The sequence below is a fragment of the Rhabdothermincola sediminis genome, from assembly GCF_014805525.1.
Lineage (GTDB): Bacteria > Actinomycetota > Acidimicrobiia > Acidimicrobiales > Acidimicrobilacustridaceae > Rhabdothermincola > Rhabdothermincola sediminis.
On the sequence record NZ_JACFSZ010000004.1, the window covers coordinates 167,218 to 223,952 of the forward strand.

Below are 56,735 nucleotides of genomic sequence, written 5' to 3' on the forward strand. Positions count from 1 at the left end.
ACGGCCCTGCCCGGGGGCGTGGAGGTGAACGAGGCCAACGCCGCTGCGCTGGCCGAGCAGTGGGGGTTCGAGGTCCCGAGCCGGCCGGGCCTGACCGCACCCGAGATGGTGGAGGCGGCCGAGCGGGGCGAGATCGACGTGCTGTGGATGTCCGGAGGCAACTTCCTCGACGTGCTCCCCGATCCCCGCAGGGTCCAAGCCGCGCTGTCCGCGGTCCCCCTGCGCGTCCACCAGGACATCGTGGTCAGCTCGCAGATGTTCGTGCCGGGCGACGACGTGATCCTGTTGCCGGTCGCCACCCGCTACGAACAGGAAGGGGGAGGCACGGAGACCACCACGGAGCGCCGCATCGTCTTCTCCCCCGAGATCCCCCGCCGGGTGGGGGAGGCCCGCAGCGAGTGGCGGCTCTTCGCGGACGTGGCGATCCGGGTGCGACCGGAGCTCGCGGCGGGGTTCCGGTGGCCGACGAACCGCGACCTGCGAACGGAGATCGCCCGGGTGGTGCCGTTGTACGCGGGCATCGAGACGCTGGCTCGTACCGGTGACGCCGTGCAGTGGGGCGGACGGCATCTCGGTGAGGGCGGGGCGTTCCCCACACCGTCCGGACGCGCCCGCTTCACCCCGCTCGATCCGCCGGCGGTCGAACTGCCGGAAGGTGCCTTCATGGTGTCGACCCGGCGGGGCAGGCAGTTCAATTCGATGGTCTGGGGGGATGTCGATCCGCTCACCGGGGCGCGGCGTGACGCGGTCTACATGGATGAGCGCGACGCCCGTGCCCTGGGTCTGGCGGAGGGTGATCGGGTGGTGCTCACCAGCGAGGTGGGGGAGATGGTGGGAACGCTTGAACTCACACGCCTCCCGGCCCGGACCGTGCAGGTGCACTGGCCGGAGGGCAACGTGCTGATCGGCTCAGGACCCAGTCACCGTGAGCCGGGCTCGAAGGTTCCCGACTACAACGCGGTGGTCACCATCCGCCCGGCCTGATCCCAGCGTCGAGGCGAGGGCCGGCTCGGCGGTCCGACCCTCGTGCGAAGCCTGATCTGTAGGCGCTCTTCAGCAGCACGAACGTGGGCGTCGGGGCCACGTCGCCGGGTTCCGTACACTGGCCCGCATGGTCGGCGAAGTCAGCCCCACCGTTGGTCTCGGTGTGCTTCATCTGTTCTGCAAGGCGACACCACTCGCCGATCCCGATGCGGTCATGGCGGCCGTGAAGCACGCGGAGGGCGACGGTGACCAGGTGGTGCCCGTCGCCGTCCTCGGCCACAAGGCCGACCTGGCCTTCATGGCACTCGGTCCCGATCTCTGGCGGCTGCGGAGGCTGCAGGCCGACTTGCAGGCGGCAGGGCTCGAGGTGAGCGATTCGTACGTGTCGCTCACCGAGCTCTCCGAGTACGCGCAGGGCGTCCCCGAGGAGATGCGCCAGGCTCGCCTCTACCCGAAGCTGCCGCCGGAGGGGAAGCCCGCCTGGTGTTTCTACCCCATGTCGAAGCGCCGGCTCCCGGAGCAGAACTGGTTCACCCTGCCCTATGACGACCGCAAGGAGCTCATGTACGAGCACGGTGCGTCCGGCCGGACCTTCGCCGGGCGGGTGCTGCAGGTGGTCACCGGCTCCACGGGCCTCGACGACTACGAATGGGGGGTCACCCTGTTCGCCGTGCATCCCGACGATCTCAAAGACGTCGTCTACACGATGCGCTTCGACCGGGCGTCGGCCATCTACGCGGAGTTCGGGCCCTTCTACACCGGCATGGTCGCCACGGTGGAAGAGGTCCTCGACCGGATCGGCATCCGCCGTGACGATGCCTGAGCTCGAACAGCTACGGGCCCGGCTCGCCGAGCTCGATCGGGTGGTGGTGGCGTTCAGCGGGGGTGCCGACTCGGCGTTCCTGGCCTGGGTCGCACACGACACCCTCGGGGCCGACCGGGCCCTCGCCGTCACCGCGGTCTCGCCGTCACTGGCCACCTTCGAGCGCGAGGACTGTGCCGCGCTCGCCAGCGAGTGGGGCCTGCGCTGGGTCGAGGTGCACACCTCCGAGCTCGATGACCCGGCGTACCGGCGCAACGACGCCGACCGGTGCTTCCATTGCAAGGATGCGCTCCTGGATGCGCTCCTGCCGCTCGCCGACCGTGATGGGGCCGCGGTCGTGCTCGGCGTCAACCTCGACGACCTGGGCGACCATCGCCCAGGGCAGCTCGCCGCGGCACGGCGCGGGGCGTGCTTCCCGCTCGTCGAGGCCGGCTTCGACAAGGCTGCCGTCCGCGAGACCTCGCGCCGGCTCGGCCTGCGGACCTGGGACAAGCCGGCTGCGGCCTGCCTGGCGTCCCGGCTCCCGTACGGCACCCCGGTCACGGTCGGCGTGCTCGGCCAGGTGGAGCGCGCCGAGACGGCGCTGCGGGCCCTCGGGTTTCCCGCCCTGCGGGTGCGTCACTACGAGGACCTGGCTCGCATCGAGGTTCCGGTCGAGGACCTGGGACGCGTCATCGCCGCCCGCGCCGACGTGGTGGAGATGGTGCGCGCTGCGGGCTACCGGTACGTGACCCTCGACCTGGAGGGCCTGCGATCGGGGAACCTCAACGAGTCGTTGCGTTCACACGCCGGATGAGCCACCTCAGCGTTCGGGGACCAGCCTGACCGGCAGTGGCCCGGTCGACAACACGGCGGCGAGCCCCTTGGCCTCGAACTCGTCGAACGAGCCCGTGATGACGACGCGCCTGAGGGACGGATCGATCTGGCCGACCGAGACCACCCGGTCGTCGATGACGATGGCCATCTTCCCGGAGGGACAGATCGCCTGGCGCTCGATGCAGGCACCGACCGCGTCGAGCAGCGGGGTGAGGTCGACGCCGAACCGGGGGACCACCACCCACCCGCCGGCCTCGGCCGCCGCCGTCGCGCTCGCGATTCCGTTCTCGAGCACCGGGGGGCCGAGCACGAGCGGCGAACCGTCGGGACCCACGGTGGTCATGCCCGTGATCGGGGTGGCACCACCTGCTGGGCCCTCGGCGAGCAAGGGCCGGAACGCCAGCGCGCCCACCGTGGTGACGGTGTCGACCAGGCGCCGCGCGGTAGGGGTCGAGCCTTCCGGCAGCCGGATCACGAGTGTTGCGCCGTCCACGGATACGTCCGCGCCATTCATGCCCGACCGCCGGAGGCGATCGGCGACCGTGGCCGCGATCGGCGCCAAGGGAGGCGCGCCCGCCTGATCCCCGTCGACCCGGAAACGGACCACCCGCTCTTCGGTGGTGAGGGTGGTGACGGTGCCTTCCTCCTCACCGGCACGGCCGTTCGTGCTCCCGCAGGCTACGGCGCCCATCACGACGAGCACCACGAGAAGGGTTGATCGCACGCGTCTCACGATTCCTCCGCTGGCGGGGCGAGGTCGACGACCCGGGTCCACGTCGGGAAGCTGATGTGGGCGGCCCCGAGTCGCTCGACGATCCGGTTCCGGGCCTGGAGCTCCTCGAGGCACGGTCGGGCTCGATCGACGCTGCCCACCATGGCGATGTAGTCGGCGACAGTCAGCAGCAGCGGTCCGGCGGTCGCATCCGCGTCACCCTCACGCAGCACCGCATCGACCTCGAGCGTGGGCCGGCACGGGTTCGCCGGATCGATGCACCAGCAGTGGTACACCACACCCTCGAACACCGAGCTCGCCCGGATGCGCATCGGGTCAGTCTGCCCCACTGGTGGTGCTGCCGGGGCAGGGCAGCGAGGATGGTCGGTGATGGACACCGTCCCCGACGGCGAGGAGAGGTTGGGGCAGCTCGCCCGGGAGCTGGCGCACGGCATCGACCAGGCGATCGCCCCCTGGGTCGAGCGCAGCGTGCAGCGGGTGCTCGAGGCGTGGACCACCCAGGCCGGCCGGGGCCAGGCCCCCGACCCGGTCGTGCTGGCGACCGCGGCCGAAGCCGGGCGGCGGGCGCGTCGCGAGATCGTCCCCCGGGTGCGAGACGTCCTGCTCACCGACGTCGACCGCCAACGGACGACTCCCCTGGCGATCCTACGCACCGCCGTGCGCTACCCGACGGAGGTGCTACGTGCCGCGGGCGTCCCCCCGGTCGCTCGTGACCCGGTGGCTCGCCGGCAGTTCCCCGACGACGACTACGACCTGGTTCCCGGTTCCTTCGGTGACCTCGATCCGGCGTTGCACGATCTCGGCATCGCCTGGGGCGCGGCCAAGGCCTTCGTGTTCATGCAGCGGCGCCGTCGCGGCGAGTCAACGTGACCAGGGGTGCATAGCGTCGTCGGCGGACGTGACGCGGGGGTCTCAGTCGTCATCCGGCTCGGTGATCTGCCAGCCGGTGTCGCTCACGGCACGAGGCTCGAAGAACACGCAGTCCTGCGGGCAGGCGAACGGCATGTCTTCGTTGACCCCCAGGCGGCAGCGTTGGAAGACGTCGCCCGTCGGTGTGCTCCGGCTGGAGTAGTGGCGGCAGTCCTCACGCACCCCCATGAGCGCAGTCTTGCAGATGGTCAACCTGGCGGCTTCGACCCCGCACGGCGCGAGCGATCGCCGATCCCTCCTACCCTCTCCCCATGGCAGAGCGACTGGTGGTGATCGGCGCCGATGCGGGGAGCATGACCGCCGCATCGCAGGCCAAGCGGATGCGACCCGATCTGGAGGTCGTGGCCCTGGAGCGAGGGACCCGCACCAGCTTCGCGGCGTGTGGCATCCCGTTCTTCATCGGAGGTGAGGTCACCTCGCTCGACGCGCTGGTGGCTCGGACCCCCGACGAGCACGTGGCCCGAGGCATCGACGTGCGCCTGCGGCACGAGGTCACCGAGATCGACCTGGGGGCCCGGTCGGTGCGTGCTCGACGACTCGATCAGGGCGACGAGGTGACCATCGGCTTCGACCAACTCGTGATCGGCACGGGCGCCCGACCGCTCCGCCCGCCTATCCCCGGCCTGGATGATCGGTCGTTCGTGTTCGGTGTGCAGAACCTCGACGACGCCGAGGTGCTGATGCACCATGCCCGCAGCATCGATGCGCGGGACGTGGTGGTGGTCGGTGGGGGCTACGTCGGGTTGGAGATGGCCGAGGCGTTCTGCCATCGAGGAGCGTCGGTGACCGTGGTCGACATCGCACCGCAGGTCATGGGCACCCTCGACCCCGACATGGCCGACCTGATCGTCGCTGCGATGCAAGGTGACGGGATCGAGGTGCGGACCGGTACGCAGGTGGAAGCCGTGGAGCCTGGTCGGGTGCACACCTCCGACGGTGAGCTCCCCGCGGATCTCGTCGTGTTGGGCCTGGGGGTCACCCCGAACAGCGAGCTGGCAGGCGCAGCTGGCCTCGAGCTCGGGGTGCGCAACGCCATCCGGGTCGATCGCCAGCAGCGCACCAGCGCTGCGGGCGTGTGGGCTGCCGGGGACTGCTGCGAGTCGATGCACCGGGTCAGTGGGCGGCCGACGTTCGTCGCCCTGGGTACGGTCGCCAACCGACAGAGCCGGGTGGCGGGGATCAACATCGGCGGTGGCTACGCCACGTTCCCCGGTGTGCTGGGCAGCGCGGTGACCAAGATCTGCGAGACCGAGGTGGGCCGCACCGGTCTCAACGAGCGGGAGGCGACGGAGGCCGGCTTCCGGTTCGACACGGCCCGCGTCCGGACCACGACCCGTTCCAGGTACTTCCCGGGCTCGACCCCGATCACGGTGAAGCTGCTCGCCGAGCGAGGTACGGGTCGGCTGCTGGGCGGTCAGATCGTCGGTGGTCCGGGATCGGCCAAACGGATCGACACGGTGGCCACCGCGCTGTGGAACGGGATGCACGCCGACGAGCTGATCAACCTCGACCTGTCCTACGCGCCCCCCTTCTCGCCGGTGTGGGACCCGGTCCAGGTAGCGGCCCGCCAGCTCGCCTGAGCAGCCGCGGCTCACCGCCGGCCGGGCTGGCGGGCGCGGTTCACACGATGGAAACAATCAGGGAACCGTCGGGAAACAACATGTCGCCATCCTTTCCGCTGTCTTGCTGACGGCTGAGCGGGCGTCTCCGCTCACGACAGGGAAGGGAGTCGTGCGGCATGGAATCGGCGCTCGACAGCGGCAACACCGCGTGGATGCTGGCAGCAACCGCCCTGGTGCTGTTCATGACGCCGGGCCTCGCCCTCTTCTACGGCGGGATGGTCCGAGCGAAGAACATGCTCGGGATGCTCATGCAGAACGTCTTCGCCATGGGGCTGATGGCGGTGCTGTGGGTGCTGATCGGCTACACGCTGGCCTTCGGCGGCACCGGCGCGCTGGTCGGCAACCTCGACTTCGCGGGCTTCAAGGACGTCGGCATGGGGGTGATGGAGGGTCTCACGATCCCGGTCATCTTGTTCGCCGCCTTCCAGATGACCTTCGCCATCATCACCCCGGCGCTCATCACGGGAGCCACGGCCGATCGCATGAAGTTCGGCGCGTACGCGCTGTTCATCGGCATCTGGTTGCTCGTCGTCTACTCGCCGGTCGCCCACTGGGTGTGGGGTGGTGGCTGGGTCTTCGACATGGGGGCCCTCGACTTCGCCGGTGGAGCCGTGGTGCACATCAACGCCGGCGCGGCCGCTCTGGCGATGGCCATCCTGCTCGGCAAGCGCAAGGGTTGGCCGAAGGAGGGCATGCACCCCCACTCGCTCCCACTCACGCTGGTCGGCACCGGGATCCTGTGGTTCGGCTGGGCAGGCTTCAACGCAGGGTCCGCGCTCGCCGCTGACGGGCTTGCCGCGCAGGCCATCCTCAACACGTTCGTCGCCGCGTCGGCGGCGATGCTGGGATGGGTGCTCGCCGAGTGGGCCAAGGACGGCCAGCCGACCACGCTCGGTGCAGCATCGGGCGCGGTCGCAGGACTCGTCGCCATCACCCCGTGTGCCGGTTTCGTCGGCGCGGTGCCCTCGATCCTGATCGGGTTCATCGCCGGCATCGTGTGCCTGTTCGCCATTCAGTTGAAGTACCGGTTCGGCTATGACGACTCCCTCGACGTGGTCGGCATCCACCTCGTCGGTGGGCTCACCGGGGCGCTGCTCCTCGGTCTGTTCGCCGACACCGCCATCAACCCGGCCGGTGCGGACGGCCTCTTCGTGGGTGGCGGCGCCGGGTTGCTGGGCAAGCAGTTCGTGGCCTCCATCGCGGTGCTCGCCTTCTCGTTCGTGACGACCCTCGTCATCGGCAAGGCTCTGGATGTCATCGTGGGCCTGCGGGTGACACCCGAGGAAGAGGATCAAGGGCTTGATCTCAGCCAACATGCCGAGACCGCCTACAACTTCGGCGATGTCGCATCGATGGGCCGGATCGGGTAGGGAGGAGCAATCGCATGAAGCTGATCACTGCGATCATCAAGCCGCACAAGCTCGACGACGTGAAGGACGCTCTGAAGGAGGCGGGCGTCCAGGGCCTCACGGTCGACGAGGTGAAGGGCTTCGGTCGCCAGGGCGGCCACACCGAGGTCTACCGCGGCGCCGAGTACACCGTCGACCTCCTGCCGAAGGTCAGGATCGAGGTGGTGGTCGACGACGCGGACGCCGAGCGGCTCGCGGAGCTGATCGTCGGTGCGGCCAGGACGGGCAAGATCGGTGACGGCAAGGTGTGGATCACCCCCGTCGACCGGGTGGTGCGGATCCGCACCGGCGAGCGCGATGTCGATGCGGTCTGATCCGGCGACCGGTTCGTAGGAAGGTCCGTGCCACCCACCCTGGAACGCCAGGCGCTGCTCGGCGACCCGCAGCTCGCGGGAGTCGAGCTGTGCCGCGCCTACAGCGATCTGGTCGACCGGTGGTTGGCAGAGCTCTACGAGGTCGAGGTGGACAGGGTCGACGGGGTGGCCCTGGTGGCTGTCGGCGGGTACGGGCGTTCCGAGCTCTCCCCCGAGAGCGACATCGACCTGCTCCTCCTCCACGACGGGATCGGACCCATCGGCGAGATCGCGGAACGGATCTGGTACCCGATCTGGGACGCTGGCTTGAAGCTCGGTCATGCTGTGCGGACTCCGAAGGAGGCGCTGCGCCTCGCGGCCGACGACCTCGACACGGCCACCTCGATGCTGTCGCTGCGTCCCGTTGCCGGTGATCGTGCGTTGGCGGAGGACGTCGCGTCCAAGTCGAGGACGCTGTGGGCCAAGCGAGCGAAACGCTGGCTCGCCGAGCTGAGTCGCTCGGTGAAGCAACGGCATGCCGTCGCGGGCGAGGTCGCGTTCCTCCTCGAGCCGGACCTGAAGGACGGTCGGGGCGGGCTGCGCGACGTCCATGCCATCCGATGGGCGGAGGCGGCTCGCACGGTCATGCTCGAGGGAGACGACGCCGGGCTGGCGGAGGCCTACGACACGATCCTCTCGGCGCGGGTCGAGCTCCATCGGCGAACCGGACGCCGGGGTGATCGCTTGGTGCTCGAGGAGCAGGACGGTGTGGCCGACGCACTCGGCTACCCGAGCGCCGATGAGCTGATGCGGGCGGTGTCCTCCGCCGCCAGGCGCATCGCCTGGACCAGCGACGAGGTGTGGGACCGGGTCGACTCGTCATTGGCCGGTCCCCTGCGCTCGCGCCTGGTGCGCGACCGGGAGGTGGCGCCGGGTGTGGTCCTGCGCGACGGCATCGTGGAGCTCCACCGCTTCGCCGACCCCGGGGCGGACCCGCTGCTGGGCTTGCGAGTGGCCGTCGCCGCGGCGACCCACGCCACCCGGATCGAGCGCCGGACGCTCAACCGCCTGGCCGGTGAAGCCCCCGCGCTGGGGGACCCGTGGCCCGACGGGGCCCGATCGCTACTGGTGGAGCTGCTGCTCGCCGGTCAGCCCGCCATCGCGGTCATCGAGTCGCTCGACCAGCGGGGCATCTGGGTGCGGGTGCTGCCCGAGTGGGCCAGGGTGCGGTGCCGGTCGCAACGCAACGCCTACCACACCTTCACGGTCGACCGGCACCTCTGCCAAGCAGCGGTCAACGCGGCCGCCCTGGCGGAGCGGGTGGATCGCCCGGACCTGCTCGTGGTCGGCGCGCTCCTCCACGACATCGGCAAGGGTGAGCCCGGCGATCACACCGAAGCAGGTATCGAGCTCGTGGGGCGCATCGGCCCCCGGATGGGTTTCCCACCCGCTGACGTCACGGTGCTGCAGGAGCTGGTCCGCCATCATCTGCTGCTCGCTGATGTCGCGGTGCGGCGCGACCTCTCCGACCCCGGCACGATCGAGCGCGTCGCCAGCCAGGTGCGTTCGCTGTCGACGCTGCGGCTGCTGGCAGCGCTGACCGAAGCCGACTCCCTCGCGACCGGCCCCGCCGCCTGGAACCGCTGGAAGGCCGAGCTGGTGGGCGAGCTGGTGGACCGGGTCGCGCACGTCCTCGGCGGCGGAGAGCCCTCGGAGGTCACGACGACCGATCGCTTCCCCTCCGAGGCGCAACGGGCCCGGATGGGGGAGGGGCGGCGCGTCATCGAAGCCTCCGGTGATGACCTCCTGGTGATCGCCGAGGATCGACCAGGCATGTTCAGCCGGGTTGCCGGCGCGCTGGCGCTGAACGGCCTCGACGTGCTCGAGGCCGCGGCCCACTCGGATGACGCCGGCATGGCGATCGAGACCTTCAGGGTGCAGAGCGCCTTCGGTTCGGTGATCCCCTGGGAACGGGTGGTCACGGACATCGAGAAAGCTCTCGAAGGGAAGTTGGCGCTGCACGCCCGGCTGGAGGAGCGGGCGAGGATCTACCGGCGGGATCGCATCCCGGCGCTGGCGCCCGATCCACCGTCGGTGCTCGTCGACAACGACATCTCGACGGTGGCGACGGTGATCGAGGTGAAGGCCCCGGATGCCGTCGGCGTCCTCTACAAGATCACCCGGGCCATCGCCGAGCTCGATCTCGACCTGCGCTCCGCCAAGGTCCAGACCCTCGGGGCGGAGGTGATCGACTCCTTCTACGTGTGCGACCGCTCGGGCGGCAAGGTGACCGATCCGAACCACCTCGTGGAGCTCGAGCGCGCCATCCTGCACGCGTTGGCGGGCTGAGCCGGTCCCCGTCGCCGTCGCTCGCGGGGCGGGTGGTGACAGGCTCGCATTAGCGTGCAGGCGATGGATCGACGGGTGACGGCTCAGGACCTCCTGCGTTGGAGCGAGGCGCTCGCCGGCATCGCCCGCACCGGTCTCGGCTTCACCGACAACCCCTACGAGCGTGAACGTTTCGAGGAGGTGCTCTCGGTCGCGGCCGACATCCGCCACGCGGCCCGATCCGACATCGACCACGACCAGGTGGTGTCTGAGTGGATGACGACGACTGGCACCGGCGTCGCCGGTTACCAGACCCCGAAGATCGCGGTGGGTGCCGTGGTGGGCAACGACCGCGGGGAGATCCTCCTGGTGAAGCGGGCCGACTCGGGGATCTGGCTCTACCCGACCGGTTGGGCCGACATCGGCTACTCCGCGTCGGAGGTGGCGGTGAAGGAGGTGAAGGAGGAGACGGGTATCGACTGCGAGGTCCGGCGGTTGATCGGTCTGTTCGACGGGTTGCGCCTCGGTTTCACCCAGATCCCCCTGTACTCGCTGGTCTTCCACTGCCACGCGGTCGGAGGAGAGCTGGAGCCACATCCCCTCGAGTGTGCGGACGTCGGTTGGTTCTCTGAGGGCGACCTGCCCCCGCACGTGGCCGGAGCCGACCACTGGGCGGATCACGCGTTCCGGGCGATCAGGGGAGAACCGCTCGACGTGCTCTACGACCAGCCGCGGATGCCTCCGTGGCGGGCCGACGACCCATCACCTGACGACTCACCATCTCGAACGACGTAGTCCAGGACGCGATCGACACCGCGTCGGAGAACAGGGGGATCCATGGCTGAGCTTCCATCTGCGAGTGAAGCGGCAGATGCCGTTCGCCGGGGGGAGATGAGCGCTCAAACCTTGCTCGAGGAGTGCCTGGCGGCCATCGATGAACGCAACGACGTGCTGAACGCGTTCGTGTACCTGGACGCCGAGGGGGCCCGGGCCCGGGCGGCGGAGATCGACGATCAGGTCCGCCGGGGAGAGGACCCGGGGCCGTTCGCGGGTGTGCCGTTCGGCGTCAAGGACCTCGAGGACTGCGCGGGGATGCCGACCTCGCACGGGTCGCTGCTGTACAAGAACGCTCCGCCGGTCAGCGAGGACTCCATCCATGTAGCTCGTCTCCGGGCCGCGGGGGCGGTGTTCGTGGGCAAGACCGCCGCGCCCGAGTTCGGCACCATCCAGTTCACCCGCACCAAGGCCTGGGGAGTGACCCGCAACCCCTGGGACACCGAACGAACCCCGGGAGGATCGAGCGGCGGTTCGGCGGCCGCGGTCGCCGGTGGGCTGGTTCCCATCGCCACCGCCAGCGACGGCGGCGGCTCCACCCGGATCCCCGCAGCGTTCAGCGGGCTGGTCGGCATGAAGCCGAGCTACGGCCGCATCCCCCATCCCACCGCCGATCCGTCGCAGACAGCCGTGTACGGGGTGGAGGCGGTGTCGGTGGCTGACGCGGCCCGGCACCTCGACGTCACCGCGGGCCCACACGACGCTGATCGCGCATCCCTGCCGCCGGCGGGGCTCCGTTACCAGGACGCCATGGAGACCCTCGACGTCTCGGGACTGCGCGTCGGCTGGTCGGAGGATCTCGGCTTCGCGGTCGTCGATCCCGAGGTGCTCGAGCTCACCCGTGCCTCGGCGGAAGCGCTGGCTCAGGCCGCCGGGACCGAGCTCGTCGAGTACCCGGTCCGCCTCACGGACCCGATCCGCACCTGGCTGCAGGCCGGGTCGGTCACCCTGTGGCTGGACATCGAGGAGAGCGAGCACTACCCGGCTCGCCTGGACGACCTCACCCCGTTCGTGCGCTTCAGCCTGGAGACGAGCTACGAGCGTCCGGTTCGCACGCTGGTGCCGGGACTGCGTCGCCGGCTCCAGCTCGAGGCCGACGTGGCCCGGATCTTCCAGGACGTCGACGTGCTCCTGACCCCAACCACGGCCGTGCCGGCCTTCGACGCTGCGGGCCCATCGCCGACCACGATCGCCGGCGAGGACCTGGTCGAGCGGTTCGGCCCCTTGGCGGCGGGGGCGATGAGCGTGCCGTTCACGATGCTGGCCAACCTCTGCTGGAACCCCGCCTGCTCGCTGCCTGCCGGGATCAGTTCCGACGGGCTGCCGGTGGGGTTGCAGATCATCGGGCGCCGCCACGCGGACGACGTGGTGCTGCGGCTCGCCAGGTTGCTGGAGCAGACCCGGCCCTGGCCCCGGCACGCGCCCATGGGGCGGGCTTAGAACGAGACGCCCGAGGGCGCCGGTCAATCCTGGTCGCGCAGGAAGCGTTCGACCTCTTCGACCAGGGTCGAGCCGTCGTCGAGCAGTCTCGGCTCCTCCTCGTCGAAACGCTCTTCGAGCTGCCGCACGTAGTCGCGGGTCTCCTCGTCGTCGTCGACCAGCGAGCTGACTTCGTCTTCGTAGTCGCGAGCGGCTTGTTTCAGCTCGGTGAGATCGAGGGAGACCTGCAACAGGCGTGAGGCCCGATCGACGAGGGCCAGGGTGGCCTTGGGTGAGGGCGAAGCGGGGACGTAGGTGGGCACGGCGGCCCACAGCGACGACGACGGCAACCCCGCTTCCCGTGACAGCGCCTGGAGCACGCCGGTGATCCCGGTCGGGCCCTCGTAGCGTGACGGGAGCAGGCCGAGCTCGCGGGCGGTGTCGGCATCGTGGCCCACGCCGAAGACCGAGACCGGCCGCGAGTGCGGGACTTCGGCGAGCAGCGCGCCGAAGGTGACGACGCGCCGGGTGTCGAAGGCGCGGGCCACGCCGATGATCTGCTCGCAGAACGTGCGCCACCGCAGCTGTGGCTCGGGCGCCACCAGGAGGATCACGTCCAGGTCGGACCCGGGGACGGTCGTGGCGGAGAACTCGATCTCCGGCCAGAGGATCTCGCGCTCGCCGTGGGCGTCGAACCGGACGAGCGGCCGGGTGGAGGTGAAGTCGTAGAAGAGCTCCGGGTCGACGGCGGCGAAGGGCCGCGCCCGCCACTGCTCGGCCAGCAGGCTCACCGCGCTGCTGGCCGCGTCGCCGGCATCGCTCCAGCCGGAGAAGGCCACGAGCATCACCGGGGCGATCAGCTGAGGCCGGCGGGACCAGTGCACATGCTGGAGACGCGGGCTGCGTCCTTGCGCATCGGCCATGACCTCACCGTACCGGGCGATGGTGGCTCTGCGGGCGGCAGGCCGTTAGCGTGACCGCCGATGAGCGTCGAGATCGTCGAATGCGGGGTTGCCGCCCCCGAGGTGGTGGCGGCGTTGCAGCGCTTGACCCCTCAGCTCTCGTCCTCCAGCCCGCCACCGACCGCGGAGGAGCTGGCAGAGATCGTGGCCTCCCCCGCCACGGTGCTGTTTCTGGCCCGATCCGGCGGGGAGATCGTGGGCAGCTTGACGCTGGCGATCTTTCGCATCCCCACCGGTCTCCGGGCGTGGATCGAGGACGTGGTGGTCGACGAATCGGCCCGAGGACAAGGGGTGGGGGAGGCGCTCAACCGAGCGGCCCTGGAACGTGCACGGGCCGCGGGGGCACGCACCGTCGATCTGACCTCCCGCCCCAGCCGGGAGGCCGCCAACCGGCTCTACCAGCGGATCGGATTCGTGCGGCGGGAGACCAACGTGTACCGCTTCGAGCTGACCTAGGGCTCGACAGGCGAGCGCGCTCCGGCGTGGCCCCGCCGACCGAGGTCGACGAAACCACGCCGGTAGGGAGCGCGTACCCGCTCAGCGGGTGGCCATCGCGTGCAGCCCACCCGCCGAGACGTCCAGCCAGCCGGTGAGGCTGCCGACCCGGGCGGGTGTCGGCTGGCGAGCGGAGTCATCGGTCAGCCAGGTTTCGATGCTGGTTAGGCCGGGGCCAGGGTCGCCGTTGCCGAGCTGGCCGGCGGGGTTCCACCCCCAGCTCCACAAAGTCCCGTCGACCCGGATGGCGACGGCGAACCCGTAGCCGAGGGCGACCTTCGACCACCCTCCCGGTTCGCCGACCAGCGTCGGGGAGGCCCGAAGGGCGTCACCCGTGGTGCTCGAGGTGCCGAGGCCCAACCCGCCGGCGATGTTGTCGCCCCAGGCGAAGAGCGAGCCTGCCGAGTCGATGGCCATCGAGAAGCCGCCGTCGATGGGCGTGCTGCCCGCGACCGCCCGGACCCAATCGGCCTTCGTCCCCACCTGTGTGGGCTGGGGATGGAAGTCGTTGACGCACTGCCACTGGCTGGCGTCCACCGGCGCGGCGCCGAGCCCGAGCTGCCCACGGCAGTTCTGTCCCCACGCGTACAGCCGGCCGTCGTCAGCCACGGCGAGCACGTGGGTCGTCAGCCGGCCTCCGGCACTGACCGATCGCCACGTGCCCGGGATACGGTTCGGCGTGGGATGGGGGTCGTCGTCGATCGTCCCCGTTCCGAGCGCACCAGAGCTGTTGTTCCCCCAGGCCCACAGCGACCCGTCGGCCTTGAGGGCGAAGGAGGTCCCCGACGGGGTTGCCACGATCGAGACCCAGTCCCGGTCCGACCCCACCGGGGTGGGGGTGAACCGCGGTTCGGTGTCGCCCACGCCGAGCTGACCGGAGCTGTTGTTCCCCCAGGCCCACAGCGACCCGTCATTCTGGATGGCGAGCGAGTACGAGTCGCTCGTCTCCACGTCGACCCACCCGCGGCCGCCGGGGAGCTTCACCGGGTTCGGAGCCACCGTCACCGGGTTGCCGGAAGCGTCGAGTGCGCCCAGCCCGTAGGGGTTCACGCCCCACGCCCACATGGTCCCGCCCTTGCGAATGGCGATGGAGTGGGCGGTGCCGCTGGAGATGTCGCTCCAGGCCTGAGAGCCCGGCACCCGGGTCGGCGTGGTGAGCTCCGCGTCGTGCCGGGTCGGCTCCGATTCGGGTGTGAGGGCCATCCTGCCGTTGCCGAGTTGGCCGAACGTGTTGTTGCCCCAGATGTACAACCGTGGATTCACCGGGCCGGCCGACGCGAATGTGGCCGGTGACAGAGCTGCCACGGGGGCGAGCAGTGCGGCGAGCACGAGAGTCGCTCGTCGCCATCGAATCGTCGTGACACGCATGTCGTGCACCTCCAGAGCGGGGCGATCGCCGAGGGGACTGCGTCGCCGGTGATCGATGTGGGAGGGCATCGACGCGCATCGCTCGGGGGTTCAGGCATCACTCGGTGCACCGGAGAGCTTCCTGCGTAACTCGGGAACAGAACGGAAAACTCACCCACCGATCCAGAGGTGACGCATCGCGGGGGGGCGGAGTGGAAGCGGTGCCGCACGACCGATGAAGAACCCTTGTCCGGCTCGCAGGCCCAGCGACCTCAAGGTGTGGAGCTCCTCGAGCGTCTCGATGCCCTCGGCGATCAGGGTGCTGTCGGTCTCGGAGCAGAAGTGCACCAAGGCGCTGATCAGTGACCGCTTGACGGGGGAGCGGTCGACATCGCTGATCAGCTGGCGCTCGAGCTTGAGGACGTCCGGTTCGAGCCACAGGATCCGCTCGAGGCTGGCAACGCCCGCTCCGGCATCGTCCACCGCGACCCGGGCCCCGATCTGCCTGAGTCTGGTCGCGGCGTCGCGGAGGGCCTCGGGGTCGTCGGCGCGCTCGTGCTCGGTGACCTCGACGATCACCCGTGCAGGATCGAACGACTGCAGCTCCCGGAGAAGGCGCGGTGATCGCAGCGCGCTGGGCGACGCGTTGACGGCGACGAACGCACCCTCCGGCAGTGCCGCGGCCCGCTCGACGGCCTCGGCGATGGCGGCGAGCTCGAGGTGGGTACGCAAGCCCACGTGAGCGGCGTCGGCCAGCCATTCGTCGGGCGGGCGGACCGGGGTGGTGGTGAAGCGGGCCAGCGCTTCGGCCCCGATGATGGCTGCGGTCGTGAGATCGACGATCGGTTGGAACACGATCTCGATCGACCGGGAGTCGATGATGGCCTCGATCCGCTGGGCGAGCTGCCGCCGGGCTTCGGCCTGCTCGTGCTCGCCGTGCTCGAGGTGGTCGACCTTCGATGCCAGCATCTGGCGTTCTCGACTCAGCGCGACGTGCTGCATCCTGGTTCGCAACAGGTTCCGCACTCTCAGGGCCAGCTCCGTGTAGTTGATCGGCTTGGTCAGGAAGTCGTGCGCACCGTGGGCGAGCGCCGTCTCCTTCGCCTGTTCGGTCACGTCGGCGGTGACCACCAGGACCGGTACGAAGTCATCGTCGTCGAGACGGCGGGTCAGCTCGTCGAGGAAGGTGATGCCGTCGATGATCGGCATGTGGAGGTCCAGGACCAGCAGGTCGGGTTCGAGCCGGTCGAGGTTGTTCAGCAGGACCCGGGGATCGGTGAGGCCGTCGACGTGCGGGTAGCCCGCACGCTGGAGCATCCGCTTCAACACGAGCACGTTGGTCGGCTCGTCGTCGACGATCACGATGCGGGCCTGGCAGGTGGCGTCTTCGCCGGCGGCGGGGCGGCACGCAGCGAGCGACATGGCTCTCCTCTCGTATCCGGGGCCCCGCGTCGTGCGCTGGTGCGCTCATGGCACCGGGCGCACTGCCGTCCGCCATCCAGCATCGGCGCGCCAGCGGCTCGACGGAATGAGCCGATCAGCTCATCAAGTCCGGTCCCCGGTTGACCGACGCTTCCTTCCGGGTGGCGTTGTGTGTTGGTCCATCTAGCTGGACACGAGCCGGAAGGTTGACGACGCATGGTCACGATCTCCGTGAACACCCCGGTCTCGGACGGCACCGCCCACACCGGGTCGTTCTGTTTGGATCTGGTGCGCTCCCTGGAGCACGAGCTGCGCGGTTCCGTGCACACGATCGCCGGTTTCGCCGGCTTGCTCGGGCAAGGGCCCCTCACCGAGGACCAGCGGTTGGCCGTGGAGTGGATCGACCGTGCCAGCGGCACCATGGCCGTACTGCTCGAGGCCGTGAGCAGGGTGGTGCGAGCCGCGTCGAACCCCTGCCTCGACCTCAGGGAGGTCGATCCGCTGGACGTGATCCACGAGGTGTGCAGGCGGACCACACCGCTGGCTGACGAGCTCGACGTCACCTTGATCGCCGCCGTCGAGTGCGCGGATGCCGTGCTCGGCGATCGGGAGGCCCTGGTGGAGATCCTCGAGCAGCTCGTGCGCAACGGGTTGCAGCACAGCGGGGCCGGGCGGGTCGTGTTGCGAGTCGCCGCGAGCGGGCCCGGGGCGGTGCGGTTCTCGGTGGAGGATCCCGGTCGCGGGATGGGGGAGCTCGAGCTCGGGCGCGTCTTCGATCCCTTCGTCCGTTTCGGGGAACCGGGTCGGGGCAGCGGAGCCGGGTTGGGGCTCACGATCTGCCGGCTGTTGGTGGAGGCTCTCGGTAGCAAGCTGCTGGCCAGTAGCCGGATCGATGTGGGGACGCACCTGTGGTTCGACCTACCGGCGAGCACTTGATTCCTCCGCCCCGTCGGCCGATGGAAGGGTTGATGGGAGCCGCCAGGTGCTCGGAGAGGTCACCATGGGCACCCCGGCCGTGGCCAGTCGCCGATCAGTGATGGGTGCCGCAGTCCTCCTCGTCGACGACGACGCCGCAGCACGTGCGCTGGCGGCGCAGGCCCTCACGATGGAGGGCTTCGAGGTGGCCGAGGCCTCGACCGCGTCGAAGGCTCGGGAGCTGAACGGTTCCCGCCGGTTCGACCTCGTGGTGCTCGACCTCGGCCTGCCTGACGAGCAGGGCCTGGACTGGCTCGTCGAGCTCAGGCGGGTCAGCACGATCCCGGTCATCGTGCTCACCGGGCGGAGCGGGGTGGAGGATCGGGTCGTCGGGCTCCGGCTGGGAGCCGACGACTACCTCGTCAAACCGTTCGCACCGACCGAGCTGTCCGCCAGGGTGACCGCGGTGCTCCGGCGTGCCCGGCCCGCTCCCGTGCAGCGGTCGCTCGACTTCGGCGACCTGGTGATCGACGAGGCGGCGGGTGAGGTCCGGGTGGCGGGGAGGCTGGTCCCGCTCACCCGCAAGGAGTACGAGCTGCTGTGCCACCTGGCGTCTCATCCCCGCCAGGTGTTCTCTCGCGAGCAGTTGCTGGTCTCGGTGTGGAACTCCTCGTCGGAGTGGCAGCACCCGGCTACGGTCACCCAACACGTCCGTCGGGTTCGCCAGAAGGTGGAGGCCGAAGCAGGGGCCACCCCGCGGATCTCCACGATTCGGGGAGTGGGCTACCGCTTCGACCCCTGAGCGGCGGCGGCCCCGGCGAGAGTTTTCCGATTTGTGCTCGTTCGGTCACGCCGCGTTCTCGTCGCTCCGTGAGGATGAGCAGTGTCCCGGTCGAGGTGACGCCGGCGGAGTTCACACAACGCCCCCGCATCCTTCCCGTCCCCCGCAGGCGTCACCTCGACCGGGTCCATCCCCCCCCGTGACGTGGACCCCGTCGGCGTGTCGGTCGAGGTCGTTCGGGTTTGTATGCGGGTGCCGCCGGTCGGGTTGGCCTTGGCGAACTCGATGATCGCGTCAGCAGGTGGCCGACCCTTGCCCGGGCCCGCGGCGGCGGGTCGACGCGTGAGCGGCCGAGAGATCGCTTGCCTGGAGATGCCGGCCACCCGGGTGACCACTATGGGTCGACGTCCGTGAGCGATCACTGCCCGGGCTGTGGACACACGGATGTTCACGTCCAGTCCCGCGAGAGTTCCCCCGCCACCTCCAACGCATAGGTCTGCTTCCCGAACGTCCACTGCAGCTTCCGCTTCTTCGCGTCATGAAGCCTCCGTGTCGCGCGGGTCGCGGCCCTTGTCGCGCGGCGTCGCCAACGTGGCCTTGCCACCCTCGAGCAGCCGATCCCGGCACTCAGGTCGTGAAGCGCGCAAACGTTGCCTGACGCGGATGCCGCCCGACGCACCGTCGCACCTCGCCGGACACCGGCGCCGGGGTGAGGGTCGCCGTCGCAGGGCCCGTCGGCGTGCCAGGATTGGGCTCGGCTCTCGCCGGAACCACCCACCCGCCCGATGAAGCGCTGGCTCCCACTGATCGCCCTCGCGGCCGCGCAGTTCGTGATGGTCCTCGACCAGTCCGTCATGAACGTGTCGATCAGCCGCCTCGTCGACGAGCTCGACACCACGGTCACCACCATCCAGGCGGTCATCACCCTCTACTGCCTGGTGATGGCCATGTGCATGCTGACCGGGGGCAAGGTCGGCGACATCGTCGGCCGGCGCCGGACGTTCGTCATCGGTCTCGTCGTCTACGCGTGCGGGTCGGCGCTCACCGCGGCGGCACCCACGGTGGGCGTGCTCATCGTCGGCTGGTCGGTCCTGGAAGGCATGGGCGCGGCACTGGTGATGCCTGCCATGGCCGCGCTCACCGCCGGGAACTTCGAGGGCGCGCAGCGCAAGGCCGCCTACGCGGTGCTCGGCGGCGTGGCCGGCGCCGGGATCGCCGTCGGACCGATCCTCGGGGGATGGGCCACCACCGAGCTGTCCTGGCGGGTGGTGTTCGCCGGCGAGGTCGTGCTCGTCGTGGGCATCCTGGTGATGACCCGCTTCGTGGCCGACGCCGCAGGAGCCCGGTCGCGGCCGCGGCTCGACGGCGTCGGGTCCGTGCTGTCCGCCGCCGGCCTCGGCGCCGTCGTCCTCGGGATCCTGCAGTCGAGCACCTGGGGCCTCGTCGCGCCGAAGAGCTCACCGGTCGAGCCGTTCGGGTTCTCCCTGGCCCCGTTCGTGATCGCCGCCGGCGTGGTCCTGCTGTGGGGATTCGTCCGCTGGCAGCGCCGCCGTGAAGCGACCGGCACCGACCCGCTCGTGCACCTCGACCTCCTGCAGGTCCCGCCGCTGCGCGCAGGCCTCGCCGGCCTGGTGACCCAGAACCTCATCCTCATGGGGGTGTTCTTCGTCGTGCCGCTGTACCTGCAGCTGGTGATCGGCCTCGACGCCCTCGCCACCGGCATCCGGATGCTGCCCGTGTCGATCGCGATGTTCCTCGCCTCCGCGGCCGGCTCCCGCCTGTCCTCGCGCTACCCCGTGCGATCCGTCGTGCGGGCCGGCCTGGGGACCATCCTCGTCGCCGTCCTGGCCCTGCTCACCACGGTCGAACCGCAGCTCGCGCGACCCGGCTTCGCGCTGGCCATGGGCCTGCTCGGAGTGGGCATGGGGCTGATGGCATCGCAGCTCGGCAACGTCGTGCAGTCCTCGGTCGACGCCTCCGGGCGGGGTGAGGCCGGTGGCCTGCAGTACACCGGCCAGCAGCTCGGCTCCTCCCTCGGGGTCGCCCTGGTCGGCGCCATCGTGCTCGCCGGCCTGACCGGCGCGTTCGTGGCGAAGGTGGACGCCGACGACCGCATCGGCGACGAGGTGACCACCCGGGTGATCACCGCGGCAGAGCCGGGCGTCGAGTTCGTCACCGCCGACCAGGTCGAAGCAGCCCTCCTCGCCGCCGGCATCGACGCGCCCACCACCCAGGCCGTCGTCGACAACTACGAGCAAGCCCAACTCCAGGCCCTCAAAGCCGGGCTCCTGGCCGCAGCGTTCCTGGCCCTCGTGTCGCTGTCGTTCACCCGCGACCTTCCCCACACCGTGCCCGCCCCGGCGGGCGCGCGCCTGCCCGCCCACGACGGGAGCTGATCCCCCCCCCAGCGAGGAGGGCCGCCGGCGTTGAGGCGCGGGGGCGTGACGCGGACCTCGGTGGGTGTTGCCGGGGCTCCCTGGCCGTCGGTGAGGAGAGGCGGGCCGGTTCGGGTGACCGGCCACGAACCGAACAAAGCCATGTAGAACATCAACCGAAGCTGACGCTGAAACCGTCGCCTACACCACGCGAGACTCGGCCAGTGATCCATCACGGCCAGTGGGAGCGGACGTATTCGACAGCGTCCGCTGTGGTGAGAAGGCGGGTGGAGTTGTTCAAGCGCACGTAGAAGTCGCCATCGGAGCGCTGGCCTCGCATGAAGACTGGGGCACCTGCAGGGCGGACGTCGACTCGGCACACGTCGTGACCGTCGACCTCGGTGAACGAGACGCGCAACAACGAGGTAGCGACTTTGCCGAGGACCTGCGCGACCATGGTGGTGAGCCAGTTCTCATAGCCGTCTCGATCTCGGCGCTTCTGGTTGGCGAGGCGGTAGTCGTTGTCGAGGCCGACGGGCTGTCCGTCGTCGTCCACGCCGATGAGCAGGGTGCCGCCGTGGGCGTTGGCGAACCCGGCGATGGTCTTGGCGACGGCGAACTCGAGGTCCTTGTTCCGGTTGCCGGTTTGGTGGTCGTAGCAGGCGGAAGCCTTGAACTCGACCCACTTGTTCTCGCCTGCCGCCATCAACGACTCGGTGTCCCGCCCCGCCCCGTCGTCCGCAGCGGTCGGGGCGATCTCCTCCCCGGTGGCCTCTTCGGCAAGCTCGGCGTCGAGCTCCTCAGGCTGTTCGGGAACCTCGACCCAGTACTCGCGGCCGGTGTCACGTTCGATGTAGGAGAACGAGGTCTTGGCGTAGTCGTGGGCGGCGAGCTTCTTGAGCTGCTCCTTGACCCGGCGCCGACCCTCCAGCGCGAACTCGAGGTAGTCGCGCAGCTCGGCGCGGGTCCACTCCTCGTGCGGGTGCAGGAGCTTCAACAGCCCGGACACGGTCTTGCGAACGGCCTTCTCGTCACGGGCCGACAGGTGATCACCCAGCGCGAACTCGGTGTCGATGGCCCGCACGAACGACTGCTTGCGGAGCTGGCGGAGCGCTTCGGCGAAGTAGTCGGACACGAAGCCGTAGTGGTCGGTGAACAGCCGCTGTTCGAGCTTCGGTGCCTCCCAGCCGGGCAGGTAGAAGTGGAGCCGGTCGATGAAGGCCGGGTCGATCATGGCCTGGGGGAGGTCGGCGAACAGGTGGGCAGTGCGGACCAGCTCCTGGTGGGGCTTGCTGGTGTTGCCGATGAGCACGATCGATGCCTCGGCTGGCGTTTCTTCCTTGCCACGGGCGAACGACCCGGACTCCATGTAGTCCTTCAACATGTTGACCACGGTCGAGTCCGACATCTCGAGCCCGGCGACCTCGTCGAAGGCCACGACGTCCCAGGTGCCGAGCAGGCCGACGCGACCGGTGCCCATGTGCACGAACAGCTGGGCGATGGTGACCTTGCCGCCGGAAATCAAGATCGCGTTCGGTGACGATTCCCGGTAGACGAAGCTCTTGCCCGTGCCCCACGGCCCCAGCTCGATCAGGTTGTAGTTCCGCTCGGCCATCGGGATGAGCCGGGTGAGGGCGAGCAGCTTGCCCCGGGTGTCGTAGTGGGCGGGCTCGAGGCCGATCGAGCGCATCAACAGGTCCATCCAGGCCTCCCGGTCGAACGCCCGGCGACCCTCGAGGTAGTCGGCCATCGTGAACGCCGCCACCTGGATCGGCTTGAGGGCCTTGATGTAGAAGGGCCGCTTGGCCGGCTCGTCGTCATCGGCGTGGTAGATGAGGTCGAGCTGGCACCACACGCCGCCGCCGAGGAGCCGGTCGTACTTGTAGACCAGGTCTTCGGGGATGTGGACGAATCGCTCGCCGAAGTTGGCCAGGTGCGCCCAGTACTTGTCCTCGCTGGCGACGAGACGGACATCGACCTTGTCGATCAGCCGGTGTTGCCCCCGGCGCTTCACCTCCGCCTTGGTGCGTTCGGCCTCGTCGGGGCGGATGAAGTGCTCGGCGAGGGTCTGGCGGACCACCTCCAGCCCGGTCTGGATCGCGTCCGGGTCGTCGGACGCGCAGTACTTGCCGAGCAGGAACTCGAGCACGTACACGGGCACGTTGGAGCCGACCTTGACCTCACGGACAAGGTCCTTTCGCACGACCCGACCGGCGAAGACCGCGTTGGCGGACCGGTCGAGGTCATCCATCGGGGCGGTCACAGCTTCTCCTCTACCATGACCGGCGCGGCGACCGAGGCGACGGCGTCGGCGAGGCGGCGACCGGTGCGGGCGTCGAGCACCTGCAGCTCGACCTGGCTGTCACGATCAAGGTTCCGGGTGACCTGGAAGGTCAGGATGCTCGGACGGTCCCGTTCGACCGTCACCGACCCTGACGCGGCGTCGTAGCCGTCGCCGGACACCACCCGGGCCACCGGGTCGTTCCCGCCGGCACCTCGGGCGACCACCCGGAACGTAACCTGGTTGGTGAACAGGTCGCCGTGGAACTCGACCGTGGCGGCGAAGACCCCAGTGGTGATCCGACCGCCGGCGACGGCGACGGACAGATCGAGTTTCTGTGGCTCAGCGGCGGGTTCGAGATCGACCTCGATGACCGGCACAACCAGCTCCTGCGGGGAGAGCCCGCCGTGGAAGAACTGCTTGCCCCCGCTGGCTTTGAACACCGCCAGGCCTCGAGGGACGATCAGGTCCAGGTCGCTGCGCACCCCGAGGGACGCGAGCGGCACCCGGACGGTGCCCTCCGCAGTGGTGCCGCCCTTGCCGACCCAGCAGCGACGGTGCAGCTCCCCCTCACCGCCGATCGGCGCGTCGATCGTGCGGGCGTCACCCACCGCTTGGCTGAGCGCAACGAACCCATGGTCGGCGCAGATCACGACCCGGCCCACGCCGACCTGGCCGAGCTTGGCCACGGCGTTGGCGAGATCCTGCTTGACGGCCTCGAACTGGGGCCACGCCGCGTTCAGCATCCCGGACTCGCCCGCCGCGTCGATCTCCTGGCTGCGCACGAGCACGAGGTCGGCGCCCTTCAGCGCCCGGGCGAGCTCCTTCTCGCCCTGCTGGCTCACGGTGCTCAGCTCCAGGTTGGCCACCTTGCCGTGCGCGGCGCGCAACAGCTCGACCCGTTGCTCGACGGTGGCCACGGGCCGGTCCCCCACCGTCACCGCCACCGTGCCGCCCTCGAGGGACAGCGTGAGCCTCTCGGCCGCGGCCGGGGCGAGGTTCGCCATGCCGACCCTCGTGATCGTCGGGGCCGCCGCCGTGACCGCCGAGAGGGTGACCCGATCGGTGATGTCGTGGCGGATGGCGTCGGCCAGCTCCACCCCGAGCTCGAAGCGCAGGGCGTCCACCCACACGTACGCGGTGAGCACCTCCCGGCCCCGCACGAACTCGTCGTGCACCGAGCCCTGCGACCCGAGTCGCCCGCCGTCGAGGCCGCCATCGGCGAGCGCTTCGCTCACCTTCTCGAGCAGCGTGTCGAGCCAGGCCTCGTACCGGCGGCGGGCTCCGATGATGGCCTCCTCGAGCTCGCCGTAGGCCGGCAGCGCCAGCCGGGCGAGCTCCAGGCGCCGGTGGGCCCGGTCCACTTCCCAGCCGCGGGTGACGTACCAGTCGAACAGCTCCTCGGCTGCACCTGCGGGCACGGGGTTGGCCTCGACGGCGCGGTGCAGCCCGGCGATCGCTGCGATCACCCGCCATCGGTCTCCCCAGCGGACGCCACCCGGCCCGGCGGGCTGGTTCCGCCACACGTTCAGGTCCACCAACCGGGACTCCGCGATCTGGAACGCCCCTGACGCGTCACCCGCACCGAGCCGGCGGGTCGCCTCGGCGAGACAGACCTGCTCGACCGACGGCAGGGCCAGGCACGCCTCGAGCCCGTCCACCCAGCCCAGCAGGTCGGAGAGGGCCAGGTCCTCGTCGACCGTTCGGGCGGTCTCCAGGTAGGAGGCGACGCGCTCGGGCAGGTGCCGCCACTGGTGGAGCAGCTCACCGATGTGTCGCCGCTGCGGCGCAGAGGGCGCCACGAACGCCTGCTCGAGCGCATCGGGCAGCCCGCCGGCCACGCCGTGGAGCTCGGCGAGCAGCAGGTGGCGGGCGAGCGCACCCCGCAGCGCACCGCGCCCGCCGTCGAGCGCGCCGCCGTAGGCGTCCCGCAGGGTGGCCGCCACCTCGTCCCAGGCGTCCTCCGCGTCGACGGCGTCATCCCTGCTGCCGTCGAGCACGGCGAACGCCATCCTCTGCACGTCGGAGGTGCCGAAGATCGCGACCAACCGCACCCCCGCCGACGCTGCGCCGGTCGCAGCGACCTCGGCCTCTTCGAAGGTGCGAGCCTCCTTCGCAATCTGCTCGATGCGGGTTGCGGCGAGTTCGCCGGCCAGCGCGTTGCGGACCAGCGTGGCCAGCCGCCGCTTGTACTCCCGACCCGCCGCCCGGATCTCCGCCAGGGGATCATCGGCTGGCGGCAGCACCGGCGAGTACACGAGCAGCATCGGCGGCTCGTGACCGGAGAGCAGGTCCTCGACGGAGCGGCGGAGCGCGAACCAGCTCCCGTCGTAGACCACCAGCCGCACGTCCGGCGGGCAGACGGCGGCGACCACGCCTGGGTACTCGCCGTGCTCGTCCTGCCAGACCACGACCCCGGACTGGCGCAGCACCCGCCCGATCTCCTCGGCCAGAGCGTCGCGGAGCCGGCTCGTCACAGCTGGTCCGCCCACTTCGACACCGTTGACCAGTCGTACTTGCCGGCCCGCAGCTCGTCGCGGTAGGTGGCCAGCTCCTTGCACCACTGGGGGAACAGGTCCGCCAGGGGTGCTGCGCACAGCACGATCCCGTCATCGAGATCCGGCTCCCACCCCAAGCCGGCGATCCGCTCCGCCTCCTGCCGGAACCGGCGCAGCTCCTCCGCCAACTTGCGCTCGTCGTCGAGCGCCTTGTCCAGGGCTTTCGCACCCCGACCGCCGCCGGCCACCCGTTCGCGCTCCAGGCGCTCGATCTCCACCTCGGCGTGGCCTTCCCGGCGCAACGCCTCGGACGCCACCACGTACAACGTCTCCCGAGTGAGACGAGGCGCGTAGACCCACACCCCCCACTTGCCCGAGGGCACATAGAGCGGCCAGTAGATCGGAGCCTTGCGGCGGCTCTTGGAGTAGCGAGCCAGGTGCTCCTTGAAGAAGGCCTTGCGAACGTAGTCGCGGAGGGTGCGGCTCCCCAGCAGCGTGAGGGCTTCGGTCAGCCAGCCACTTGCGTCCTTCAGTGCTAGGGCATCGGCGTCCTCAACACGCTGGACGATGTCGGCGACGTGTCCTGCCTCGTCGAGTAGCACCCCGGTGAGCGGGAAGTCGAGGGGATAGTCCGCCGGCACTTCAGTGACCGGCAGGCCGTCCTGGGCGACGAGCATTCCCGGCGCACATGACGGTGGTGGTGCCAGAGGGTCGATCGACACCGGCCTACCATCGCCCCGAACATCCCAACGCCCGAAGGCGACCCCGACCAGCCAGCTGACGTAACGGCTCGCCCCGGAGTGAAGTACGTCCTCCGGGGCGGCCGCCGACGTCAGGTGAGAACACGCTGCATCCAGGGCGAGGTTCTGGTCGCGTGCGGTCGTTTCCAATCGTTCGCACAAGAGATACGGACCCAGTGGCGTGACGGCATGCTCCCCCTGCCCCGCGTCGATGCCTGGTTGGTCGGACCAGAACGGCGGACCGAGCTGAGACTCCAGGTACTCGGCTGCGCCCTCATCGATCCCGAGCGCCTCCTCGAGCTCTGCGTACGCCTCTCCAAGGCCTATGAGCGCTTCTGCTGCCCCCGAGACCACGCTCACGAACTGGCGACCCAATTCGTCCATCAACGAGCCGCTCGCCCAACTGAGTGGCGACTCGAAACGGAGGCACACCTCGTCACGGCGGTCTTCCGCTGCCCTGGTCTCAACTGCGATCGAGACTGCGTCAGCGAGCGCGATCGCTACCGACTCCGGTATTGCAGCGAGCAAGTCGGGCACCTTCTTGACAGCCCCGACCTCATAAGCGCCGAAGGTGGTGACCGCTCCGAGAGAAAGCATTGCCGGCCGGGAGAGCAATGCGCCAAGGCATGCCAGGGTGCGATCGGCTCCGAGGAAGATGGCTGGGCCCTTATGACCGAAGATGCAGCCACCGGGGAGGAGGCGCGGGTTGAAGCCAGCTTGGCTGCGAAGCGGCCAGGTGAGGCCGGGGTTGAAGTAGTACTGGCTGTTCCGGATCACGGATCCGGGGAAGTCGGCGAGGGACTCGCCGTCGTTGGCCCAGTCGACCAGGAGGTGGATGTCGGACCAGAACGGTGAGTACTCGCCTCCTTTGGCGAACGGCACCCAGCGTTTGCCGGCGTGGGTCTCGTCGCGGGAGTGCGCGATCTTCGCGGGGTCGACCTCCCAGGCGAGACGCAGGAACCGGAAGTCGTCACCGGTTGCGAGGCCTTGGCGGACCTCGGCACCGTTGCCTTCGAGGGGTGGGAGGTCGGTGAACAGCCGGCGGATGCTGTCGCCCATCCAGTAGGCGAGCGGTGCGCCGGGGATGGCGGTGAGGTCGTGCTTGGCGACCCGGAAGACGCGGTCATCGTGGGTGCCGGCGCGTTCGTGGCCGATGGCGTCGCCGAGTGCGCTGGCCCGGTCGGTGTCCTTGAGGAGTCGGACGAAGGTGGTGGTGTCGGTGTCGCGGCTGCGGCGGGCGTCGATGACGTAGGCGGCGGCTTCGACGAGGGCTTGTTCCATGACGCCGTAGCCGAGGTCGGCGACGGTGCGCAGGCGGTAGCCGACCAGGATCTGGGTGCGGAAGTCTTCGAAGGTCTTGAGGAACATGCAGGCCCGGGAGGTGATGGCGCCGGTGGCGCCGGTGGGCTTGCACAGCTCGAGCCCGCGACCGACGAAGAGGGCGAGCAGGTTGGTGTCTTTGCTGGGTGCCCACGGATAGGTGGATTTGAGGTAGGGCTTGGTGACGGCGACGGGTTCCCCGAAGGGGGGGTTCATGAGGACGACGTCGTAACGGTGGCGGAGAGCATCGACGAAGCGGATGGCGTCGTTGGCTTCGGCGGCGAAGAGCCGTTCGGCGGGGGTGGAGGTGGTTTGGTCGGCGATCCGCCGCAGGACGGTGAGCACGTCGGCCTCCGCCCGCTCGAACGAGTCTTCGGCGACACCGGCCGCAGCGAAGAGGGTGCCGTCGGTGTCATCGGCGCCGGCGACCCGGGCGCGGATCTCGCCGGCGAGGCGCTCTTCGACTTTCAGGAGCGGGCCGAGCACCGGGGCTTGATCGAGGGCGTCACGCATCGCAGCGACCAGCTGGCGGCGATCCTCGGGAAGCCCGGCGAGGAGGGTGTCCCAGCCTTCGGCGGGTTCCGGCAGGGCCCGGGCACAGATGATGTTCGGCGTCGGGAGCTCGTGGTGGCGGCAGGCACGGCGGGCTCGGAAGATGAGGGCAGCCGCAGCGACCTGGGCACAACGGGGGTCGATGTCGATGCCCCACAGGGAGGCCACGATGTGGGGCGCAGCGGCCTCGGGTTCGACGCCGGCGTGGTGCCAGGCGCGCTCCAGCACGTCGTAGGCGCCGAGCAGGAAGTGCCCGGACCCGCAGGCGGGGTCGAGGACCCGAACCTCGGCCAGCTCGACGGGCTCGCCGGGGTCGGTTGGCGGATCGAGCAGGAGCGGGAGGTCATCGACCATCGGTGAGCTGGGGTCGGCGTCGAGGAGGCGGCGGCCGAGGGAGTTGTGGACGAGGAAATCGACGACGTAGCGGGGGGTGAAGAACTGGTTGCGGACCGCCAGCTCTCGGGAACTGCGGGGCGACGCTGAGGCATCTCGCATTGCGCGGCGTTCGTCACCGCTGTTGAAGAACTGGTACGCCCACCCCAGCGCGTCGGGGGCGTCCCACACCGGGGCAAGGTCCGCGGCGGTGAGCAGTTCGACGAGCTCGTCGAAGGCGGCGGGGGACGGCGCCAGCGCGAGGAGCGGGTTGCGGGGGTCGAACAGCTGGGGGAGGTCGGCGGCGAGCTCGTCGCCGCACAGCTGGAGATAGCGCCAGTACCCCCCGGAGGCGTCGTGCGCCAGCAGCGGTGCGACCTCGAGCAGCTCCCGGTAGCCGGCGGAGGCCGGACCGGCGGCGAGCGATTCCGGGAGCAGGCCGATGGCTTCGGCGATGCGGATCGCGACGAGCCGGTTGAGGTGGGTGAACGCGGCTTCCCGCACGAGCCGGGCCACGGCGGCGGGGTGGTCGGGTTCCTCGCCCCGGAGGAAGTGGAGGACATCGACCAGGTCCCGTCGAGCGGCGAGACCATCGGGATCGAGGTGGAGGTTGGCCTCGTCCTCGATCGTGCCGTCGACGAGGTGGATGCCGAATCGCCCTTCGGCGTGACGGGCGAGATCCTCCTCGAGGAGGCGGCGGGCGCGCTGGATGAACCGTTCGAGGGCGCTGCGGGCGGCCTGGCCGAGGGCGCCGGTCATTTGAGGCGCACCTGCTTGCCCTCGGCGAGCGCCTCGATGGCCGCATTGCGGATCCGTTCGAGGACGGCGTCGAGCTCGTCCTCGGTGGCGACGAGCCTGCCGGCGAGCTCGGCGACGGCGATGTGGACGACCTTGCCCTTGGCGGCGATCTCGTCGAGCTGCCGTTCGATCCTGGTGGCCCGGCCGTCGGCGGCGTCGAGGTCGGAGGCGAGCCGAGCGAGGTCCGAGGCGCTGGGCTCGTCGGGCGGGGTCAGCTCCACGAGCGGGCGGAGCGCTTCGTCGACCACGGCGTCGTCGAGCTCGCGGTAGCGGTCCCGGAGACGCTGGCGGAGCTGTTCGAGCTTCCGGGCCAGCTCGGCGGCGGTGGTGGCGGCAGCCTGGGTGCGGTGAGCACGGAGCCGTTCGGTGATTGCTCGAACGCGGGCGATGCCGGTTGCGAGGTCGTCACCGTCGAGCAGGTCTGCCAGCTCGGCACGCTCGGCGACGAGCTCGGGGGGGAGGTGGTCGTCCCCGAGGCGGAGCTGCTCCTGGGCGCTGCGCAGGGTCTCCAGGTCCTGCTCGAGGAGCGTGTCGAGGGCTTCGAGCAGCGCACGCCCGGCGGTGAGCTCGGTCCAGGACTGCGCGGCGGTGGTCACGGTCTCGCTGTCGGAGCCCGCCTGGATGCGCTCGAGGATGCCGGTGGTGCGGGACACCGGTTCGGGCACGCGCAGGCCGGCGCCTCGCAGCCCGGCGCTCACCCGGCTGGCGATCTGCACGTCGCTGGCGAAGGTGGTGCGCACGAGCTGCGCGAGCTGGTCGGTGGCGATCGGTGGCTTGCTGCCGAGCAGCTCCCCCAGCCGCTCGGCCAGCTCGGCCCGCACGTCGAGCGCGACGTCGTCGCCGATGGGCGGCACGAACGACGCCGACCGGAACTGCGGGAGCGAACCGAACACCCGGTCGAGGCGGGCGTCCCCGCTGTCGCGGATCCGGGCACCCTGGTGGATCACCTCGATGAGCCCGGCGCGGATACCGGCGGCGAGCACGGCCTGGACGACCTCCACGGGGGCACCGAACGGCGGCGCGCCGAAGACGCTCTCGAGGTGCTTGCCGGTCGCTTCGTTGCCGTAGGCGGCACGCTCGCGGATCTCGGTGAGCACGGCGAGGAGCGGGTCCTGGTCAGCGACGACCTGCTCCCCGGTCGGGGTCGTGCGGGTGAGGCCGATCCCTTCCTCCCGCAGGTCGGGGCGGATGCCGTCGAGGTTGTCGGCACGTAGGACCGCGAGCACGTCGCTCGGCCCGATGTTGGCGGAGAACTGGTCGATGCGCTCGTAGATCTCCTCGAGGTGGTCACCGATCGCCTTCTGGGCGGCGGCGCGCAGGGCCCCCGAGGGGGCGTCCTCCACGACGCCGCGGAAGATGACCTGCCCGGCGTTGAGGTCGCGGGCGAGCCGTTCCGAAGCGAGCCGCTCCCAGCGAGCGAGCCGTGCGCGCTCCTCGCCGAGCAGCTCGACCTCCGACGCGGTCTTGGACGGCGTGTCCTTGCGCTCGATCATCGTCCGGCTGCGATGCAGCTCCCGGATCGCGTCGTAGGTGTCGGGGGCCTCGCTGAACACCCAGGTCACGCGGTCTCTGGCGGCGACCTCGCGGGAGAGGGTGCGCAGGTCGGCGCGGCGGGTGCTGTCGGCCTCCTCGATGTGCAGGGCGAGATCGCCGTCGATGACCTTCTCCCCCTCCACGGTCACCTCGACCTTGAAGGTCTTGCCCCGTTGCACGCTGAGGCCGGCCAAGGCGTCCTTGAGCAGCAGGCGGCGGAGCCGCGTGCTGTCCGCCGGGCGGGGGTCGATCTGGCGACGGGTCTTCTCCCAGTTCTTCTGCTCGGCGGACTGGAGCTGGTAGCCGTCGTCGCCGGCGCGGAGCCGGTCGTCGTCGACGAGGTGGTCGCACGCCGTGCGCACCTCGGTGAGGATCGATTCGGCGTCGACGGAGGGGTGCAGCAGCACCGCGAGGTTCTCGGCGCTCAGCGGAAGCGCCCCGACGTCGCTGCACAGGGCGACCGCCTTCAGCACCCGCACCTCGGTGCTGTCGGTGCCGTACTTGGCGGCGACCTGTTCGACCTCGCTCTGCCAGGCGGTGGGGATGACGCTCTCGAGCAGGTCATAGGCCCGATCGATGGTGACCAGGGCACCCACCTCGGCATCACCGAGCCCGGCCCTGGGGTCGACGACGAGCTGCTGGGCGAGCTTGATGATCGTGCGGTTCGAGCCACCCAGGATCGGGGACGCCCCACCGTGGGCCCGACGGGCGGAGACGGCGTCGATGAGCAGTTGCACCTGGTACGGCAGGAGGGGGTAGAGGCGGACGATGTCGTCTACGCCCGGATCCGTCCCCCGGGTGGCGGAGCTGAGGCGGGTGTTGGCGAGGAGCTTGTTGCGGTTGGGCTCGACGACGGCGCGCACGGCCTCTTGGCCGGCTGCGGTCTTGTCGAGCACCCTCCGGCTGGTGACCTCTTCGATGTCGCTCGGCAAGAGGTCGACACGGATCGGGAAGCGGTCCTGTACCCGGGCCAGCTCGACCCGCTTGCCCTCGAGGCTGTCCACGACGTCATCGAGCCGCTCCTGGGAGGTGACGACCAGCCACAGCGGCCCACGCCGCTTCTGCAGGGCTTCGGCGAGTCCTTGCAGGTCGAGCATCCGGTCCACGCTGCGGGCCACGTACTGCTCGACCTCGTCCACCACGAACAGCAGGCGGCGGGCCTCGCCACCTCGGCGTTCGAGCAGACGCAGCGCCCGCTCGGCGAACCAGTTGTGGGTGACCACAGGTTCCTGGGCGGTCTTAGCCCACGAGTCGGCGCTGGGGTAGGTGTCGGGGCGCAGCAGATGCATGGCGTGGCTTGCCTCGGCCCTCGCGAGCCCGACGTTTCGGCGCTCGGTCCAGGGCTTGTGGCCGGTCGAGACCTCGACGAAGCGCTTCTCGAACACGGCGAGCTGGCCGTCGCCCTCGAGGTCGAACTCCAGCTCGGCGAGCAGGAGGTTGCGGGAGTAGCCGAGACGTTCGAGCAGCGCCCGGTACAGGGGCAGCACGATGCTCTCACCTTCCCTGGCGACGTTACGGCCCGTGGAGAGATCGACGAACACGGTGAGCGTCGGCGCCTGCGTGTGGGCGGTGTTGAGCAGGGCCTGCACCTTCGGAACGTCGGTGCGCTCGGCGAACCGCTCGAGCGCGCTGCGGCCGGAGACGATCGGGTTCTCGATCAGGTAACCGAGCATCTTGGCGAAGCTGGACTTGCCCGAGCCGAAGAACCCGCTCACCCACACGTTCGTGCGTTCGGAGGGGTTGTTGATCGTCTCCTGGTAGACGTCGAGGACGTCCTCGAGGCGGTCTCGGATGTGGTTGGTGGCGACGTACTCGTCGATCTCGGCGGCGACGATCGCCTCGTCAGCGAGGTCGACCTTGATGACCTCCTCGATCGTGCAGTCGATCGGTCGGCGGAACAGCTCTGCGATCTTCATGCGGTCTCCCCCCGTGGGACGATGCGGGCGCGGTAGCCGTACGCGGGCTCGCAGCGCGCCATGAAGCTCAACCCGAACTCGCCGACGACCCGGCCCGGGTACAGCAGGGTGACCGGCAGGCGGATGTCGGCCCGCAGATCGTCGAGCAACGTAGAGGTGCGGTAGGCGGGGTACAGCGCGCCCGCCCGGTACAGGAACACCGCCGTCCGATCGTCACAGCTCGCCACTTCGGCGCGCACCCGGTCGGGGAGGCTCGGCTCGTCCCGCAGCACCTCACCGACCGCCTCGTACACCTCGGCCAGGGCATCCGGGTCCCCGGCCGCATCGCGCTCGGCCCGGATCAGTTGCTCCATCCACCCGGCGTCCTCGAGTGCCGCCCAGAGCAGCCGGGCGAGTGAGATCGCCGCCACGTTGACCCTGCGCTCGGCGGCACCCAGCCAGAGGCGGAGCTCGTCGAGCTCACGGCGGACCTCCCACTCGGCGGTCGGGTCGTACACGTACAGCTGGAACGGGGGATCTCCCCCACCCTCGAAGAACTCGACGATCCGCTCTCCGATCCCGAGGAGCGGTTCAGGCGGCGGCACGGGCCACCTCCACCAGGTCCTCCACCCGCCAGTCGATCCGTGCGGCACTCCCGGCGCGGGCGTAGTGCAGGACGCCGAGCCGGTCGGCCTGGGTGAACAGGTCGTGCAACCAGCGCTCGTCGAGCAGCCAGCGTCGCCAGATCCTGCTCGCGAGGAGTGCCCGACCTGACGCGCCCTGCTCGTGCTCCCGGAACGCCACGTAGGAGAAGCCGTGGACCGACATCCCCGGGGGGTTGAACTCCTTGCGGACGGCGCCTCGGAGCACCCCGAAGTCCCGCAGCGCCGCGAGCAGGCCCTGCGCGACCTTCGTCCGGACCGTGTCGGTCAACACCGGCAGCTCACCGGCTTCCGTGAGGCCGGCCAGCCAGTCCCTGACCTCCTCGACCGTGACCCCGACCCGGCCTTGGGCATGCCAGTCGTAGATCGGGCCCTCCGCGAAGGCGGCGAGGAGGCGATCGTCGCGTGCCGTCTCGTAGAAGCACGCCTCCCGGAAGGCTTTCGGGTCACCCAGCAGGGCCCGCAGGGCCGGGATCACCTGCTCCCCCGGGGCCACGAAGCGCGGCGCCAGGATACGCCCGAGCACGTCGTCGCTCCGCTTTTTGGACGTCTTGCCGAGCAGGTTGCCCTCGGCGATGCGCCGGAGGTTCTCCCGAGGGTCCGCATCGTCATCCCAGACCTCGACCAGCCGTCTCGTGTCCTCCAACATCGCTCCGCCCTTCTGGATGTTGACGGTGAACATCAGCGGGCCAGATCGAAGTACGGGGGCCGCAGACCGGCGTCCTGGTCGAGGTAGGCCGCAGCGAGCAACCGGGCGTACGCGCCGAGGCCGGCGGGGTCGGCGAGCTCCTCGGCGGAGATCTGCCCAAGCAGCAGTCCGTCGCCGACGGGCTCGCCGCCCGGGTGGGCGCCGACCCGGTCGCGCAGCTGCGCCACGGCGGTGTCCGTGTCCCACTCGGCGAGCGTGTCGAACAGCGGGTCGGGCGGCAGGGTCTTCTGCTCGGCCAGCCACGCCTCGGCCCACCGGCGGAACGGCAGCATCGACGAGAACAGGTGAAGCGCGCTCGGTCGCCCGAGCAGGTCGTCGTGGCGGTGGGCCGCCGAGACGACGTCGAGCTCGAGGGCCGCCGCCCGGTAGGTGCGGGGGAACGCCCGGCTCAACACGTACCTCCCGCCCCTTCCGAGCCCGTGCGAGCGCCACCAGCCGCGCAGGGACTGCTCGCCGAGACGAGCGATCCCGAGCACCAGGAAGATGGCCTCGTTCGTCCGCAAGTCGGTTGCCGACATCGACCCCTCATCATTGCCTACGCCTACGCCCCCTCGCCTGCGCCCGGCTGGAGGAGACCGTCGGCCCCTCCGGCGAGTGACGGGCGATCAGGTCCGCCCTCTCCCATGGAAAGACCTTGATGACGGCCGGTGGGCCGGTACGCTCGGACGGTCGACTGGGAGAGGGGACGTGACGGAGGGCAAGGATCCGCTGCGGTTCGAGACGCCGCTGTACACGGTCGCCGAGGCAGCTCGGTTCCTCGGGGTGCCGGCGAGCACGCTGCGCACGTGGGCCCACGGCTATCAGCGGCGGCCGAGAGGCCGGCGGCCGGTGACGGGAGGCCCGATCCTAACGACGGTCAACGCCCAGCGTCGCCATCCGAACATCCCCTTCGTCGGCCTCGTCGAGGGCACGGTGGCTGCCGCCTTCCGCCGTGCAGGCGTGTCGATGCAGCACATGCGGCGGGCGCTCGAGGTCCTCGAGGCGGAGATCGGCGTGGAGCATGCCCTGGCTTCCCGCAAGCTCTACACCGACGGCGCCCAGATCCTGTACGACTACGCGACCACCGAGGACGACGAGGAGTTGACCGTCGTGGTCGGCGGCCAGCGGGTCTTCCACGACGTCATCCGTGACTACCTTCAGCTCATCTCGTACGCCGACGACGGGTGGGCCGAGCGCCTCGTGCTCCCCATCACCCAGCGGCGGGTGGTCGAGTGCGACCCGGCCCGCGGATTCGGGCGCCCGCTGTTCATCGTCGGAGGGGCACCGATGGACGACGTGCTCGACCGGTTGCGGGCCGGGGAGCCGCTCCAGGACGTGGCGAAGGACTTCGACCTGCGCGCCGAGGACGTCGAAGACGTGATCCGTGCCGCCCTCCCCCACGCCGCCTGACCCTCCCGAGTTCTTCGTCGATCGGAGCCTGGGACGGCACCTCCTGCCCAATGCGCTGCGCAGGGCTGGCTTCACGGTGCACACGATGGCCGAGGTCTACGGCGAAGATGATGCCCAGATGGTGAAGGACGAGGTCTGGCTCCTCCACGCCGCCGAGCAGGACTGGGTGGTCTTCACCAAGGACGATGCCATCCGCCGGCGTCCGGCCGAGCTGGCCATGGTCGAGAAGCACGCCGTGAAGATGTTCTGCCTCACCAACGCCAACCGCACAGGACCAGAACAGTGCGACCTCTTCCTGACCAACATGAAGCGCATCATCCGTCGAGCGCAACGGCGCGGGCCCTGGATCGATGGCGTATACGCGGACAGCGTGCGCCAGCTGTGGCCGGCCCGAGGATCGGCGCGCTGACCATCGCTCTCTCGCCGATCAATCGGTTCAACCGTGGTCCACCGACGTGCGCGTTCATTCCCCGCTGGTCCTCGCGCCGCGGCGCCCGACGAGCGCTGGCTCACCGACATGACCGAGCGCCGCTACCACGAAGACAAGCTCCTCCCCCGCACCATCAAAGACCTGTGGTCAACCGAATCATGGGCTACTCCATCGACTCGAGGGTGCAAACCGGTCTCGCCTTCAACACCCTCGGCTCGCGCGCCCCACGGTCACGCACAGCCACCTGCCCCTGGTCGACGCGCTCCCACCGCTGGGCCCAACGGGCCAGACCGCCTCACCGGTACCAGCCGACCACGTCAGCGATGAGGTGAACGTACCTGCGGTTGCTGGACACGGCGGCCGCCCCACCGGTGCCGCTGCTCGTCACCACGAGCCCGAAGATCGTCTGGCCTCGACCCAGTCGAGCACCCACACGAGCGGCTGGGCCGCTCCGGCAGGCCACACGTTGGTCGAGCGGTACAGAGTGGACACGGTGGGCCGTCACGTTCATCACCACCGCCGCCGCGTCCGCCAGCACACCACCCCGGCCCCGCCCGAAAGCATCGCGCTGACGCGCAGGACCTCACGGGTGGGCTACCCGCCGGTGCCGCTGCGGGAGTCGAGGATGCGTGCAGGAGAGGCCGGGGTGAACTCCGGTCCCTGACAGGCCCGTTCCTAGCCGACCACGCCCACCACCACGTCGGTGCCGGTGCCCTTCGCCGACACGCGGCGTCTACCGGCCCGCCGGTCGGCCGACGACCGGGACCACGACCGGGCAGCACGCGAGCGCCGGGGACGGGATCGTGCTGGACTGTCCCGATGGCGAACGTGGACAAGTACCTGGCCAAGTACCGGTCGATCCTGCAGAAGGCGATCCCCGAGCCGGTGGAGGCCGTGCCGCTGCTGCGGGCGAGCGGTGCCGGGATCGCCGACGCGTTGATGTTCGCCTCGCCGCTGGCGTCGGCCGTGGCCGGGCGCTCGGCCCGCAAGCAGGCCGGCGGCCTTCCCAAGGACATGGCCATCGGGCTGACCGCCACCTCCTTCCACGTGTTCGGGTACAAGCAGAGGGGGATCGGCATCAAGTTGAAGGGCGACCCGATCATCTGGCCCCGCCGGTCGGTGCGCTTCACCCCCACCGGGTCGTCCCCCACCTCACCGGTGACGGTCGAGCTCGCCGAGACCGGGCAACGGATGCAGCTCGAGCAGCCCGTGGTCATCGGCGGTGACATCAACGCGGAGTTCTTCGCCCGGCTCGCCGGCGGTCAGGCCTGACCCTCACCCCGGCCCCCCGGTCACCGCCCCCACCTGCGCCGACCGAACGAGGAGTTGCCTGGCACCGGGAACTACGATCGGTCACCGGCCCCACCTGCCCCGACCGAACAGGAAGGACCCGATCCCATGGCTCATGATCCCGTCGTCGCGGAGACGGTCCGCGAAGCCGACCACCTCGAACCCCGCTTCGTGCTGCCCGACCAGGAGGCGCGGGTGGCGGCGAAGCTCGACGCCTACCGTGGCGCCACCGGCAAGCGACCCAACGTGGTGTTCATCTACTTCGACGACGTCGGTTGGGGCGACTTCGGGTGCTACGGCGGTGGCGTCGCGGTCGGTGCCCCCACGCCCAACATCGATCGGCTGGCTCGGCGTGGCCTGCTGCTGACCTCCTGCTACAGCGAGCCCTCCTGCACGCCGTCGCGGGCGTCGCTGCTGACCGGTCGCCTGCCGATGCGCCACGGCCTGCTGCGCCCACCGATGTACGGCGAACCCGGTGGGCTCGCCGGTGAGATCACCCTCGCGCAGCTGCTGTCCGACGCCGGCTACGTGACCCAGGCGGTCGGCAAGTGGCACATGGGCGAGAACGTCGAGTCCCAGCCCCAGCACGTCGGCTTCGACGACTTCTACGGGTTCCTGTCCGTGTCGGACATGTACACCGAGTGGCGCGACCCCTACTTCTTCCCCGAGATCGTCTACAGCGAGGAACGCACCCGCTGGGTGCAGAACCTGCCGTTCAACAAGTGCTTCGTGCACGCCACCCGCGGCGCCGAGCTCGAGACGGTCGAGGAGGTCACCATCCCGGTGCTGTCGGAGCTCGACGACCGCTGGGCGACCTACTCGCTCGAGTTCATCCGCCGGATGGGGGCCCGGCGCGGCACCCCGGACGAGCAGCCGTGGTTCCTCTACCACTGCACCCGCGGCGCCCACTTCGACAACTACCCCCACGAACGGTTCCTCGGCCGCTCGCCCGCGAAGCACCCCTACAAGGACACGATCATCGAGCTCGACGACATCGTCGGGCGCCTCGTCGCCGAGCTGGAGGCCACCGGCCAGCTCGAAGACACGCTGGTGTTCATCTCCTCCGACAACGGCCCGGAGATGGAGACCTGGCCGGACGCTGCCTACTCGCCGTTCCGCTGCGCCAAGGGCTCCACCTGGGAGGGCGGCCAACGGGTGCCGGGCATCCTCGTGTGGCCGGGCATGATCGACGCCGACCGGGTCAGCGACGGCATCTTCTCCCAGATGGACCTGTTCCCCACGGTGCTGCGACTGGCCGGGGCCGAGGACCGCATCCCCTCGGACCGCTACATCGACGCCGTGGACCAGACGTCGTTCCTGCTCGACGGTGACGGCGTGTCCAACCGCAAGTACCTCTACTACTGGCTGACCTCGGTGTTCTCGGGCCTGCGGGTCGGCGAGTGGAAGTACCTGGTCGCCGCCACCTCCGACGACGACCGTGACGCGCTCAACCTGGGCGGGTTCAGCGGCGTCACCCAGCGCTACACCTACGGGCGGCTCTACAACCTCTACCTCGATCCGAAGGAGACCCGCAGCTACCTCATCCGCAAGCTGGCGTACGTGGAGAGCCTCACCTCCGGCGTCGTCAACCACCTGGCGACCTTCGGCACCTACCCACCGAAGCACCCCATCGCGTCGATGCCTTGAGCCGCCACGCCGGCGCAGGGGGCTCCGGCGTGGCGGGGGACCGGGCCGATGAGACGCTCAGTCGTCGATGAGGCCGAGCACGTCGGCGAACACGGAGGCGTCCCGGGGCAACGCCAGGTGGCCGACGCAGCCCTTCTGGATGTTGGTGGCCCCGGCGAGGGGCGTGCTGTTCGCAGGCCAGATCACAGCGTCGCACCAGGACCACACCGTCGCCCAGCTGACGTCGGCACCCGGGGTCTCGTCGCCGGCGCTGAGCTTGGCCAGGAACGCCGAGCCCGTCGCCATCTCCCGGCAGGACGGCACGACGGCGCTGCACAGCGCTTCGCCGTCCGCTCGTTCGACTGCCAGGAGGGCAGACCGGCACACACGCGGGCTACGAGCGCTGAGTCTGCTGGGAGAGCACCGGGCGGCGCCACGTCGCCTTCATCGCCCACAGCGCCCAGCCCACAGCCCCGAGCGGGATCTCCAAGAGGTAGGTGAAGGCTCGGAACAGGAACACCGCCGCGGCCGAGCCCGCGGGTGGTCCCCCGAAGGCGATGAGCGCCGCCACCGTGCCGGCCTCGACGAACCCGACCCCGCTCGGGGTGATGGCGATGGTGGTGAGCAGGTTGGCGAAGGTGAAGGCGGCCAGCACCTCGATCCATCCCAGCTCGTCGGTGCTCCCCCCACACGCCCGCACGCAGGCCAGCAGCAGGAGGTACTGGCCCAGGGTGTACAGGAGCATCCACGCCGTGAGGCGCTTCCAGCAGGCTCGCAGCAGCCCGATGCTCTGGTGCCGGAAGTCGACCACCGCGGCCCGCAGATCACGTTGCGGGCGCCGTACCAGCCGGGTGACCAGGGTGCCGGCCCGGTCGACGATGGCGCCGACGCGCGACGCCAGATCGTCGCTGCGCAGCACCAGCGCGAACCCCGCGATGCCCACGCCCAGACCTGCCAGGCCGACGCATGTCGGCACGACCAGCCCGCCGGTGGCCTGCCCGTCGACCACGAGCAGGAGCAGCGCCGCGACGGGCAACCCCAGCTTGGTGAAGACGTTCCAGACACCGGTCACGAGGATCGACCGCGTGATGACGCTCGGCGGGAAGCCCCACGACATCCCCATGGCGTAGGTCGCGCCCACCCCCGCCGCGCCACCGAAGGGCACCACGTTGGAGACCGCGCTGCCCCCGAAGTTCAGCACCAGCGCCTGGCTGCGGCGGAGGCCTGGGAGCGCGGCGACCAGGACACCGGTGTAGGTCCACATCACCAGGAACCACAGCATCGTCAGGCCGGCGATCGTGCGTCCATCGAGCTGGGAGAACTGGGACCAGATCTCCGAGTAGTGGGTCTCGCTGATGGCGGGGATGGCGAACGCGAAGATCGCCACCACCGCGGCCAGCGACAGCCCCAGCTCGGCGACGCGCCGCAAGGGGCTCTTGGCCGCCAGCTCGTGCTCGACCAGCTCCGCTGGGACCCTGAGGGCCTCGATGCCCTCAGCGGTCATCTCACTCTCGTCGGGGAGCTCAGCCATGCGACCGGGTAGGTGGGCCCGTCAACCTTCGCCATGCCCGTCCGGGGCGAGCGCGAACAGGTCACGAGCCTCGGTCCCCGGGCGGGCGCGGTCGATGAACCATTCCGTGCCGAAGGCGGCGGCGAACGCCTCGTCGGGCAGCGACAGGAAGACCTGCAGGGTTCGCACGGTGCTGGTGGAGGCGGTCGTCTGGCTCGCGTGGGCCTCCATGGAGGCGCGCTTGCGGTCGAGGAAGCCGTTGACGTCGATCGTGTGGGTGATCTCCTCCGGGGCTGCGTACCAGCGTGAGAGATCGGGCGGCACCACCTCGGGGGGAAGCTCGAAGCCCATCGTCGGGGCGAGCTGCGCGGCGAGCTGCAGCAGCTCGCGGTTGATGGTGGCTTCGAGCACGGACGGCGTGGCCGCCAGCTCGGCGGCGCGCCGCCCCACCTGGTGCACCCGCACGTGGTCGGGGTGCCCGTAGCCCCCGTTGGGGTCGTAGGTGGTGAGGAGGTCGGCGCGCTCCTCGCGGAGGATGCCCGCCAGGCGCTCGGCGGCCTCGTCGAGCGCGGCGGCCACGAAGCTCCCCGGCCCGTGGTCGCCGTCGAGGCCCGAATCCCGGTAGCCGAGGAACTCGAGTCGGTGGACGCCCAGGGCGGCGGCCGAGGCTTCGGTCTCGCACCGCCGCCGCGCCGCCAGGGACTCCCCGGGGTCGAGGAAGTCGGCGCCGACCTCGCCCGCCGCGCCGTCCGTGGCCACCACCAGCACCACCCGATGCCCCTCCGCCACGGCCTTGGCCATCGCCCCCGCGGTCAGCAGTGCCTCGTCGTCGGGGTGGGCGTGGAAGGCGACCAGGGTGCCCGGCATCCCACCAGCATGCATCACGGCGCGGCCGTACGGCGCGAGCCGTGCTCGGGTCATGGCTGCCCGGCCGATTCCGCATCCGCACGGCTACGATCTGGTCGTCCCGGCCCGGAGGTCGCTCGTGTCGCTCCCAGCATCCACGCCCGGCGCGCCCGCATCGCCGGGCGCGCCACTTCGGGTGGGCCTGGTCACCGACTGCTACCTGCCCCAGATCGGCGGCATCGAGATGCAGGTGCACGACCTGGCCCGGCATCTGCAGCGGGCCGGGCACGAGGTGATCGTGATCACCCCGACGGACGGCCCGGCCGAGGTCGACGGGGTGCCGGTGCACCGGCTCGACGTCCCGCTGCTGCCGTTCAGCATCCCGTTCACCCCCAAGACCTTCCGCCTGGTGTCGGGGCTGCTGCGCCAGGAGCGGATCGACGTCGCCCACTTCCACGGCGGTATCGTGTCGCCACTCGCGTACCTCGCTGCTGCGTCGGCACAGGCCCGGGGCATCCCGACGGTGGTCACCACGCACTGCCTGTGGAGCTACGCCACGCCGGTGTTCGCCCTCCTCGACCGGGCCTTCCGGTGGTCGGAGTGGGATGCCGTGCTCTCCGCCGTGAGCGACGTGGCGGCGGCTCCCATCCGCCGTATCACGGGAGGCGGTAGGGACGTGCTGGTGCTCCCGAACGGGATCGACAATCGCTCCTGGCAGGTCGAACCGATCGATACCGACCCGCGGACGGTGACCCTGGTGTCGGTGATGCGGTTGGCGCCGCGGAAGCGACCTCTGCAGCTGCTCAAGATGGTCCGCAAGGTGCGGGCCCGGGCCCCGGAGGTCAGGTTGCGGCTACTGGTCATCGGCGACGGTCCCGAGCGGCCCTCGCTCGAGCGTTACATCCGCACCCAGGGTCTCGGCGACGTGGTGCAGCTGGTGGGCCGGCTCTCCCGCGAGCAGATCCGGCGGGTGTACGCCACCGCGGACGTGTTCGTCGCCCCGGCCAACCTGGAGTCGTTCGGGATCGCGGCGCTCGAGGCTCGATGCGCGGGCCTGCCCGTGGTGGCCAAGGCCCGCACCGGCATCCGGGAGTTCGTGGAGCACGGTCGCGAGGGCCTGCTGGCCCACTCCGACCGGGACATGGTCGACCAGCTCGTGCGGATCGTGCGCGACCGGGAGCTACGGCTGCTCATCGCGAAGAACAACCGGGAGACCCTCGCCCCAGTCGACTGGGAGGACGTCGTGGAGATGAACGTCGCCGCCTACCGGTCCGCGATCGCCGGGTTCACGAGACGCCCCCTCCGCCCGGCGCGGGTGACCAGCCGGGCCACGCCGTAGCCGATGGTGAAGATCACCGCGCCACCCACCGCGTCGAGGAAGTAGTGGTTCCCGGTCGCCACCACCACGAAGGTGGTCGCGATGGGGTAGAGCACGGCGAGGGTGCGCATCCACCACGTGCGCACCCGGGGGAGCAACGCCCCCATACCCCACACGGCCCAACCGCAGTGCAAGCTCGGCATGGCTGCGAACTGGTTCGAGATCTTCTGCATCGCCGGTGACTCGAACGACCAGAACGTGGGGTACTTCACGAGGGTGTCGACGTACCCGAACACCTGCCCGTCACCCATGACGTCGAGCAGCCGGGGTGGCATGAGGGGGAAGGCGGCGAACCCGACGAGGCCCAGCATGGTGCCGATGGCCAGCGTGTTGCGCAGCAGCGGGTAGTCGTCCGGGAAACGGCGGTAGAGCCATACGAGGATCACGATCGACACCCCGATGTAGGCCGATCCGTAGAAGTAGTTGCTGGCGACGATGAGCGTCGTGGACTTGAGGGCCCACTCCTGGATGGTCTTCTCGTGGTAGATGCTGAGCGCTTTCTGCCAGTCGATGATCCGTAGCGCGTTCTGGAACGCGGCCGATGGTTTCCCCTCGGAAAGGTTGCGGATCGACTCGTAGACCACGTACAGCGTGGCGACGATCAGCAGCTCCCGCCACCAGTACAGGGTCGACCCGTCGCGCAGGCGGGTGCCGTGCCGCCGCCGCGGCGGGATCTGCTCATCCCCGGTGTGTTCCGGAGCATCACCCGCGGGGACGCGGTGGGCGGCGCCGTGCCGATCCGCGTGTGCTCGCTCGGTGGCGTGATCTGCCCGTGATGCGGTCTCCTCTGGCCCCATACCGTCCCCCGGTGTGGGAAGCTCCTCCGTCGGTCACGCCGGTTCGATCCGGTACACGGTACCGGCCGTGGACAGCACGTAGAGCTCGCCGTCCCTGTCCTCCCCGAACGATGACAGCGAGCGTGGTGCGACCGAGACCCCGAGACCGCGCTCGTCAAGGAGCTGCCCGCCAGAGGCCAGCAAGCCCCGCACCACAGCGCGGCAGTAGTCGCCGAACACGTACGCCCCCGCGAGACCGGGGATGGCGGTCCCCCGGTACACGTAGCCCCCGGTGATCGAGCAGCTCCCGTCGCTGTGGTCGTACTCGAAGATGGGGTCGACCAGCCCCTCGGGAGGATCGCCGCGGAAGCTGTGGGTCCCTTCTTTGAACGCCCAGCCCAGGTTGGCGCCCCGGCCCGCCCCGCCGGTGGCGGGCAACCAGTCGATCTCCTCGATCTCGTTCTGACCGACGTCGGCCACCCAGAGGTCGCCGGTCTCACGGTCGAAGCTGAAGCGCCACGGGTTCCGCACCCCGTACAGCCAGATCTCCGGCCGGCCACCCCCGGCGGCGAAGGGGTTGTCGGCGGGGATGCGGTAGGGCTGGGCGGCGTCGGGAGTGGGGTCGATCCGGAGGATCTTGCCGAGGAGGGTGTCGAGGTTCTGGCCGTTGTCCTGCGGGTCACCTGCACCGCCACCGTCGCCGACGCCGATGTAGAGGTAGCCGTCCGGGCCGAAGGCCAGCTGGCCTCCGTTGTGGTTGCGGTTCGGCTGCGGGATGCGCAGCAGCTCCCTCGCCCTCGAGCTATCGGCCCGCTCGCCGGACATCGGGTAGGCGACGATGTGGGTCGAGTCGTCGTTCGCGTCCGTGTAGTCGACGTACAGCGTCGACCCGTCGGGGGAGAAGGCCAGGCCCAGCAGGCCCTGCTCGCCGCGGGCGCGGGTTTCCTCGCTCAGGTCGAGCACCGGCGTGTGGTCGACCTCGTGGTGGACTGCATCGTCGCGGCGGGTCACCCGGATGTGGCGCACGACGCCGCCCTGCTCCGCCACGTAGAGATCATCCGAGCCGGGACGTGCTGCCATGGCCACCGGCGTGTCGACCTCCGCGACGGGCTGGAGGCGGATCCGCACGCCTTCGAGGCTCGTCGTCTCGTCCGGCGAGGCCGTTCCCGTCGTGGCTCCTTGGAGCTCTCGGGTGGCCGGTGGGCCGGCCTCCTCTCCGCCTGAACAGCCAGTGACGAACAGCACCAGCGCGGCGAGGGCGGCGATGGATGATCGAGCGAGCCTCACCTGCGCATCACCCGGATCAGGCCCTCCTGGACCACCGACACCGCGAGGACACCGTCGCGGGTGTAGATCGAACCGCGAGCCAGCCCCCGACCACCCGACGCCGACGGCGTGTCCTGCACGTACAGCAGCCACTCGTCGGCCCGGAACGGTCGGTGGAACCACATCGCGTGGTCGAGGCTAGCCATGAAGATCTCGTCGTCGAGCGCGCCCACCGCGTGGGGGAGCAGGGACGTGTCGAGCAAGGTCATGTCGCTGGCATAGGTGACCACGCAGGCGTGCAGGACCGGGTCGTCAGGCAGAGCACCGTCCGCTCGGAGCCACACCCGCTGGTAGGGGGGCAGCGGTCGGGTGCGGTCCCCGGGCTCCCAGTCGCAGTTGCGGGTGTCGATCGGCCGGTCACGGTGGTAGTCGTCGCCCATCAGCTCGGCCCACGCCGCCCAGCGCTGTTTGAAGTCGGGGAGGGATTCGGGGTCGGGCAGGTCGGCGGGCATCGGTGCCTGGTGGTCGAACCCGTCCTCGGCCACGTGGAACGACGCCTGCAGGTTGAAGATCGCCCGCCCGTGCTGGATGGCTACCACCCGGCGGGTGGCGAAGGACCGACCGTCCCGGATCCGGTCGACGTCGTAGAGGATCGGGATCGTGGGATCACCGGGGCGCAGGAAGTACGCGTGGAGGGAGTGCACGGCTCGGAGCGGGTCGACCGTGCGGGCCGCGGCCACGAGGGCTTGGCCAGCGACCTGGCCCCCGAAGACCCGCTGGCGGGCCACCTCCGGGCTGCGCCCACGGAAGATGTTGACCTCGATCGATTCGAGGTCGAGCAGGCGGATGAGCTCGTCGACGGCTTCCTGTCCCATGGGCGCCGATCATTCCACGGCCCGACACCCGCGGTTCATCATCGCATCGGCCTCGTTCACCACGGATTCGACTCGGGATGCTTGGGTAGCCGGCCATGGAGGCCGAGCGCGTTCCCCGCGTCGTCCGTGACGTCCCGAGCCGAGCTGACCGGCGCTTCGACCGCGTCACCGCTGGTGGTCACCGCGGAGCAGCTGTCGCGGCTACTCCCCGCCTGGGTGTGACGGCGGCCCGCGCGGGCCGGGGGCTAGCCTGCCCGTCCATGCGACGCTTCCCCGAAGGGTTCCGTTGGGGTACCGCCACCGCCGCGCATCAGGTGGAGGGCAACAACGTCAACAACGACTGGTGGGAGTGGGAGCATCGAGAGGGCACCGTGTGCGTGGAACCGAGCGGTGACGCCTGCGACCAGTACCACCGCTATCCCGAGGACCTCCGGCTGCTCAGCGCGCTCGGTTTCGACAACTACCGGTTCTCGGTGGAGTGGAGCCGCATCGAGCCCGAGGAAGGCGCGTTCTCGAAGGCGGCGCTCGACCACTACCGCCGAGTCTGCGCCGAGTGCCTCGCCAACGACCTCCAGCCCGTGGTCACCTTCCACCACTTCACCACCCCTCGCTGGGCGGCGAACGACGGTGGCTGGCACGACGCGCGGATCGTCGACCGGTTCGCGCGCTTCTGCGAACGTACCGTCGAACATCTCGGCGACCTCATCGGTCGGGCCTGCACGATCAACGAGCCCAACGTGGTCTCCTACATCGGCTACCAGGTGGGCGTGTTCCCCCCGGGCATCCTCGACGCGGACCTCTGGCGGGCGAGCTACGAGAACATGATCGCCGCGCACCGGAGGAGCTATGAGGTGCTCAAAGCCGGGCGGGGCGAGTTCCCGGTGGGGTTGACGTTGTCGATGAGCGACTACCAGCCCGTCCCCGCGGACGACGAGAAGGCGATCGCCACCCGCGACACCATCCGCTACTTCGCCGAGGACGTCTTCCTCGAGTCCTGCCGGGGTGACGACTTCATCGGGGTGCAGACCTACAGCCGAACCCGCGTCGGGCCCGATGGGCAGCTCGGTCCCGAGGAGGGCGTGCCGGTGCTGGTGATGGGCTACGAGTACTACCCGGAGTCGCTGGCGGCGACGATCCGCCGTGCCTGGGAGGTCACCGAGCACGTGCCGGTGCTGGTCACGGAGAACGGCATCGGCACCGACGACGACGAGCAACGCCGACGCTACGTGGAGCGGGCCCTCCACGGCGTGCTCGACTGCCTCGACGAGGGGATCGAGGTGCTCGGCTACACCTACTGGAGTCTGCTCGACAACTTCGAGTGGGCCTTCGGGTATGGGCCCCGCTTCGGGCTGGTCGAGGTCGACCGCCGCACCCAGGAGCGGCGGGTCAAGCCCAGCGCGTACTGGCTGTCGAGCGTGGTACAGGCCAACGCCCTCAGCGACGGGTCGCACGGCTGACCTGGCTGGCTGTCACCTCCCGGCCTGGTCCCACTAGCCTCTCGCCCGATGGCTGCCTCCACCACAGCCCTGCAGGACGCCCTGCAGAAGGTCCGCACCCATGGCCTCAAGTACTCCGCGGTGTCGGTCGTCAACGTCATCGTCGGGCAGGGCCTGCTCGTCTTCTTCAGTGCCATCCTCGGTCTACGACCGGCACCGTCGAACGTGCTGGCGGTGTGCATCAGCGCCGTGCCCGCCTACTACCTGTCGCGGGCCTGGGTCTGGGGCAAGAGCGGCAAGAGCCACCTCACCAAGGAGGTCCTGCCGTTCTGGGGGTTCGCGCTCGCCGGTCTGGTCCTCTCCACCGGCGCGGTGTGGACCGCGACCCACGTCACCGGGATCGCCGACATCCCTGCGGATCAGCGCAGCCTGGTCGAGAAGCTGGTGCCGAACTTCGCCAACATCCTCGCCTTCGGGGTGCTGTGGGTGGTCAAGTTCTTCGTGCTCGACGCGTACATGTTCGGCAAGCACCACCACGGCCCGGTCGACGGTCGCGACGGCGGCCTCGACGAGCCGGCGCCGGCGTGACCTGGCGATCACCCCGGCATGATGGACCCTGACCTGCGAGGCCTGGCTGAGCGGGCCCGGGGGTTCATGCCACCCGACGAGGGTCTCGCGCTCCACGAGGCCGCTCTGTCGGTGCCCGCGGGCGGCTCGGCGATGCTCGAGGTGGGCAGCTACTGTGGGAAGTCGGCCATCTACCTCGGGGCCGCAGCCCGCGAGCGTCGCACGGTGCTCTTCGCCCTCGACCACCACCGCGGCTCGGAAGAGAACCAGCCCGGATGGGAGTGGCACGAACCCGACCTGGTCGATCCCGCGGTCGGGATGATCGACACCCTGCCGTGGTTCCGCCGCACCATCCACGAAGCCGGCCTCGAGCGGCATGTGATCGCCCTGGTGGGCGACTCCGCCACCGTGGGCCGCTACTGGGCCAGCCCCCTGTCGCTGCTGTTCATCGACGGTGGGCACGGCGAAGAGCCGGCTCACCGCGACTACGAGACCTGGACGCCGCACGTGGAGCCGGGCGGCCTGCTCGCCATCCACGACGTGTTCCCCGACCCCGCGGACGGCGGGCGGCCCCCGTACGAGATCTACCGGCGCGCCCTCGGATCGGGAGACTTCGACGAGGTCGGCGCTACCGGATCGCTCCGGGTGCTGCGACGCCGCTCCGGCGACGGCTGACCGAGGGCGCGGCGACCGGCGTCAGTCGCGGGAAGGGTCGGCGACGTCGGCGGTCGTGATCAACGGCGGGAGCAGGTCGTGGTCGACGAACAGCGACGATGCCTTCGACGTGCCGGCGAGTGCGTCGGCGGCGAGCACGATGGACGCCGCGGTGTAGGTGGTCTTCTCGTCACCGGGGAAGTGCACCATCTCCGGGAACACGACACCGGTCCAGTAGTGCCCGTCGTCGGCTCGCAGGCCCTGCGCCCACTCGAAGAGGGTGATCGCCAGCTCGCGCTCGCCGATCGAGAGGTACGCGAGGAGGCACTCGCAGGTCTCCGCGGCGGTGATCCAGGGCCGGTCGCTCACGCAGCGCACCCCGAGGTCCTCGACCAGGAACGTGTCGCGCCGGGACTCGAGCCGCTCCCGGCCCTCCTCGCCGGTGAGCACGCCCGCGAGCACCGGGTAGTACCAGTCCATCGCCCAGCGGTGTTTCGGGGCGAACGCATCCGGCAGCTCGCCGCGGACGTGGGCCCGGATCACATCCGCGAGCCGGCCGGCGCTCAGCTCCCAGTCAGGGCGCTCATGCCCCAGCAGCTCGGCGAGGGCGATGGCACAGCGCAGGCTGTGGCACATGCTCGAGCTGCCGGTGAGCAGGGCGAACGACCACGGGGTGCCGTCCGCGTGGCGAGCCCAGATGATCTCGCCCCGCGCGGTCTGCAGGTCGAGCACGAAGTCGATTGCCCGCTCCACCACCGGCCACATGGCCTCCACGAACCCGCGGTCGCCGAAGAGCAGCCAGTGGTGCCAGACCCCGGTGGCCACGTAGGCGATGGTGTTGGCGTCGAGCTTGTCCTGCTCGATGCCCTCCGCCAGGTAGTACTGGTGCCACGACCCGTCGGGCCTCTGCTTGGAGACCAGCCAGTCGTAGGCCCGTTCTGCCTGCTCGCGACGGTCGCCGAGCGCGAGGGCCATGGCGGCCTCCACGTGGTTCCACGGATCGGCGTGCCCACCCGGGAACCAGGGGATCATCCCGTTGGGGAGTTGCCAGGAGGCGATCGCGTCCACGGTGTCGTGCACCTGGCGGGCGGAGAGGATCCCGGGAACGTCAGGCGCCGGCATGGGACAGCTCCCGTGTGGTGGTCGAGCGGTGGACGCGGACGGGTTTCGTCGCGTAGACGACGAGACTCTTGCCGAGCACCGGGTTGAGGATCTGCTCTGGTAGCCGCGTGAGCAGCGGTCGCTCAGCGATGTCCCAGACCAGCAGGCGGTTGTACAGCTTGACCAAGGGGAAGTCGTCGTTGCGGGGGCCGACCGCGCACTTGAGCCACCAGTAGGGGGAGTGCAGGGCGTGCGCCTTGTGGGATGCGCCCGGGGCCAGGCCGGCGCTGGCCATCTTCGCCCGCAGCTCACCTTCCGAGTAGATGCGGATGTGCCCGCCGGCGGCCTTCGGGGCGTGGTACTCGTCGGAGAGCAGCCAGCAGATCCGCTCCGGCAGCTCGCTCGGGATGGTCACGGCGATGGCGCCGCCGGGTCGGAGCACCCGCACCAGCTCACGCAGCGCGGCCACGTCGTCGGGGATGTGCTCCATGACCTCGGAGGCGATGACCCGGTCGAAGGTGTCGTCGGGGAACGGCAGTCGGGTGGCATCGCCGTTGACGGTCACCGCCATGCCGTCGGGGGGAGCCTCGCCCGCCAGGGTCATCGCTTCGAACAGGGCTCGCACCTGCTCCAGCTCGGGCACCGCCATGTCGCAGGCCACGACTCGCGCCCCCCGTCGCAGGCCCTCGAAGGCATGCCGCCCGAAACCGCAGCCCAGGTCGAGCAGCAACTCCCCCGCGCGCAGGCCCAGGCGGTCGTAGTCGACGGTCAGCATGGGCTAGCGCTCGCTCCCCGGGCGCCCCGCCCGTGCTCGCCGGTACCTCGGGGCGCTCGCTGCGCCGCCGGGGCGGCGGGCCTGGATGTGCGCGGTCTCGGCCAGCAGGGCCCGGTACTGCTCGACGGTGCCGATCGCGGTGTGCCGCCAGGTCCACCGGTCGATCACCCGCTGTCGGCCGCGGGCACCGACCGCGGCACGCAGCTCGGGGTTGTCCAGCGCCTCGCGGATCCTCGCCGCCAGGGCGTCGCTGTCGCCGGGCGGGACCAGCAGCGCCGTGTCGCCGTCTCCGCCGACGACCTCGGGGAGCGCGCCTCCGGTCGTGGCCACCAGCGGCACGCCGCAGGACATGGCCTCGATCGCCGGGAGCGAGAACCCCTCGTAGAGCGAGGGGACCACGGCCAGTTCTGCTTCGGAGTAGAGCTCGATGATCCGCTCTTCGGGCACGCCGGTGACGAAGGTGACGGCATCGCGCAGGCCCAGCTCGTCGATCGTGCGAGCCGAGGGGCCACCTTCCTTCAAACGGCCGATCACCACCAGCTCGACGTGGCGCTCGGTGCGCAGCTTGGCCAGGGCCTCGAGCAAGTACCGCAGGCCCTTCATCGTCACGTCCGCGCTGGCGGTGGTGATCAGTCGGCCGGGGACCCGCCGCACGTCGGGCAGCGGACGGAAGAGGTCCTGGTCGACCCCCACGGGGACCACGTGCATGCGCTCGAGCGGCACCTTGTGGTCGGTGTGGATGTCGTTGTTCGAGTTCTGCGAGACCGTGAGCACGCGAGTCATCCGCGACGCCACCCGGGTCTGCATCTTGGTGAACGCGTACCAGCGAGCCTTGGCGAAGCGCTGCCACGCGGTCTCCGCGTGCTCCATCTCGAGCCGGCGGTCGACGGTGATGGGATGGTGGATGGTGGCCAGCACCGGCAGCCCCAGCCGTTCGATGCCCAGCAGGCCGTAGCCGAGGCACTGGTTGTCCTGTACCAGGTCGAAGTCGTTCACCCGCTTGCGGAGGTGCTGGAACGCCCGGATCGAGAAGGCGAGGGGCTCGGGGAACGTGCCCATCGAGAACGCGGTCACCTCGACGAAGTCGCCGAGGGTCTTGAGCTCCCAGATGCCCGGCATCCGCATCGGGAAGTGGTCGTTGTAGATGTCGAGGCTGGGGAGCTCCACCAGCGGGACCCGCTCGTCGAGGATCGGGTAGGGCTGGCCGCCGAGGACCTCCACGTGGTGTCCGAGGTCGGTGAGGGCCTTCGTGAGATGACGGGTGTAGACCCCCTGCCCGCCGACGTGCGGCTTGCCCCGGTAGGCGAGGAACGCGATGGACAGCGGGAGGTCGCCGTCGGCGGCGCGCTCGCCGCGCCGCGATGCCCCGTTCCCCGGCTGCATAAGGTCCCCGAGTCTCATAGCCTCTGACCGATCGGTCAAGTGCGCCGGGCGGACAGTGACGGCGGTCACACTCGTTGCCTGGAAGCGGGTCGCTGAACCACCGCCCCCGGGCGGTCAGGGGCGGCACGGGACCCCGACGGAGGGACGATCAGGTGCGTGCAGTCGTGCAGCGGGTGACACGGGCGCAGGTCGCCGTGGCCGGCCAGGTGGTGGGCCGGATCGGCGCGGGGCTGTGCGTCCTGGTGGGGGTGACCCACGACGACGACCGAGCCTCCGCGGCGAAGCTGGCCTCGAAGCTGTGGACGCTGCGGATCATGGCCGACGACCACGGGGTGATGAACCTCTCGATCGCCGAGACGACCCGCGAGGTGCTCGTCATCAGCCAGTTCACGCTCTACGGCGACACCCGCAAGGGCCGCCGGCCGTCGTTCGTCGCCGCGGCTCGGCCCGAGCAGGCCGAGCCACTGGTCGAGGCGGTGGCGGCCGAGCTGCGGTCATTGGGTGCCCGGGTCGAGACCGGTCGGTTCGGGGCCGACATGGCGGTGGAGCTGGTCAACGACGGGCCTGTCACCCTGCTCCTAGAGGTCTGACCCGGCTGGGACCCGTGCCCGGGGCGCGCGCTGCCGCGCCGCTGTCGCCCGGCGGGCCAGCTTGCCCACGACGAGGGCCAGCATCGCGAGCACCACGATGGGGAGCCGACCGAGCCGGATGGCGATCGTCTGTCCTTCTCGGAGCTGGGCGGTGCCCTGCAGGATCCGGGTCTCGCTCACCCCTGAGCGGGTGAGCAGGTCACCATTCGCGTCCACCACCGCGGAGAAGCCGGTGGGTGCGGCTTGCAGCACCCACCGCCCGCTCTCGATCGCCCGCAGCCGCGACGATGCCACCTGCTGGGTCTGTACCTGCGTCAACCAATAGGACGACCCGTTCGTGGGGTTGAGCAGCACGTCGCCGCCGTGCGCGATCCCGTCGCGGACCCGGTCGCTGAAGAAGACCTCCCAGGAGATGGCCACCCCGAACCGCCCGGCTGGGGTGTCGATGGTCGCCGGCTCCACGCCGGGGATCGCGTCCCGAGCGGGCAGGCCGGCCCCCTGCCCCGCCAGCAGCTCGATGAGCCCGCGCATCGGCACATACTCCCCGAACGGGACCCGGCGGACCTTGTCGTAGCGGTCGCCGTAGGTGCCATCGGGGTTCACCACCATCGACGCGTTGCGGAAGTGCTCCGGGCCGTCACCTTCGGTGGCACCGACCACGAGCGTGGTGCCGAGCTGGCGGGCGAGCGCCGACAGCTCCCGACCCTCGGCGCTGCCAGGGAGGTCGCCTTCGACGCTGACCACGTTCTCGGGCCAGAGCACGAGATCGACCGGTGTGGTCACCGCTTCGGTGGCGGCGAGGTGCCGTTCGAAGACCTCGCGCTCGTCGGTGTCCGCAGCCCGGGTGCGCTGAGGACCACCGCCTTGAACCACGGCGAAGGTCAGCTCGCCGGTCGGATGGCCCCGGGGGGCGACGGCGGCCAACCCCATCACCGCCACGAGGGCGGCCGCGATGGCACACGCCAGCGCCCACCGGCGCTCCCAGGCGGCGGAGAGGGCGATCCCCCCGACGACCACCAGCGCCGACACGAACAGGTCGGTACCCAGGCGGGCGGTCTGGCCGAGGGGTGCCGCGGCCTGCCCCATGGCCAGCGTGGCCAATGGCACGCCGCCGAAGGGGAAGGTCCACCGGGCGAGCTCGGCCAACGTGATCGCGCCGGGCAGCGCGATCCACCGTCCGGGCGACTGAGGCGGAACCGCCAGCGCGGCGAGGGCGAAGTAGGTGGCGTACGCGGCTTGTGCGATGACGTAGCCGGGCTTGGTGAGGTCCCACATCCACAAGGTGGCCGGGAACAACCAGGCGGCGGCCACCAGCCAGGAGCGAGCGAAGCGGGCCCGGGCGGGCTGGCCGGCGAGCAGGCGGTCCCACAGGGCGACCCCGACGAAGGCGAGCGGCCACCACCCCCACGGCGGCACCGACGCCGCGATGGCGAGCCCCGCCAGCACACCGCGCACCGCGATGCCGGATCGGGTCGCCCACCCGGGGGACGTCCACGGAGGCGAGGTCATCGCCGTCCACTTTCGCGTCGGTGCCCGGACGGTGCACGCCGCCCCTCGCGGTCTGCACGGCTCCTCCCGAGTCGGCCAGCGCTCCCTTCTGCCCGTTCTGGCAGGTCGAACGCGTGCTCTGGCACGCATTCGACCTGCCAGAACGAGGGTGCGGGCCGCGGGCGGTAGGGTCGCTCGCTGATGACCGGACCCGGGCCGCTCGACGTGTTCACCCCTGACCTCTTCGCCGGCCGGGTGGCGCTGGTGACCGGTGGTGGAACCGGGCTGGGTCGGCAGTGCGCCCTGGGGTTCGCCCGGTACGGCGCTGATGTGGTGATCGCCAGCCGTGATCCCGATCACCTGGCGGGGTGCGCGGATGAGATCGAGTGCCTCGGGCGCGGCTGTCTGGCCGTGCCCACCAACATCCGCCAGCCCGCCGAGGTCGAGCGCCTGCGCGACACCGCCTACGAGCAGTTCGGCAAAGTCGACTTCCTGATCAACAACGCCGGCGGGCAGTTCCCCGCTCTGCCCTCCCAGATCTCGGACAACGGCTGGCGGGCCGTCGTGGACCTCAACCTCAACGGCACCTGGAACATGGTGAGCCGGTTCATGGGGCCGATGACCGAGGCCGGGTACGGCTCGATCGTCAACGTGGTGCACGTCTTCTCGTTCGAGCGCGGCGCGCCGATGTTCGTCCATTCCGGCGCGGCCCGGGCCGGGGTCGTGAACCTGACCCGGACCATGGCCCCCTACCTCGGCTACCACGGCGTGACCATCAACGCGCTGGCCCCCGGCACGATCGCCACCGCGGGGATGCACGAGAACGAGGTCGGTCGTCTCGGCTACGACGAGGAGGCCTGGTCCCGCAAGGTGGAGGAGATCGGCCCCATGCGGCGCATGGGGACCGCGGAGGAGATGGCCGCCATCATCCTCTTCCTGTGCTCACCCGCGGCCCGGTTCATCAACGGCGCGGCGATCGTCGCCGACGGGGGCGAGCTCCGGAGCAACTGGCCGACGTTCTTCGAGCGCGGCAGCCTCTGACCGCGCCGGACGCGCTGGCCGGGGTCGGCGCGCGAGCGTCCATCGGTTCCTAGCCCTCCCAGCCGGCGAAGGGATCGGTGGCGGTGGCCACCGGAGGGTCGGTGGCCGGGCGTACCAGCAGCGTGTGGTCCGTCCGGCGGGCCTCGGCGTCGAGGGGAGGGAGGTCTTCCTCCCGGTCCACCGGGCGCCCCTGGTCGTCGAGCAGGCGCAGCTTCGCCACGATGCGCTCCCGGGCGGAGCCGGGTGGGTGGCACGCGAACAGCGTGGCGGTGTGCGCCCAGGACTGGGCGGCGATGTCCACCCACTCGGCGGGCACGGTGATCACCCCCCGCACCTCGTAGACGAAGCGGGCGTCCGCGGTCGTGAGGATCACCCGGTCACCGGCCTCGAGCTCGTTCAGGCGAGCGAAGGGCTTCGAGTAGGTCGTGCGGTGACCAGCGATCACCACGTTGCCGAGGCCTCCCGGCCGGGCGGTCCCCGGCCACCACCCGGGCCCTCGGTTGATCGCCGTCAGGGTCACCCCCCGCTGCACGTCCGCCACCACGCCGAGCTTCGGGATCTCGATGGTGCCCAACACGATCTGGGGGGTGGGGGCGTAGGGGTTGTCCGGGAGCGCCTCGGGGATCGGGAGGCTCGGGCGTTCGGTGGTGACCGCCAGCGTCGGCGCCGGCCGGCCCGCAGACCCCACCACGATGCCGGCCCCGCGGCCCCGGAGGTGGTCGGCCGGCTCGGGCCCGGCCCGCCAGGCGACCGTCGCTCCCGTGAGCACCACCGTGGCGAAGACGCCGACCGGGACGGCGAGGCGGAGACGTCGCGTCCGTTGCCGCATCCCTGCGATTGTCGCGCTCGGGCGGGCTGTGTGGACCGCGAACGCCCCCGGGGTGCCGCGGCACCGCGACGGTCGGGGAGCAGGGTCGGATCAGGTGCCAGCCGTGAGGGCGGTGGCGAGGTTCCGGGCGTCGACCACCAGCAGGCCCGGGAGGGTCTCCGCTCCCGAGCCCGGCGGCCCGAGGGTCGTGGCATAGAGCACCACGTCGGTCGGTTGCCGGCCGTCGCCCGGCGCAGCGATCGACAGCCCGTAGCGGTTGGCGAAGTAGCCCAGGTGGGGGTCGTCGGTGATCAGGCTGCTCACCGCGCCGGCGAGGGGCGCCAGCGCGCCCTGCACCGCTTCGTCCGCGGCCACGAGGTCGCGCTCGACGCGGTCCAGGTTCACCGCGGTCAACACCGCGAACTGCGGCGCCTGCGAGTCCAGCGCGGCGGCGATGGATCGAGCCGCCTGGGCCGCTCGATCGGGATCCATCCAGAACGACGGATCGGGTGCACCGATCTCGGGGGCATCCGGACCGGTCGGCGCAGGCCCCGGCTCGTAGGCGGGCGTCCGGCCGTAGGGCTCCGGGGCCAGGTCCTCGAGCAGGAACAGCACCTTGGTGCCGGTGCGCCGCGCCGCGTCGAGGGCGGGTTGCAGGCCCCGCTCGAACCCACCGCCGACCGCGATCACCAGATCGGCGCCGTCGAGTTGCCGGGCCAGCTCCGCATCACCGGTGAAGGTCCTGGGATCGGCACCGGCCGGCACGACCACCGTCACCTGCGCGCTCGGACCGGCCACCGCGCCGGCCAGCCACCCCACGATGTCGGTGGTGGCGAGCACTCGGAACGTGCGGGGCTCGCTCCTGGCACAGGCCACGGCCACCGTGGCGACGAGGAGCGCGAGCCCGATCACCGCCACCCGCGTCGGCCGACCGCGCCGGGCACCGGCCGGAAGCTCGCCCGGGGCAACCGGTGGCAGCCGCATCCGTCGCCCCCGATCCCGGTCCCGCGGGCTCAGCCCGAGCCTGAACCCGCGGACGCGGCCATCTCTGCGGGGCGCGCCGCCTCTCCGTCACGCATCGCCCAGCGGACGAAGATCACGAAGATCACGGTCCACACGATCGGGATGTTCCCGATCTTCATGAGGATGCCCGCCATCTGCTGGTCGTCGCCCGCCGAGAGGCCGTAGACCCGCGGCGCCAGCTCGTAGGTGCGGTAGAGGGGGAAGTCGGCGAAGGTCAGCATCCCGCCCGGCACCATGGCGATCGCACCGGCGGCCAGGAACAGGTACACGCACTGCACGGCGGGGGAGGGGTGGCGCAGCTCCCGCAGCGGGCTGGCGAGAGGGGTCCACAGCAGCAGCCCCGACAGCAGCCAGGTCACGTCGAGCAGCATCGAGCCGACCTGGCTCGAACGGAACGTGTCGACCGTGAACGGCGCGTGGGTGGCGATCAGCACCAGGTTGTACCCGATTCCCGCCACCACGGGTCTGGCGAGGAACCGCAGCGCCGGCCCGAGGCGGAACCGCTCGACGGCGGGGCGCACCATCCAGTCCGGGATGCCGAGCAGCAGCAGCGGCGCGGCGACGAGCGTGTAGAGCATGTACTGCACCATGTGTGCCGTGGCCAGGTAGCCGGCGCCGAGGGTCCCGAGCGGCCA

Annotated in this window: 51 protein-coding genes (2 of these 51 only partly in view); 24 read left to right on the forward strand and 27 right to left on the reverse strand. The window is 70.4% G+C overall.

The window, feature by feature from the left end; all coding sequences use genetic code 11:
- The 3 genes from HZF19_RS04880 to larE all read left to right on the forward strand — a co-directional run.
- A protein-coding gene (locus HZF19_RS04880; protein ID WP_208027630.1) for an FdhF/YdeP family oxidoreductase crosses the window boundary here: on the forward strand, positions 1–984 show its 3' end. Its footprint begins 1,218 nt before the window's first position; the window shows 984 of its 2,202 coding nt (coding positions 1,219–2,202); its start codon lies beyond the left edge, outside the window; its stop codon occupies positions 982–984.
- 127 nt (positions 985–1,111) lie between these two features.
- Positions 1,112–1,807: a chlorite dismutase family protein gene (locus HZF19_RS04885; protein WP_208027631.1), complete on the forward strand. Its 696-nt coding sequence runs from the start codon at positions 1,112–1,114 to the stop codon at positions 1,805–1,807.
- The gene (larE, locus tag HZF19_RS04890) at positions 1,800–2,603 is read left to right on the forward strand and encodes an ATP-dependent sacrificial sulfur transferase LarE (protein WP_208027632.1); all 804 of its coding nucleotides are present in this window, start codon (positions 1,800–1,802) and stop codon (positions 2,601–2,603) included. Before HZF19_RS04885 ends, larE begins: the two co-directional genes overlap by 8 nt.
- A 6-nt stretch (positions 2,604–2,609) precedes the next feature.
- On the opposite strand, the gene HZF19_RS04895 is transcribed toward larE, so the two are convergent.
- Both HZF19_RS04895 and HZF19_RS04900 read right to left on the reverse strand, forming a co-directional pair.
- Complete coding sequence (locus tag HZF19_RS04895; protein ID WP_208027633.1) at positions 2,610–3,347, reverse strand: SecDF P1 head subdomain-containing protein; 738 nt, start codon at positions 3,345–3,347, stop codon at positions 2,610–2,612.
- 5 nt (positions 3,348–3,352) lie between these two features.
- Positions 3,353–3,667: a hypothetical protein gene (locus tag HZF19_RS04900; protein WP_208027634.1), complete on the reverse strand. Its 315-nt coding sequence runs from the start codon at positions 3,665–3,667 to the stop codon at positions 3,353–3,355.
- Between the two features lie 58 nt (positions 3,668–3,725).
- On the opposite strand from HZF19_RS04900, the gene HZF19_RS04905 reads away from it, so the two are divergent.
- Complete coding sequence (locus HZF19_RS04905; protein WP_208027635.1) at positions 3,726–4,226, forward strand: hypothetical protein; 501 nt, start codon at positions 3,726–3,728, stop codon at positions 4,224–4,226.
- A gap of 42 nt (positions 4,227–4,268) precedes the next feature.
- On the opposite strand, the gene HZF19_RS04910 is transcribed toward HZF19_RS04905, so the two are convergent.
- Positions 4,269–4,454, reverse strand: a complete 186-nt coding sequence (locus tag HZF19_RS04910) for a hypothetical protein (RefSeq protein ID WP_208027636.1) — start codon at positions 4,452–4,454, stop codon at positions 4,269–4,271.
- 83 nt (positions 4,455–4,537) lie between these two features.
- On the opposite strand from HZF19_RS04910, the gene HZF19_RS04915 reads away from it, so the two are divergent.
- The 6 genes from HZF19_RS04915 to HZF19_RS04940 all read left to right on the forward strand — a co-directional run bounded on the left by HZF19_RS04915 (position 4,538) and on the right by HZF19_RS04940 (position 12,212).
- Positions 4,538–5,866, forward strand: a complete 1,329-nt coding sequence (locus HZF19_RS04915) for an FAD-dependent oxidoreductase (protein WP_208027637.1) — start codon at positions 4,538–4,540, stop codon at positions 5,864–5,866.
- 158 nt (positions 5,867–6,024) lie between these two features.
- Complete coding sequence (locus tag HZF19_RS04920; RefSeq protein WP_235979350.1) at positions 6,025–7,278, forward strand: ammonium transporter; 1,254 nt, start codon at positions 6,025–6,027, stop codon at positions 7,276–7,278.
- Between the two features lie 14 nt (positions 7,279–7,292).
- Complete coding sequence (locus tag HZF19_RS04925; RefSeq protein WP_208027638.1) at positions 7,293–7,631, forward strand: P-II family nitrogen regulator; 339 nt, start codon at positions 7,293–7,295, stop codon at positions 7,629–7,631.
- Between the two features lie 27 nt (positions 7,632–7,658).
- On the forward strand, positions 7,659–9,959 hold the full coding sequence (locus HZF19_RS04930; protein ID WP_208027639.1) for a [protein-PII] uridylyltransferase: 2,301 nt from the start codon (positions 7,659–7,661) through the stop codon (positions 9,957–9,959).
- A gap of 63 nt (positions 9,960–10,022) precedes the next feature.
- Positions 10,023–10,733 carry an NUDIX hydrolase N-terminal domain-containing protein gene (locus HZF19_RS04935; RefSeq protein ID WP_208027640.1) on the forward strand — a complete coding sequence of 237 codons (711 nt, stop codon included), beginning with the start codon at positions 10,023–10,025 and terminating at the stop codon, positions 10,731–10,733.
- A 96-nt stretch (positions 10,734–10,829) separates the two neighbouring features.
- Positions 10,830–12,212 (forward strand): amidase, encoded by a 1,383-nt coding sequence (locus tag HZF19_RS04940; protein ID WP_208027641.1) that lies wholly within the window; start codon positions 10,830–10,832, stop codon positions 12,210–12,212.
- A gap of 23 nt (positions 12,213–12,235) precedes the next feature.
- On the opposite strand, the gene HZF19_RS04945 is transcribed toward HZF19_RS04940, so the two are convergent.
- Positions 12,236–13,114 carry a PAC2 family protein gene (locus HZF19_RS04945; RefSeq protein ID WP_208027642.1) on the reverse strand — a complete coding sequence of 293 codons (879 nt, stop codon included), beginning with the start codon at positions 13,112–13,114 and terminating at the stop codon, positions 12,236–12,238.
- A gap of 60 nt (positions 13,115–13,174) precedes the next feature.
- Here HZF19_RS04945 and HZF19_RS04950 point away from each other — a divergent pair, with 60 nt between their 5' ends.
- Complete coding sequence (locus HZF19_RS04950) at positions 13,175–13,609, forward strand: GNAT family N-acetyltransferase (RefSeq protein ID WP_208027643.1); 435 nt, start codon at positions 13,175–13,177, stop codon at positions 13,607–13,609.
- An 81-nt stretch (positions 13,610–13,690) separates the two neighbouring features.
- On the opposite strand, the gene HZF19_RS04955 is transcribed toward HZF19_RS04950, so the two are convergent.
- Positions 13,691–14,911, reverse strand: a complete 1,221-nt coding sequence (locus tag HZF19_RS04955) for an RCC1-like domain-containing protein (protein WP_208027644.1) — start codon at positions 14,909–14,911, stop codon at positions 13,691–13,693.
- A 255-nt stretch (positions 14,912–15,166) separates the two neighbouring features.
- Positions 15,167–16,417 carry an EAL domain-containing response regulator gene (locus HZF19_RS04960; protein ID WP_208027645.1) on the reverse strand — a complete coding sequence of 417 codons (1,251 nt, stop codon included), beginning with the start codon at positions 16,415–16,417 and terminating at the stop codon, positions 15,167–15,169.
- A gap of 216 nt (positions 16,418–16,633) precedes the next feature.
- Between HZF19_RS04960 and HZF19_RS04965 the strand changes: the two genes are divergently transcribed.
- The 3 genes from HZF19_RS04965 to HZF19_RS04975 all read left to right on the forward strand — a co-directional run bounded on the left by HZF19_RS04965 (position 16,634) and on the right by HZF19_RS04975 (position 20,509).
- Entirely contained in the window at positions 16,634–17,353 is a 720-nt protein-coding gene (locus HZF19_RS04965; RefSeq protein WP_208027646.1) for a sensor histidine kinase, read from the forward strand.
- 64 nt (positions 17,354–17,417) lie between these two features.
- Positions 17,418–18,134 carry a response regulator transcription factor gene (locus HZF19_RS04970; protein WP_372443437.1) on the forward strand — a complete coding sequence of 239 codons (717 nt, stop codon included), beginning with the start codon at positions 17,418–17,420 and terminating at the stop codon, positions 18,132–18,134.
- Between the two features lie 764 nt (positions 18,135–18,898).
- Complete coding sequence (locus HZF19_RS04975) at positions 18,899–20,509, forward strand: MFS transporter (protein ID WP_208027647.1); 1,611 nt, start codon at positions 18,899–18,901, stop codon at positions 20,507–20,509.
- A 211-nt stretch (positions 20,510–20,720) separates the two neighbouring features.
- On the opposite strand, the gene brxL is transcribed toward HZF19_RS04975, so the two are convergent.
- Genes brxL through HZF19_RS05010 form a run of 7 tightly spaced genes read right to left on the reverse strand, consistent with a single transcriptional unit; the run spans position 20,721 to position 34,366 of the window.
- Positions 20,721–22,751: a protease Lon-related BREX system protein BrxL gene (brxL, locus tag HZF19_RS04980; RefSeq protein ID WP_208027648.1), complete on the reverse strand. Its 2,031-nt coding sequence runs from the start codon at positions 22,749–22,751 to the stop codon at positions 20,721–20,723.
- On the reverse strand, positions 22,748–25,246 hold the full coding sequence (locus HZF19_RS04985; RefSeq protein ID WP_208027649.1) for a PglZ domain-containing protein: 2,499 nt from the start codon (positions 25,244–25,246) through the stop codon (positions 22,748–22,750). The genes brxL and HZF19_RS04985 overlap by 4 nt, the downstream gene beginning before the upstream one ends.
- Positions 25,243–29,010, reverse strand: coding sequence for an Eco57I restriction-modification methylase domain-containing protein (locus tag HZF19_RS04990; RefSeq protein WP_208027650.1), 3,768 nt, complete (start codon positions 29,008–29,010; stop codon positions 25,243–25,245). The genes HZF19_RS04985 and HZF19_RS04990 overlap by 4 nt, the downstream gene beginning before the upstream one ends.
- On the reverse strand, positions 29,007–32,498 hold the full coding sequence (gene brxC, locus HZF19_RS04995) for a BREX system P-loop protein BrxC (protein ID WP_208027651.1): 3,492 nt from the start codon (positions 32,496–32,498) through the stop codon (positions 29,007–29,009). The genes HZF19_RS04990 and brxC overlap by 4 nt, the downstream gene beginning before the upstream one ends.
- Positions 32,495–33,082, reverse strand: a complete 588-nt coding sequence (locus tag HZF19_RS16235) for a BREX protein BrxB domain-containing protein (RefSeq protein ID WP_208027652.1) — start codon at positions 33,080–33,082, stop codon at positions 32,495–32,497. Before HZF19_RS16235 ends, brxC begins: the two co-directional genes overlap by 4 nt.
- Positions 33,069–33,821, reverse strand: coding sequence for a BrxA family protein (locus tag HZF19_RS05005; protein WP_208027653.1), 753 nt, complete (start codon positions 33,819–33,821; stop codon positions 33,069–33,071). The genes HZF19_RS16235 and HZF19_RS05005 overlap by 14 nt, the downstream gene beginning before the upstream one ends.
- Positions 33,821–34,366, reverse strand: a complete 546-nt coding sequence (locus HZF19_RS05010; RefSeq protein ID WP_208027654.1) for a BrxE family protein — start codon at positions 34,364–34,366, stop codon at positions 33,821–33,823. Before HZF19_RS05010 ends, HZF19_RS05005 begins: the two co-directional genes overlap by 1 nt.
- A gap of 169 nt (positions 34,367–34,535) precedes the next feature.
- Here HZF19_RS05010 and HZF19_RS17065 point away from each other — a divergent pair, with 169 nt between their 5' ends.
- The 4 genes from HZF19_RS17065 to HZF19_RS05030 all read left to right on the forward strand — a co-directional run bounded on the left by HZF19_RS17065 (position 34,536) and on the right by HZF19_RS05030 (position 38,604).
- Positions 34,536–35,237, forward strand: a complete 702-nt coding sequence (locus tag HZF19_RS17065; RefSeq protein WP_208027655.1) for a DUF433 domain-containing protein — start codon at positions 34,536–34,538, stop codon at positions 35,235–35,237.
- Positions 35,212–35,646, forward strand: a complete 435-nt coding sequence (locus HZF19_RS05020; protein WP_208027656.1) for a PIN-like domain-containing protein — start codon at positions 35,212–35,214, stop codon at positions 35,644–35,646. The genes HZF19_RS17065 and HZF19_RS05020 overlap by 26 nt, the downstream gene beginning before the upstream one ends.
- Before the next feature lie 840 nt (positions 35,647–36,486).
- The gene (locus HZF19_RS05025) at positions 36,487–36,939 is read left to right on the forward strand and encodes a hypothetical protein (protein WP_208027657.1); all 453 of its coding nucleotides are present in this window, start codon (positions 36,487–36,489) and stop codon (positions 36,937–36,939) included.
- A 126-nt stretch (positions 36,940–37,065) separates the two neighbouring features.
- Positions 37,066–38,604: an arylsulfatase gene (locus tag HZF19_RS05030; protein WP_208027658.1), complete on the forward strand. Its 1,539-nt coding sequence runs from the start codon at positions 37,066–37,068 to the stop codon at positions 38,602–38,604.
- 57 nt (positions 38,605–38,661) lie between these two features.
- Here HZF19_RS05030 and HZF19_RS05035 read toward each other — a convergent pair whose 3' ends face one another.
- From HZF19_RS05035 to HZF19_RS05045, 3 genes are all read right to left on the reverse strand, one after another.
- Complete coding sequence (locus HZF19_RS05035) at positions 38,662–38,889, reverse strand: hypothetical protein (protein ID WP_208027659.1); 228 nt, start codon at positions 38,887–38,889, stop codon at positions 38,662–38,664.
- Between the two features lie 88 nt (positions 38,890–38,977).
- On the reverse strand, positions 38,978–40,087 hold the full coding sequence (locus HZF19_RS05040) for a lysylphosphatidylglycerol synthase transmembrane domain-containing protein (RefSeq protein WP_208027660.1): 1,110 nt from the start codon (positions 40,085–40,087) through the stop codon (positions 38,978–38,980).
- Between the two features lie 48 nt (positions 40,088–40,135).
- Complete coding sequence (locus HZF19_RS05045; RefSeq protein WP_208027661.1) at positions 40,136–40,960, reverse strand: PIG-L deacetylase family protein; 825 nt, start codon at positions 40,958–40,960, stop codon at positions 40,136–40,138.
- A gap of 118 nt (positions 40,961–41,078) precedes the next feature.
- Here HZF19_RS05045 and HZF19_RS05050 point away from each other — a divergent pair, with 118 nt between their 5' ends.
- Positions 41,079–42,278 (forward strand): glycosyltransferase family 4 protein, encoded by a 1,200-nt coding sequence (locus HZF19_RS05050; protein WP_208027662.1) that lies wholly within the window; start codon positions 41,079–41,081, stop codon positions 42,276–42,278.
- Here HZF19_RS05050 and HZF19_RS05055 read toward each other — a convergent pair.
- The 4 genes from HZF19_RS05055 to HZF19_RS16780 are packed head-to-tail and all read right to left on the reverse strand — an operon-like array spanning position 42,203 to position 45,416.
- On the reverse strand, positions 42,203–43,114 hold the full coding sequence (locus HZF19_RS05055) for a phosphatase PAP2 family protein (protein ID WP_208027663.1): 912 nt from the start codon (positions 43,112–43,114) through the stop codon (positions 42,203–42,205). The genes HZF19_RS05050 and HZF19_RS05055 overlap by 76 nt on opposite strands.
- Before the next feature lie 33 nt (positions 43,115–43,147).
- Positions 43,148–44,380: a PQQ-dependent sugar dehydrogenase gene (locus HZF19_RS05060; protein ID WP_208027664.1), complete on the reverse strand. Its 1,233-nt coding sequence runs from the start codon at positions 44,378–44,380 to the stop codon at positions 43,148–43,150.
- Positions 44,377–45,234, reverse strand: a complete 858-nt coding sequence (tesB, locus tag HZF19_RS05065; RefSeq protein ID WP_208027665.1) for an acyl-CoA thioesterase II — start codon at positions 45,232–45,234, stop codon at positions 44,377–44,379. The genes HZF19_RS05060 and tesB overlap by 4 nt, the downstream gene beginning before the upstream one ends.
- Positions 45,235–45,290: 56 nt before the next feature.
- Complete coding sequence (locus HZF19_RS16780; RefSeq protein WP_268962765.1) at positions 45,291–45,416, reverse strand: hypothetical protein; 126 nt, start codon at positions 45,414–45,416, stop codon at positions 45,291–45,293.
- Between the two features lie 78 nt (positions 45,417–45,494).
- Here HZF19_RS16780 and HZF19_RS05070 point away from each other — a divergent pair, with 78 nt between their 5' ends.
- The 3 genes from HZF19_RS05070 to HZF19_RS05080 are packed head-to-tail and all read left to right on the forward strand — an operon-like array spanning position 45,495 to position 47,912.
- Positions 45,495–46,691: a glycoside hydrolase family 1 protein gene (locus tag HZF19_RS05070; RefSeq protein ID WP_208027666.1), complete on the forward strand. Its 1,197-nt coding sequence runs from the start codon at positions 45,495–45,497 to the stop codon at positions 46,689–46,691.
- Between the two features lie 48 nt (positions 46,692–46,739).
- Positions 46,740–47,258 (forward strand): GtrA family protein, encoded by a 519-nt coding sequence (locus HZF19_RS05075; protein ID WP_208027667.1) that lies wholly within the window; start codon positions 46,740–46,742, stop codon positions 47,256–47,258.
- Positions 47,259–47,279: 21 nt separating this feature from the next.
- Positions 47,280–47,912: a class I SAM-dependent methyltransferase gene (locus tag HZF19_RS05080; RefSeq protein WP_208027691.1), complete on the forward strand. Its 633-nt coding sequence runs from the start codon at positions 47,280–47,282 to the stop codon at positions 47,910–47,912.
- A 21-nt stretch (positions 47,913–47,933) separates the two neighbouring features.
- Here HZF19_RS05080 and HZF19_RS05085 read toward each other — a convergent pair whose 3' ends face one another.
- The 3 genes from HZF19_RS05085 to HZF19_RS05095 are packed head-to-tail and all read right to left on the reverse strand — an operon-like array spanning position 47,934 to position 51,150.
- Positions 47,934–49,013: a prenyltransferase/squalene oxidase repeat-containing protein gene (locus tag HZF19_RS05085; RefSeq protein WP_208027668.1), complete on the reverse strand. Its 1,080-nt coding sequence runs from the start codon at positions 49,011–49,013 to the stop codon at positions 47,934–47,936.
- Entirely contained in the window at positions 49,000–49,767 is a 768-nt protein-coding gene (locus tag HZF19_RS05090; RefSeq protein WP_208027669.1) for a class I SAM-dependent methyltransferase, read from the reverse strand. The genes HZF19_RS05085 and HZF19_RS05090 overlap by 14 nt, the downstream gene beginning before the upstream one ends.
- A 3-nt stretch (positions 49,768–49,770) precedes the next feature.
- The gene (locus tag HZF19_RS05095; protein ID WP_208027670.1) at positions 49,771–51,150 is read right to left on the reverse strand and encodes a glycosyltransferase family 4 protein; all 1,380 of its coding nucleotides are present in this window, start codon (positions 51,148–51,150) and stop codon (positions 49,771–49,773) included.
- Positions 51,151–51,302: 152 nt separating this feature from the next.
- Between HZF19_RS05095 and dtd the strand changes: the two genes are divergently transcribed.
- Positions 51,303–51,740, forward strand: a complete 438-nt coding sequence (dtd, locus tag HZF19_RS05100) for a D-aminoacyl-tRNA deacylase (protein WP_208027671.1) — start codon at positions 51,303–51,305, stop codon at positions 51,738–51,740.
- Here dtd and lnt read toward each other — a convergent pair.
- Complete coding sequence (gene lnt / locus HZF19_RS05105) at positions 51,729–53,249, reverse strand: apolipoprotein N-acyltransferase (RefSeq protein WP_208027672.1); 1,521 nt, start codon at positions 53,247–53,249, stop codon at positions 51,729–51,731. The genes dtd and lnt overlap by 12 nt on opposite strands.
- Before the next feature lie 180 nt (positions 53,250–53,429).
- Between lnt and HZF19_RS05110 the strand changes: the two genes are divergently transcribed.
- The gene (locus HZF19_RS05110) at positions 53,430–54,269 is read left to right on the forward strand and encodes an SDR family oxidoreductase (RefSeq protein ID WP_208027673.1); all 840 of its coding nucleotides are present in this window, start codon (positions 53,430–53,432) and stop codon (positions 54,267–54,269) included.
- Positions 54,270–54,318: 49 nt separating this feature from the next.
- Here HZF19_RS05110 and HZF19_RS05115 read toward each other — a convergent pair whose 3' ends face one another.
- The 3 genes from HZF19_RS05115 to HZF19_RS05125 form a co-directional block, all read right to left on the reverse strand.
- Positions 54,319–55,098 carry a class E sortase gene (locus HZF19_RS05115; RefSeq protein ID WP_208027674.1) on the reverse strand — a complete coding sequence of 260 codons (780 nt, stop codon included), beginning with the start codon at positions 55,096–55,098 and terminating at the stop codon, positions 54,319–54,321.
- Positions 55,099–55,188: 90 nt separating this feature from the next.
- Positions 55,189–55,995, reverse strand: a complete 807-nt coding sequence (locus tag HZF19_RS05120) for a metal ABC transporter substrate-binding protein (RefSeq protein WP_208027675.1) — start codon at positions 55,993–55,995, stop codon at positions 55,189–55,191.
- Between the two features lie 95 nt (positions 55,996–56,090).
- Positions 56,091–56,735: the 3' portion of a cytochrome c oxidase assembly protein gene (locus HZF19_RS05125; RefSeq protein ID WP_208027676.1), read on the reverse strand. Its footprint extends 210 nt past the window's final position; 645 of the gene's 855 nt are visible here — the last part of the coding sequence; its start codon lies beyond the right edge, outside the window; its stop codon occupies positions 56,091–56,093.

Coding starts and splice junctions, on each gene's coding strand:
- lnt (WP_208027672.1), bottom strand. CDS start 53,249: ATGACCTCGCCTCCGTGGACGTCCCCCGGGTGGGCGACCCGATCCGGC.
- tesB (WP_208027665.1), bottom strand. CDS start 45,234: ATGGGACAGGAAGCCGTCGACGAGCTCATCCGCCTGCTCGACCTCGAA.
- HZF19_RS04975 (WP_208027647.1), top strand. CDS start 18,899: ATGAAGCGCTGGCTCCCACTGATCGCCCTCGCGGCCGCGCAGTTCGTG.
- HZF19_RS05115 (WP_208027674.1), bottom strand. CDS start 55,098: ATGCGGCAACGGACGCGACGTCTCCGCCTCGCCGTCCCGGTCGGCGTC.
- HZF19_RS05090 (WP_208027669.1), bottom strand. CDS start 49,767: ATGCTGACCGTCGACTACGACCGCCTGGGCCTGCGCGCGGGGGAGTTG.
- HZF19_RS04940 (WP_208027641.1), top strand. CDS start 10,830: ATGAGCGCTCAAACCTTGCTCGAGGAGTGCCTGGCGGCCATCGATGAA.
- HZF19_RS05055 (WP_208027663.1), bottom strand. CDS start 43,114: ATGGGGCCAGAGGAGACCGCATCACGGGCAGATCACGCCACCGAGCGA.
- HZF19_RS04885 (WP_208027631.1), top strand. CDS start 1,112: ATGGTCGGCGAAGTCAGCCCCACCGTTGGTCTCGGTGTGCTTCATCTG.
- HZF19_RS05110 (WP_208027673.1), top strand. CDS start 53,430: ATGACCGGACCCGGGCCGCTCGACGTGTTCACCCCTGACCTCTTCGCC.
- HZF19_RS04920 (WP_235979350.1), top strand. CDS start 6,025: ATGGAATCGGCGCTCGACAGCGGCAACACCGCGTGGATGCTGGCAGCA.
- HZF19_RS04915 (WP_208027637.1), top strand. CDS start 4,538: ATGGCAGAGCGACTGGTGGTGATCGGCGCCGATGCGGGGAGCATGACC.
- HZF19_RS04925 (WP_208027638.1), top strand. CDS start 7,293: ATGAAGCTGATCACTGCGATCATCAAGCCGCACAAGCTCGACGACGTG.
- larE (WP_208027632.1), top strand. CDS start 1,800: ATGCCTGAGCTCGAACAGCTACGGGCCCGGCTCGCCGAGCTCGATCGG.
- HZF19_RS05095 (WP_208027670.1), bottom strand. CDS start 51,150: ATGCAGCCGGGGAACGGGGCATCGCGGCGCGGCGAGCGCGCCGCCGAC.
- HZF19_RS05080 (WP_208027691.1), top strand. CDS start 47,280: ATGGACCCTGACCTGCGAGGCCTGGCTGAGCGGGCCCGGGGGTTCATG.
- HZF19_RS04900 (WP_208027634.1), bottom strand. CDS start 3,667: ATGCGCATCCGGGCGAGCTCGGTGTTCGAGGGTGTGGTGTACCACTGC.
- HZF19_RS04905 (WP_208027635.1), top strand. CDS start 3,726: ATGGACACCGTCCCCGACGGCGAGGAGAGGTTGGGGCAGCTCGCCCGG.
- HZF19_RS04970 (WP_372443437.1), top strand. CDS start 17,418: ATGGGCACCCCGGCCGTGGCCAGTCGCCGATCAGTGATGGGTGCCGCA.
- HZF19_RS05025 (WP_208027657.1), top strand. CDS start 36,487: ATGGCGAACGTGGACAAGTACCTGGCCAAGTACCGGTCGATCCTGCAG.
- HZF19_RS05005 (WP_208027653.1), bottom strand. CDS start 33,821: ATGTTCACCGTCAACATCCAGAAGGGCGGAGCGATGTTGGAGGACACG.
- HZF19_RS04990 (WP_208027650.1), bottom strand. CDS start 29,010: ATGACCGGCGCCCTCGGCCAGGCCGCCCGCAGCGCCCTCGAACGGTTC.
- HZF19_RS04960 (WP_208027645.1), bottom strand. CDS start 16,417: ATGTCGCTCGCTGCGTGCCGCCCCGCCGCCGGCGAAGACGCCACCTGC.
- HZF19_RS05035 (WP_208027659.1), bottom strand. CDS start 38,889: ATGGCGACGGGCTCGGCGTTCCTGGCCAAGCTCAGCGCCGGCGACGAG.
- HZF19_RS05010 (WP_208027654.1), bottom strand. CDS start 34,366: ATGTCGGCAACCGACTTGCGGACGAACGAGGCCATCTTCCTGGTGCTC.
- brxC (WP_208027651.1), bottom strand. CDS start 32,498: ATGAAGATCGCAGAGCTGTTCCGCCGACCGATCGACTGCACGATCGAG.
- HZF19_RS05085 (WP_208027668.1), bottom strand. CDS start 49,013: ATGCCGGCGCCTGACGTTCCCGGGATCCTCTCCGCCCGCCAGGTGCAC.
- HZF19_RS05030 (WP_208027658.1), top strand. CDS start 37,066: ATGGCTCATGATCCCGTCGTCGCGGAGACGGTCCGCGAAGCCGACCAC.
- HZF19_RS05045 (WP_208027661.1), bottom strand. CDS start 40,960: ATGCCGGGCACCCTGGTCGCCTTCCACGCCCACCCCGACGACGAGGCA.
- HZF19_RS05070 (WP_208027666.1), top strand. CDS start 45,495: ATGCGACGCTTCCCCGAAGGGTTCCGTTGGGGTACCGCCACCGCCGCG.
- HZF19_RS05040 (WP_208027660.1), bottom strand. CDS start 40,087: ATGACCGCTGAGGGCATCGAGGCCCTCAGGGTCCCAGCGGAGCTGGTC.
- HZF19_RS05075 (WP_208027667.1), top strand. CDS start 46,740: ATGGCTGCCTCCACCACAGCCCTGCAGGACGCCCTGCAGAAGGTCCGC.
- HZF19_RS04910 (WP_208027636.1), bottom strand. CDS start 4,454: ATGGGGGTGCGTGAGGACTGCCGCCACTACTCCAGCCGGAGCACACCG.
- HZF19_RS04950 (WP_208027643.1), top strand. CDS start 13,175: ATGAGCGTCGAGATCGTCGAATGCGGGGTTGCCGCCCCCGAGGTGGTG.
- HZF19_RS04945 (WP_208027642.1), bottom strand. CDS start 13,114: ATGGCCGATGCGCAAGGACGCAGCCCGCGTCTCCAGCATGTGCACTGG.
- HZF19_RS04935 (WP_208027640.1), top strand. CDS start 10,023: ATGGATCGACGGGTGACGGCTCAGGACCTCCTGCGTTGGAGCGAGGCG.
- HZF19_RS04965 (WP_208027646.1), top strand. CDS start 16,634: ATGGTCACGATCTCCGTGAACACCCCGGTCTCGGACGGCACCGCCCAC.